This is a genomic window from Mesorhizobium sp. Arg314, from assembly GCF_053714275.1.
In genome coordinates, this window is sequence record NZ_JBSKBP010000015.1 from 110,461 (window position 1) to 165,198 (window position 54,738).

General features: G+C 63.3%; 57 protein-coding genes, 1 tRNA gene and 1 pseudogene (1 of these 59 only partly in view). 32 read left to right on the plus strand and 27 right to left on the minus strand.

The window, feature by feature from the left end:
- Positions 1-71 precede the first annotated feature (71 nt).
- Positions 72-521 (plus strand): GatB/YqeY domain-containing protein, encoded by a 450-nt coding sequence (locus tag ACWGS9_RS18165; protein WP_454506540.1) that lies wholly within the window; start codon positions 72-74, stop codon positions 519-521.
- A 10-nt stretch (positions 522-531) separates the two neighbouring features.
- On the opposite strand, the gene ACWGS9_RS18170 is transcribed toward ACWGS9_RS18165, so the two are convergent.
- Positions 532-1,533 (minus strand): hypothetical protein, encoded by a 1,002-nt coding sequence (locus tag ACWGS9_RS18170; protein ID WP_454506541.1) that lies wholly within the window; start codon positions 1,531-1,533, stop codon positions 532-534.
- Positions 1,534-1,852: 319 nt separating this feature from the next.
- Here ACWGS9_RS18170 and ACWGS9_RS18175 point away from each other — a divergent pair, with 319 nt between their 5' ends.
- Positions 1,853-2,563, plus strand: coding sequence for a DNA helicase (locus ACWGS9_RS18175; RefSeq protein ID WP_454506542.1), 711 nt, complete (start codon positions 1,853-1,855; stop codon positions 2,561-2,563).
- Between the two features lie 50 nt (positions 2,564-2,613).
- A pseudogene (locus ACWGS9_RS18180) lies at positions 2,614-3,170 on the plus strand (GNAT family N-acetyltransferase).
- 18 nt (positions 3,171-3,188) lie between these two features.
- Here the strand turns inward: ACWGS9_RS18180 and ACWGS9_RS18185 are convergent.
- Positions 3,189-3,575, minus strand: coding sequence for a DUF983 domain-containing protein (locus ACWGS9_RS18185; RefSeq protein WP_454506543.1), 387 nt, complete (start codon positions 3,573-3,575; stop codon positions 3,189-3,191).
- 113 nt (positions 3,576-3,688) lie between these two features.
- Here ACWGS9_RS18185 and ACWGS9_RS18190 point away from each other — a divergent pair, with 113 nt between their 5' ends.
- Positions 3,689-5,062, plus strand: coding sequence for an aminotransferase-like domain-containing protein (locus tag ACWGS9_RS18190; RefSeq protein ID WP_454506544.1), 1,374 nt, complete (start codon positions 3,689-3,691; stop codon positions 5,060-5,062).
- Positions 5,063-5,092: 30 nt separating this feature from the next.
- On the opposite strand, the gene ACWGS9_RS18195 is transcribed toward ACWGS9_RS18190, so the two are convergent.
- Both ACWGS9_RS18195 and ACWGS9_RS18200 read right to left on the minus strand, forming a co-directional pair.
- Entirely contained in the window at positions 5,093-6,277 is a 1,185-nt protein-coding gene (locus ACWGS9_RS18195; RefSeq protein WP_454506609.1) for an MFS transporter, read from the minus strand.
- A 263-nt stretch (positions 6,278-6,540) separates the two neighbouring features.
- On the minus strand, positions 6,541-8,205 hold the full coding sequence (locus tag ACWGS9_RS18200; protein ID WP_454506545.1) for a Na/Pi cotransporter family protein: 1,665 nt from the start codon (positions 8,203-8,205) through the stop codon (positions 6,541-6,543).
- A 361-nt stretch (positions 8,206-8,566) separates the two neighbouring features.
- Between ACWGS9_RS18200 and ACWGS9_RS18205 the strand changes: the two genes are divergently transcribed.
- The 6 genes from ACWGS9_RS18205 (at position 8,567) to ACWGS9_RS18230 (ending at position 15,216) form a co-directional block, all read left to right on the plus strand.
- The gene (locus tag ACWGS9_RS18205; protein WP_454506546.1) at positions 8,567-8,929 is read left to right on the plus strand and encodes an RcnB family protein; all 363 of its coding nucleotides are present in this window, start codon (positions 8,567-8,569) and stop codon (positions 8,927-8,929) included.
- A 138-nt stretch (positions 8,930-9,067) separates the two neighbouring features.
- The gene (gene dnaG, locus ACWGS9_RS18210; RefSeq protein ID WP_454506547.1) at positions 9,068-11,023 is read left to right on the plus strand and encodes a DNA primase; all 1,956 of its coding nucleotides are present in this window, start codon (positions 9,068-9,070) and stop codon (positions 11,021-11,023) included.
- Positions 11,024-11,449: 426 nt separating this feature from the next.
- Positions 11,450-13,477: an RNA polymerase sigma factor RpoD gene (gene rpoD, locus ACWGS9_RS18215; RefSeq protein ID WP_454506548.1), complete on the plus strand. Its 2,028-nt coding sequence runs from the start codon at positions 11,450-11,452 to the stop codon at positions 13,475-13,477.
- A 194-nt stretch (positions 13,478-13,671) separates the two neighbouring features.
- A complete protein-coding gene (locus tag ACWGS9_RS18220; protein WP_095766734.1) occupies positions 13,672-13,965 on the plus strand; it encodes a GYD domain-containing protein in 294 nt (97 codons plus the stop codon).
- Between the two features lie 60 nt (positions 13,966-14,025).
- Positions 14,026-14,406, plus strand: coding sequence for a thiol-disulfide oxidoreductase DCC family protein (locus ACWGS9_RS18225; RefSeq protein ID WP_454506549.1), 381 nt, complete (start codon positions 14,026-14,028; stop codon positions 14,404-14,406).
- A gap of 135 nt (positions 14,407-14,541) precedes the next feature.
- Positions 14,542-15,216, plus strand: a complete 675-nt coding sequence (locus ACWGS9_RS18230; RefSeq protein ID WP_454506550.1) for a PadR family transcriptional regulator — start codon at positions 14,542-14,544, stop codon at positions 15,214-15,216.
- 80 nt (positions 15,217-15,296) lie between these two features.
- On the opposite strand, the gene ACWGS9_RS18235 is transcribed toward ACWGS9_RS18230, so the two are convergent.
- Positions 15,297-15,557: a YiaA/YiaB family inner membrane protein gene (locus tag ACWGS9_RS18235; RefSeq protein WP_095817392.1), complete on the minus strand. Its 261-nt coding sequence runs from the start codon at positions 15,555-15,557 to the stop codon at positions 15,297-15,299.
- A gap of 42 nt (positions 15,558-15,599) precedes the next feature.
- On the minus strand, positions 15,600-16,277 hold the full coding sequence (locus ACWGS9_RS18240) for a PspA/IM30 family protein (RefSeq protein WP_454506551.1): 678 nt from the start codon (positions 16,275-16,277) through the stop codon (positions 15,600-15,602).
- A gap of 175 nt (positions 16,278-16,452) precedes the next feature.
- Here ACWGS9_RS18240 and ACWGS9_RS18245 point away from each other — a divergent pair, with 175 nt between their 5' ends.
- Complete coding sequence (locus tag ACWGS9_RS18245) at positions 16,453-17,124, plus strand: TetR/AcrR family transcriptional regulator (RefSeq protein WP_454506552.1); 672 nt, start codon at positions 16,453-16,455, stop codon at positions 17,122-17,124.
- Positions 17,125-17,250: 126 nt separating this feature from the next.
- Positions 17,251-17,544, plus strand: a complete 294-nt coding sequence (locus ACWGS9_RS18250) for an HlyU family transcriptional regulator (RefSeq protein ID WP_454506553.1) — start codon at positions 17,251-17,253, stop codon at positions 17,542-17,544.
- Positions 17,545-17,591: 47 nt separating this feature from the next.
- On the opposite strand, the gene ACWGS9_RS18255 is transcribed toward ACWGS9_RS18250, so the two are convergent.
- Genes ACWGS9_RS18255 through ACWGS9_RS18265 form a run of 3 tightly spaced genes read right to left on the minus strand, consistent with a single transcriptional unit; the run spans position 17,592 to position 19,467 of the window.
- Complete coding sequence (locus ACWGS9_RS18255) at positions 17,592-18,524, minus strand: beta-keto acid cleavage family enzyme (RefSeq protein ID WP_454506554.1); 933 nt, start codon at positions 18,522-18,524, stop codon at positions 17,592-17,594.
- Positions 18,525-18,545: 21 nt separating this feature from the next.
- Positions 18,546-18,806 carry an ABC transporter permease family protein gene (locus tag ACWGS9_RS18260; protein ID WP_454506555.1) on the minus strand — a complete coding sequence of 87 codons (261 nt, stop codon included), beginning with the start codon at positions 18,804-18,806 and terminating at the stop codon, positions 18,546-18,548.
- A 22-nt stretch (positions 18,807-18,828) separates the two neighbouring features.
- Positions 18,829-19,467, minus strand: a complete 639-nt coding sequence (locus tag ACWGS9_RS18265) for an FMN-dependent NADH-azoreductase (protein WP_454506556.1) — start codon at positions 19,465-19,467, stop codon at positions 18,829-18,831.
- A gap of 113 nt (positions 19,468-19,580) precedes the next feature.
- On the opposite strand from ACWGS9_RS18265, the gene ACWGS9_RS18270 reads away from it, so the two are divergent.
- On the plus strand, positions 19,581-20,537 hold the full coding sequence (locus ACWGS9_RS18270) for a LysR family transcriptional regulator (protein WP_454506557.1): 957 nt from the start codon (positions 19,581-19,583) through the stop codon (positions 20,535-20,537).
- Here ACWGS9_RS18270 and ACWGS9_RS18275 read toward each other — a convergent pair.
- Positions 20,476-21,096, minus strand: a complete 621-nt coding sequence (locus tag ACWGS9_RS18275; RefSeq protein ID WP_454506558.1) for a TetR/AcrR family transcriptional regulator — start codon at positions 21,094-21,096, stop codon at positions 20,476-20,478. The two genes, ACWGS9_RS18270 and ACWGS9_RS18275, sit on opposite strands and share 62 nt — an antisense overlap.
- Positions 21,097-21,161: 65 nt before the next feature.
- Between ACWGS9_RS18275 and ACWGS9_RS18280 the strand changes: the two genes are divergently transcribed.
- Positions 21,162-21,587, plus strand: a complete 426-nt coding sequence (locus ACWGS9_RS18280) for a VOC family protein (protein WP_454506559.1) — start codon at positions 21,162-21,164, stop codon at positions 21,585-21,587.
- 74 nt (positions 21,588-21,661) lie between these two features.
- Here the strand turns inward: ACWGS9_RS18280 and ACWGS9_RS18285 are convergent, their stop codons facing one another.
- Entirely contained in the window at positions 21,662-22,609 is a 948-nt protein-coding gene (locus ACWGS9_RS18285) for a S1C family serine protease (RefSeq protein ID WP_454506560.1), read from the minus strand.
- A 217-nt stretch (positions 22,610-22,826) separates the two neighbouring features.
- Here ACWGS9_RS18285 and ACWGS9_RS18290 point away from each other — a divergent pair, with 217 nt between their 5' ends.
- Together ACWGS9_RS18290 and ACWGS9_RS18295 are read left to right on the plus strand one after the other, a co-directional pair.
- Positions 22,827-23,702, plus strand: coding sequence for a S1C family serine protease (locus ACWGS9_RS18290; protein WP_454506561.1), 876 nt, complete (start codon positions 22,827-22,829; stop codon positions 23,700-23,702).
- Positions 23,703-23,710: 8 nt separating this feature from the next.
- Positions 23,711-24,358 carry a helix-turn-helix transcriptional regulator gene (locus tag ACWGS9_RS18295; RefSeq protein WP_454506562.1) on the plus strand — a complete coding sequence of 216 codons (648 nt, stop codon included), beginning with the start codon at positions 23,711-23,713 and terminating at the stop codon, positions 24,356-24,358.
- 4 nt (positions 24,359-24,362) lie between these two features.
- On the opposite strand, the gene ACWGS9_RS18300 is transcribed toward ACWGS9_RS18295, so the two are convergent.
- Positions 24,363-24,752 (minus strand): type II toxin-antitoxin system VapC family toxin, encoded by a 390-nt coding sequence (locus ACWGS9_RS18300; protein ID WP_454506563.1) that lies wholly within the window; start codon positions 24,750-24,752, stop codon positions 24,363-24,365.
- Positions 24,749-25,012: a type II toxin-antitoxin system VapB family antitoxin gene (locus tag ACWGS9_RS18305; protein WP_454506564.1), complete on the minus strand. Its 264-nt coding sequence runs from the start codon at positions 25,010-25,012 to the stop codon at positions 24,749-24,751. The genes ACWGS9_RS18300 and ACWGS9_RS18305 overlap by 4 nt, the downstream gene beginning before the upstream one ends.
- A 160-nt stretch (positions 25,013-25,172) precedes the next feature.
- On the opposite strand from ACWGS9_RS18305, the gene ACWGS9_RS18310 reads away from it, so the two are divergent.
- Positions 25,173-26,039 (plus strand): SDR family oxidoreductase, encoded by an 867-nt coding sequence (locus ACWGS9_RS18310; RefSeq protein ID WP_454506565.1) that lies wholly within the window; start codon positions 25,173-25,175, stop codon positions 26,037-26,039.
- Position 26,040: 1 nt separating this feature from the next.
- On the opposite strand, the gene ACWGS9_RS18315 is transcribed toward ACWGS9_RS18310, so the two are convergent.
- The 4 genes from ACWGS9_RS18315 to ACWGS9_RS18330 all read right to left on the minus strand — a co-directional run bounded on the left by ACWGS9_RS18315 (position 26,041) and on the right by ACWGS9_RS18330 (position 29,850).
- Complete coding sequence (locus ACWGS9_RS18315; protein WP_454506566.1) at positions 26,041-26,334, minus strand: type II toxin-antitoxin system RelE/ParE family toxin; 294 nt, start codon at positions 26,332-26,334, stop codon at positions 26,041-26,043.
- Complete coding sequence (locus tag ACWGS9_RS18320; protein WP_454506567.1) at positions 26,331-26,567, minus strand: type II toxin-antitoxin system ParD family antitoxin; 237 nt, start codon at positions 26,565-26,567, stop codon at positions 26,331-26,333. The genes ACWGS9_RS18315 and ACWGS9_RS18320 overlap by 4 nt, the downstream gene beginning before the upstream one ends.
- A gap of 28 nt (positions 26,568-26,595) precedes the next feature.
- Entirely contained in the window at positions 26,596-27,141 is a 546-nt protein-coding gene (locus ACWGS9_RS18325) for a TIGR00645 family protein (protein ID WP_454506568.1), read from the minus strand.
- 300 nt (positions 27,142-27,441) lie between these two features.
- Positions 27,442-29,850 carry an OmpA family protein gene (locus tag ACWGS9_RS18330; protein ID WP_454506569.1) on the minus strand — a complete coding sequence of 803 codons (2,409 nt, stop codon included), beginning with the start codon at positions 29,848-29,850 and terminating at the stop codon, positions 27,442-27,444.
- A 195-nt stretch (positions 29,851-30,045) separates the two neighbouring features.
- Between ACWGS9_RS18330 and ACWGS9_RS18335 the strand changes: the two genes are divergently transcribed.
- Together ACWGS9_RS18335 and ACWGS9_RS18340 are read left to right on the plus strand one after the other, a co-directional pair.
- Positions 30,046-30,492, plus strand: a complete 447-nt coding sequence (locus ACWGS9_RS18335) for a YcgN family cysteine cluster protein (RefSeq protein ID WP_454506570.1) — start codon at positions 30,046-30,048, stop codon at positions 30,490-30,492.
- Between the two features lie 216 nt (positions 30,493-30,708).
- A complete protein-coding gene (locus tag ACWGS9_RS18340; protein WP_454506571.1) occupies positions 30,709-31,071 on the plus strand; it encodes a hypothetical protein in 363 nt (120 codons plus the stop codon).
- 274 nt (positions 31,072-31,345) lie between these two features.
- Here ACWGS9_RS18340 and ACWGS9_RS18345 read toward each other — a convergent pair whose 3' ends face one another.
- On the minus strand, positions 31,346-32,056 hold the full coding sequence (locus ACWGS9_RS18345) for an SIMPL domain-containing protein (protein ID WP_454506572.1): 711 nt from the start codon (positions 32,054-32,056) through the stop codon (positions 31,346-31,348).
- Between the two features lie 226 nt (positions 32,057-32,282).
- On the opposite strand from ACWGS9_RS18345, the gene ACWGS9_RS18350 reads away from it, so the two are divergent.
- Positions 32,283-32,358: transfer RNA gene (locus ACWGS9_RS18350), tRNA-Ile, on the plus strand.
- A 200-nt stretch (positions 32,359-32,558) separates the two neighbouring features.
- Here the strand turns inward: ACWGS9_RS18350 and ACWGS9_RS18355 are convergent.
- The 4 genes from ACWGS9_RS18355 to ACWGS9_RS18370 form a co-directional block, all read right to left on the minus strand.
- Positions 32,559-33,041, minus strand: coding sequence for a hypothetical protein (locus tag ACWGS9_RS18355; RefSeq protein ID WP_454506573.1), 483 nt, complete (start codon positions 33,039-33,041; stop codon positions 32,559-32,561).
- Between the two features lie 11 nt (positions 33,042-33,052).
- The gene (locus ACWGS9_RS18360) at positions 33,053-34,855 is read right to left on the minus strand and encodes an acyl-CoA dehydrogenase (RefSeq protein ID WP_454506574.1); all 1,803 of its coding nucleotides are present in this window, start codon (positions 34,853-34,855) and stop codon (positions 33,053-33,055) included.
- Between the two features lie 111 nt (positions 34,856-34,966).
- Positions 34,967-35,866: an NmrA family NAD(P)-binding protein gene (locus ACWGS9_RS18365; protein WP_454506575.1), complete on the minus strand. Its 900-nt coding sequence runs from the start codon at positions 35,864-35,866 to the stop codon at positions 34,967-34,969.
- 60 nt (positions 35,867-35,926) lie between these two features.
- Entirely contained in the window at positions 35,927-36,745 is an 819-nt protein-coding gene (locus ACWGS9_RS18370) for an SDR family oxidoreductase (protein WP_454506576.1), read from the minus strand.
- A gap of 115 nt (positions 36,746-36,860) precedes the next feature.
- On the opposite strand from ACWGS9_RS18370, the gene ACWGS9_RS18375 reads away from it, so the two are divergent.
- The 6 genes from ACWGS9_RS18375 to ACWGS9_RS18400 all read left to right on the plus strand — a co-directional run bounded on the left by ACWGS9_RS18375 (position 36,861) and on the right by ACWGS9_RS18400 (position 42,617).
- Entirely contained in the window at positions 36,861-37,496 is a 636-nt protein-coding gene (locus ACWGS9_RS18375) for a TetR/AcrR family transcriptional regulator (RefSeq protein WP_454506577.1), read from the plus strand.
- A gap of 3 nt (positions 37,497-37,499) precedes the next feature.
- Entirely contained in the window at positions 37,500-38,741 is a 1,242-nt protein-coding gene (locus tag ACWGS9_RS18380; RefSeq protein WP_454506578.1) for an acyl-CoA dehydrogenase family protein, read from the plus strand.
- Positions 38,742-38,761: 20 nt separating this feature from the next.
- Complete coding sequence (locus ACWGS9_RS18385) at positions 38,762-39,796, plus strand: phosphotransferase family protein (protein WP_454506579.1); 1,035 nt, start codon at positions 38,762-38,764, stop codon at positions 39,794-39,796.
- Between the two features lie 32 nt (positions 39,797-39,828).
- Complete coding sequence (locus tag ACWGS9_RS18390; RefSeq protein WP_454506580.1) at positions 39,829-41,001, plus strand: acetyl-CoA C-acyltransferase; 1,173 nt, start codon at positions 39,829-39,831, stop codon at positions 40,999-41,001.
- 63 nt (positions 41,002-41,064) lie between these two features.
- Entirely contained in the window at positions 41,065-42,054 is a 990-nt protein-coding gene (locus ACWGS9_RS18395; protein WP_454506581.1) for a hypothetical protein, read from the plus strand.
- Between the two features lie 62 nt (positions 42,055-42,116).
- Positions 42,117-42,617 (plus strand): MaoC family dehydratase, encoded by a 501-nt coding sequence (locus ACWGS9_RS18400; protein ID WP_454506582.1) that lies wholly within the window; start codon positions 42,117-42,119, stop codon positions 42,615-42,617.
- Positions 42,618-42,700: 83 nt separating this feature from the next.
- Here ACWGS9_RS18400 and ACWGS9_RS18405 read toward each other — a convergent pair whose 3' ends face one another.
- From ACWGS9_RS18405 to ACWGS9_RS18415, 3 genes are all read right to left on the minus strand, one after another.
- Positions 42,701-44,425, minus strand: coding sequence for an AMP-binding protein (locus ACWGS9_RS18405; protein ID WP_454506583.1), 1,725 nt, complete (start codon positions 44,423-44,425; stop codon positions 42,701-42,703).
- Between the two features lie 109 nt (positions 44,426-44,534).
- Complete coding sequence (locus ACWGS9_RS18410) at positions 44,535-45,365, minus strand: enoyl-CoA hydratase (protein WP_454506584.1); 831 nt, start codon at positions 45,363-45,365, stop codon at positions 44,535-44,537.
- 11 nt (positions 45,366-45,376) lie between these two features.
- Complete coding sequence (locus ACWGS9_RS18415) at positions 45,377-45,838, minus strand: nuclear transport factor 2 family protein (protein WP_454506585.1); 462 nt, start codon at positions 45,836-45,838, stop codon at positions 45,377-45,379.
- Positions 45,839-45,983: 145 nt separating this feature from the next.
- Here ACWGS9_RS18415 and ACWGS9_RS18420 point away from each other — a divergent pair, with 145 nt between their 5' ends.
- On the plus strand, positions 45,984-47,606 hold the full coding sequence (locus ACWGS9_RS18420; RefSeq protein ID WP_454506586.1) for an AMP-binding protein: 1,623 nt from the start codon (positions 45,984-45,986) through the stop codon (positions 47,604-47,606).
- 80 nt (positions 47,607-47,686) lie between these two features.
- A complete protein-coding gene (locus ACWGS9_RS18425; RefSeq protein ID WP_454506587.1) occupies positions 47,687-48,478 on the plus strand; it encodes an SDR family oxidoreductase in 792 nt (263 codons plus the stop codon).
- 56 nt (positions 48,479-48,534) lie between these two features.
- On the opposite strand, the gene ACWGS9_RS18430 is transcribed toward ACWGS9_RS18425, so the two are convergent.
- Both ACWGS9_RS18430 and ACWGS9_RS18435 read right to left on the minus strand, forming a co-directional pair.
- On the minus strand, positions 48,535-49,842 hold the full coding sequence (locus ACWGS9_RS18430; RefSeq protein ID WP_454506588.1) for an NAD(P)/FAD-dependent oxidoreductase: 1,308 nt from the start codon (positions 49,840-49,842) through the stop codon (positions 48,535-48,537).
- A gap of 52 nt (positions 49,843-49,894) precedes the next feature.
- Positions 49,895-51,502 (minus strand): AMP-binding protein, encoded by a 1,608-nt coding sequence (locus tag ACWGS9_RS18435; protein WP_454506589.1) that lies wholly within the window; start codon positions 51,500-51,502, stop codon positions 49,895-49,897.
- 120 nt (positions 51,503-51,622) lie between these two features.
- Between ACWGS9_RS18435 and ACWGS9_RS18440 the strand changes: the two genes are divergently transcribed.
- From ACWGS9_RS18440 to ACWGS9_RS18455, 4 genes are all read left to right on the plus strand, one after another.
- Positions 51,623-52,420 carry an enoyl-CoA hydratase/isomerase family protein gene (locus ACWGS9_RS18440; RefSeq protein WP_454506590.1) on the plus strand — a complete coding sequence of 266 codons (798 nt, stop codon included), beginning with the start codon at positions 51,623-51,625 and terminating at the stop codon, positions 52,418-52,420.
- Between the two features lie 59 nt (positions 52,421-52,479).
- A complete protein-coding gene (locus ACWGS9_RS18445) occupies positions 52,480-52,962 on the plus strand; it encodes a thioesterase family protein (RefSeq protein WP_454506591.1) in 483 nt (160 codons plus the stop codon).
- A 162-nt stretch (positions 52,963-53,124) separates the two neighbouring features.
- The gene (locus ACWGS9_RS18450) at positions 53,125-53,733 is read left to right on the plus strand and encodes a GNAT family N-acetyltransferase (protein WP_454506592.1); all 609 of its coding nucleotides are present in this window, start codon (positions 53,125-53,127) and stop codon (positions 53,731-53,733) included.
- A 130-nt stretch (positions 53,734-53,863) separates the two neighbouring features.
- On the plus strand, positions 53,864-54,738 hold the 5' portion of the coding sequence (locus tag ACWGS9_RS18455) for an ABC transporter substrate-binding protein (protein ID WP_454506593.1). 292 nt of this gene lie beyond the right edge of the window; only the first 875 of its 1,167 coding nucleotides appear in the window; the start codon lies at positions 53,864-53,866; its stop codon lies beyond the right edge, outside the window.

Consider the following 54,738-nt stretch of genomic DNA (forward strand, 5'->3'; position numbering starts at 1 on the left):
CAGCGGCTTGTCCGAATTTGCGTTACCCGTTCGGCAAAGCTATTGTCCGCCGCATTCGAAGGAGAAGCACGATGCGCGAGAAAATCGCCGAATCCATGAAGAGCGCGATGAAGTCGCAGGACAAGCACCGCCTGCCGACGCTGCGGTTGATCCAGGCTGCCATCCACGACCGCGACATCGCCAATCGCGGCGCCGGCAAGCCGCCGGCGAGCGAGGAGGAAATCCTGCAGATCCTCGCCAAGATGGTGAAGCAGCGCGAGGAGTCGGCCAAGGCCTTCGAAGACGGCAAGCGGCCGGAACTCGCGGCGCAGGAACGTGGCGAGATGGAAATCATCCGCGCGTTCCTGCCGACGCAGCTCGACGATGCGGCAATCACGTCCGCAGCGCGCGAGGCGATCGCCGCGACCGGTGCTGCCAGCCAGAAAGACATGGGCAAGGTGATCGGCGCGCTGAAGCAGAAATATGCCGGCCAGATGGATTTCGCCAAGGCGAGCGCCATCATCAAGGGGCTGCTTCAGTAGGGGCGCGGCTTCACGGACCCTTGCACATCGGAACCGGCTGTGGCGGCGGTGCCGGATGGTCCTTCTTGTACTGCGCGATGATCGGTTCCAGCGTCTTCTTCGGCCAGAATTTCGGCGAGCCGATCTCCTTCAGGCAGGAGGCATTCCAATAGGCTCCCGCAGCTGAGAGCGCTTGGCCAGCGGCTTTTGCACGCGCGACAGCAGCGATGTCGCGCGACTCGGGATAGATATAGAGCGTCGTCGGGTTGTTCTTCACGATGGGGATGATCTGCTCGGCATCGGCAGGCGACCAGCTGGTGCAGCCATTGCTGCGGCCGCCGGCATAATTCACCAGCTTGCCGAACGGGACCAAGCCGTCATGGTCGGCGTACGAGCTGTTCGGATCTTTGCGCAGGCACATGCCCCTGAGCAAGGCAGCCGGATGCCCGCCGATCACGCGCTGCCTGGCGTTCGCCGCTTCGCCTTCGCCGTCGAACTGGATGAAGCTGCGCATGAACACCGCGTTCTGCGCGCCGACGCGGTAATAGCCCTTGAACGACGTCTTGGTCTCGGCGGTGATGTAGGCTCCGCCGGCCGTCAGCTCGGAGTCCATCGCGTTGCCGAAGTTTTTCGCGCAACGCCGGCCGTTCGAGAAATCGGCAACGCCTTTCAGGTTACGGCCGCCGCCATGGCCCGAGGAAACCGCGCGGAAGAGCTGCTTGCCTTCGCAGACAATATAGTAGCGCTCGCCAAGCACGCTGTTGCCCAGGTCGCCGGGCCGAGTCGCATCCATGGCGAAGTAGCAGGGGTTGCTGACCGAACCATCGCTTACCTTTTTCTGGTAGAGCGCGCGCGCCCGCTCCAGCACGACCTGCGAGATCTGGCCTTCGCCATCGCCGACATGGCGCTGCAGCCAGTCGGGAACGTTCGACGGCCGCAACGCCGCAAACGAGCTGACCGATGCCGTCAGGGCCGCGAGGATCGCGACAAGACAGAAGATGGCCGCGCCCAGCGGAACAGATCTCAACCGCACCGTTATGCCCCTCCTGTCGAAGCGTCTCGTACCTGTGAATCACCCGACCCGATCATAGAAGGTCTTCTATCCATCGGCGAAACACTTCTAGTTCAGCGCGTCGTTTGGAGGCGGAATCGCGGCGACGACATTTCAAGACGCCATCTCCTCGATTTTCGGTCGGCATGGATTGGGCTATCATCTGATTCCGGCGCGCCCACGCCTCCTCCCTCCATCGGAAAGCATTGTTCATGCAGGGCAGTCGATCACTCAACCAACTGTTCGAGCACCCAGGCACAAGGAGGGACTGCTAAGACTGCTCGCGGCAGGAGGTATTTCGATGCGGCTTTCCGCACCCCTCTATCATCTGAAACGTCAGGCGAGGCTCCTGTCTCGCAGCGAAAATATCCCCCTTCACAAGGCGCTCGACCACGTTGCCGCCAAGGAAGGCTTCGGCAATTGGAGCCTGCTTGCGGCCAAAGCCGCCGAGGCCGCGCCCGCCGGCAAGGTGTCAGCCCGGCTGATGCCCGGCGACATGGTTCTCGTGGCGGCGCGACCGGGCCAAGGCAAGACGCTGATGAGCCTCGAACTCGCCGTGGCGGCCATGAAGCAGGGCAATCGCGCTGTATTCTTCACCCTGGAATATGTGCATGCCGACATCCTGGACCGGTTCCGTGACATTGGGTTCGATTCGACCGACTTCGGCCACCTGTTCGAGTTCGACAATTCCGACGCCATCAGTGCGGGCTACATCATCGAGAGGTTGCGGTTGGCGCCGCGCGGCACGCTGGCGGTCATCGACTATCTGCAACTGCTCGACCAGAAGCGGGCGAATCCAGAGCTCATGGTCCAGATCCGCGCGCTGAGATCGTTTGCCCGGGAACGCAGGCTGATGCTGGTCTTCATCTCGCAGATCGACAGGTCCTATAATCCCGCCACGAAACCGTTCCCGGATATCGGCGATATCCGGTTGCCGAATCCGCTCGACCTGTCGCTGTTCGACAAGGCCTGTTTCCTGAACAAGGGTGAAATCCAGTTTCAGGAGACTTGAGGGCGATCCGTCCGGCGGCTATCCGTGCCTGTCTCGACAGGAAACGAGCCATGATCGAAATCGTCAAACCGGCGCTCGAACACCTGCCGTCCTACAAGGCGGCGCTGGAGCGCGGGTGGTCACCCGACGATGTGCGACTTTTGCAAGCAACGCGCGAGGAACTGGCGGCCATCGAGCAGGACCCCGTCGCCTTTCTCGCCAGCCTTGACGACCCCGAGGCGAAGGGACCGCCCATAACCTTGCCCGACGGCACCAAGGTCGCGCGCTGCCGGGCTTCCGGCGCTGGATCTGGGATGGCGAGGCCGCCGGCTCGATCGGCTTTCGCTGGCAGAAGGGCGCGTCGGCGCTGCCTTCGCATGTGCTAGGCCATATCGGCTATGCGGTGGTGCCATGGAAGCGAGGCCGCGGCTATGCCACCGAAGCGCTGCGGCTGATGCTGGACGAGGCGAGGGCGGTCGGGCTCGACCATGTCGAGATCACCGCGAAGCCGGGTAATCCGGCCTCGCACAAGGTCATCACGACCAATGGCGGCAGGCTCGTCTGCCGCTTCTTCGAGGACGCCGTCTATGGCGGCGCAGAGAGCCTCAAGTTCCGGATCGACCTTTAGATCGGAATGATTCGGCGTTTATTCGCCGGGCTTGGCCAGCCTTCCTTCTTCCGCCTTGTAGTAAAACTGGCTTGCCACCAGCCAGCCCTTGAGCGGCCTCAGCGGCGGGATGCAGGTCAAGAGAACGATCGGCACCGAAACGAAGGCGTGGAACCACATGGAGGGCTCGAAGGTCACCTGCGCCCAGACGGCGAACAGCACCGAAGGCACACAGGCAAAGCAGATGACGAAGAAAGCCGGGCCGTCGGCGGGATCGGCAAAGGAATAGTCGAGCCCGCAGACATCGCATTTGGGCGCCAGTTTCAAGAATCCCTCGAACAGGTGGCCCTCGCCGCAGCGCGGGCAGCGGCCGCGGATCCCTACCTGCCAGGGCACCAGATGTGGATAATGCGCATGGTCTTCCATGATCGTCGCTCCAGTGGACCTCGCATTGGCCAGGTCGGCCTTGAGGTCTCGGATACATACATATATCATACTTGTATGCATACAATGCGACAAAATGTATGGATTGGTGGCAAGTGAGCAATGAAAGCGATATCGGCTGGCTCCCGGTTCTGCAGGCAGGGCCGCGCCCGGTCTATCTCAAGATCGTCGACGCGCTAGCAGATGCCCGCTCGATCGGCCGCTTGCAACCCGGCGACAGGTTGCCGCCGCAACGGGAACTCGCCCGGTTGCTGGGGGTCGATCTTACGACCGTCACGCGCGCGTTTTCCGAGGCCAGGCGCAGAAACCTTATCGATGCAACGGCGGGCCGCGGCACCTTCGTGACACCCGGCGAACCGGAAGAACCTGTCCTCGATCTGAGCATGAACATTCCGCCGGCGCCGGCCGGCCTCAACCTGCCGGCCTTGATCCGGGCGGGTATCGAAGGGCTGCTCAAGCGCTCCAGTGCGGAAGCGCTGCTTTCCTATCATCCCGGTCCGGGCTCGCCTGTGGAGCGCGCCGTCGGCTCGTCATGGCTTGCCGCAACGCAGGATAGGCTGCCGGTCGACAGGGTCGTTGTCGGTTCAGGCGCGCAGGCGTTGCTCACGGCCATCCTGCTTTCGCAGACGCATGAGGGCGACACGATCCTTGCCGATGCGCTGACCTATCCCGGACTGATCGCGCTGGCCCAAGCTACGCGACGCAAGCTCGCCGCTGTCGGAAACGATGATGAGGGGATGCGGCCGGATGATCTCGAGCAGGCGGCGCGACGGCATGGCGCCCGCGTTCTCTACCTCAATCCGACGCTTCAAAATCCAACCGCGCTTGTCATGTCCGAAGGCCGGCGTCGAGAACTCGCCCACATGGCCGACAAGCTCAAGCTGATCATCGTCGAGGACGATCCCTACAGCCGGCTGCTCGCCGCGGCGTCGCCGGCATTTCTGAACCTGGCGCCGGAGCGGACCTTCCATGTTGCGACATTGGCGAAATGTATCTCGCCTTTCCTGCGCACGGCCTTCCTGGCGGCGCCTGACGCGCAAGCCGCCGAGCGTATCGCGGCGGCGATACGCGGCACGACCATGATGGCGCCGCCGCTGATGACGGGTCTCGCCTGCGAGTGGCTGCGAAGCGGTCTTGCCGAGGAGATCACCGCCGCCGTGCGGGCCGAGGCACGGGCCAGGCAAGAGATCGCCCGCAACATTTTGCCCAACGGTTTCGCGGCGTCGGAGTCCAGCCTGCATCTGTGGTATCCACTGCAGAGCCAGTTGCGCTCGGCCGAACTCGCCGACATCGCCCGCCGTCGAGGACTGGCCATCAGCCCCGCGGAAGAGTTCGCCGTCGGGCACGACTTCGCCAACGGCTTCCGGTTGGCGCTCGGCGCTACTGCCAACCGGGAAAGGTTGAAGGAAGGCCTTCACAGCCTGGCTTCCATCCTTTCGGGGGCGCCTGGCTCGCGACTGAAGATCTGAGACAACAGGCTGACAGGATGCGCAGGCCTGTTATTCCGCTGCCGCCGGCAGCGGCGGCGTCGCGCGGCTGCGCCATTCCCAGGTCTGCGAGGCGACAGCCACCATCACCGCCACCAGCATCGCTGAAGCGCCGGCGAGCGGCAGGCTGCGATAGCCGTAGCCGGCATTGAGCATCGCCGCGCCAAGCGATGCAGCCAGCGCGATGCCGACATTGAAGCCGGACGGGATCAGCGAGGAGGCGAGGTTGGAGGCATCGGCCGTCCAGGCGAGGATGCGGGTCTGGATCGGCGCGCCGATGGCGAAGTTGAGACCACCCCAGATGATGATGGCGATGATCATCGGCATCGGGTAGGGGCTGACGAGATGGATGATGCCGAGCGTCACCGCCTGCAGGGCAAGCATGGTGATCAGAGACGGCATCAGCTTCCAGTCGGCAAGCTTGCCGCCGACAAAAACGCCGATCGTGGCGCCGACGCCGTTGAGCAGCAGCACCCAGGGGATCAGGCTCTCGTCGAGGCCTGTCACTTCAAGCAGCGTCGGCGTGATGTAGGTGAAGAGACCGAACTGGCCGATCATCAGCATCAGCATCAGGATCAGCGACGTCCACACCTGCTGGCGGCCGAGCACGCGGACCTCCCGCGCCAGGCCAGCCGGCCGGTTCGCGGCGCCGGCCGTGCGGGGCAATAGCGCAAGCATGGCGACAATCGCGATGATGCCCAGCGCGCCCATCACCCAGAAGGTCGCGCGCCAACCCCACAGGCTGCCGATCGCGGTACCCGCCGGCACGCCGATGACATTGGAGACTGTCAGGCCCGAGAGGATCACCGCGACAGCGCGGCCGCGCTGGTCCTCGCGCACCAGGCTGACCGCAACCACCATGGCGACGCCGAAATAGGCGCCATGCGCGACCGCGATCGCGATGCGCAGGAAAAGCATCGAGGTGAAGTCGGGCGCCAGCGCACAGGCCACCTGGCCAAGGGTGAAGGCAATCGTCAGCCCGAGCAGCAGCGTTTTGCGCGAAACCTTGCTGGTGGCTAAAGCCAGCAGCGGGCCGCCGATGGCAATGCCGCAGGCATAGCCGGAGACGAGATAGCCGGCGGTCGGTATCGAAACACCAAGGCCCTGTGCCACCTCGGGCAGCACGCCGGCGATGACGAATTCAGTGGTGCCGAAGGCGAAGGCGGCAAGGAAAAGGGCAATCAGCGGCAGCATGATTCAAACATATGCGAGGAATGCACGCCTCAAACCACGCTTGGGCGGGCGCGGCAATGCAGAAATTGTCGATGCCGCTTTAGCTTTTCTTGAGCGTCGGGTTCTTCCTTCCCCCCTTGGGGGGAAGGTGGATCGGCGCGCAGCGCCGAGACGGATGAGGGGTGTTCCAGCGGAGTGAGACGTTGGCGTTCCCTGGAGCACCCCTCATCCGACCTCGCTTCGCGAGGCCACCTTCTCCCACAAGGGGGGAAGGACGGGTGCTCTACCTAGCCTGCCTTCAATCGCGAGCCGCCGAGCAGGCCGCGCTCCTCGAGCACCGGATAGGCGATCGAGGCAAGCAGCGAGTTGATCTGCTTCAGGTCGCGGATGGTGTCGAGGTGGATCGAGCTCGTCTCGACGCTCTTGGTGGTGCCTTCGCGCAGGCGCAGGAAATGGCTGGCGCTGGTTTCCTTCTCGCGTTCGCGCAGTTGGTCCTTCTCCAACACCAGCTGGCGGGCGGTCTCGGAATCGCGCGAGACCAGCACGTTGAAGGCGAGGCGCGCATTGACCAGCACCGAGGCATGGAAGGCGCAAAGCTCGCGCCAGCCTTCCGGCGTGAACTCCAGGCCGCGTTCCAGCTTCTTCCTGACATGCACCAGCATGTTGCGCACGATGATGTCGCCGACCTGCTCGAGCTTGACGCAGGCGCCGATCAGCTCCTGGCAACGCAACGCCTCGTCCTCGGTCAGCGGGTTCCTGGTGATCTTGGCGAGATAGAGCTTGATCGCGGCGTGCTTCCTGTCGACGCGGTCGTCGAGTGCTGAAAGCGCCTTGATCTTGGCTGGATCCGCATCCTCGTAGAGCTCGATGATGCGCTTCAGCATGATCTCGACCGTTTCGCAGACCCGCACCACCTCGCGCGTGGCGTTGGCGAGCGCCTGGCTTGGCGTGTCGAGCGCGCTCTCGTTCAGTGCCGACAGTTCAACGACGTCGAGCGCTGCCGCCGGGTCCGGCTTGGTGCCGGCCGCCACGATATTCTCGGAAACGCGGTAGACAAGGCCGGCAAGCGGCAGGCCGGCGAGCAGGATAATCACATTGAACAGGATGTGCGCGTTGACGATCTGGTCGGGCACGGCAGCGCCAAGAAAGCCGATCGGCGGCTTCACCGTCATGAACAGGATCAGCATCACCAGCGAGCCCATGCCGCGCATCAGGAGGTTGCCGATCGGCACGACGCGGATGCCCGGATCGGCATTGCGGGTGAGCAAGGGCGCGATGATCGAGGAGCCGAGATTGACACCAAGCACCAGCACGATGCCAAGCTCCGGAGGAATGAAGCCACGCCCCGCCAGCGTCACCAGAAGCAGCACGGCGGCGATCGAGGAATGGAAGAGCCAGGTCACCAGCGCGGCGAGCAGGTAGGCGGTGACGAAATCGCCGGAGAAATAGCTGATGATCATCGGCATCAGCGAACTCTGGCGCAACGGTTCCGACGCCTGGCCGATCATCTCCAGCGACAGGATCAAGAGGCCGATACCGATCAGGATACGGCCAAACTGCCGCCAGTCGCGCCGCTCGGTGGCCATGAACATGACCGTCCCCGCGATCAGGCAGAGCGGCACCAGCAGCGTGAGATCGAAGGTGAGCAGCTTGACCACCAGCGCCGAACCGATCTCGGCGCCGCGCACGGCAAGCTGTCCGGCGGCGCCCGAAACGATGCCGGCGCCGGCGAAGGAGCCGACCAGCAGCGTCACCGCGGTAGAGCTCTGCAGCGCGACCGCCAGCCCGCAGCCGGCCAGCACGGCCATGATCGGGTTGCGCATGGTGGCGCGCAGCCGATGGCGCAGCACGTCGCCATAGGCGCGCTCGACGCCGGTCTTCACCATGCGGGTGGCAAACAGCATCAGCGCCACCGCGCCGGCAAGCTGCAGGAGGACGACGGAGCCGCTCACGGCCGACCTGGCGGGGTGATCGTGGCAACGCGGAGAGGGGTACGAATCTTAGTCATTTCGAAGCTCGGAGATACACCAATTAACATTAGCCGGATAATAGATTTTTCTGATGCGATGATCGTCTCCGCTCGACGGAACATGTCGGAAATGAAGGGAGGCGCATTGGTTGCACGTGCCGCGCAGCGGTTCTTCGCCTCATAACGTCCGACGCTTGGGCGGCGTGGCCAAGCGCGATCCGGGGCCTTGTTGAAGCAACCTGCGCAAGCATCGGAAACCATTACAGAATTGTAATTCTCATGTTCAGTTTCAGTTCATCCATTGGCGGCTATTCCTCGTCTATCGACAACAAGGAATACCGACCATGAAGCGTCTCATACTTTCCGCCGTGACCGCCTCGATGCTGGCCGCCTCGGCCTTGTCCGGCCAGGCCGCGCCGCTCGCCCAACCGAGCGCGCCGCAGTCGAACTACACGCAGGTCGACTGGCAGAAACCCGGCAGGCATGTCGACAAGCGGGTCGTGAAGAAGAAGGTCATCGTGAAGCGCGGCCATTGGCGCAACGGTCAGCGCTATTCCAACTGGAAGCGTCACCAGCCGGTCCGCGACTGGAACCGCCACGGCCTGCGCCGCCCCGGCCCCGGCCAGGAATGGATCCGCGTCGGCAACGACTATGTGCTGGTCAGCATCCTCTCCGGCATCATCTTCGGCGCGATCGCCGCGCAGTAATCCGCCACATCCGGAAATCCAGGAGAAGGCGGCCGCATGGCCGCCTTCTTTTCGTCTGTGAAAAGCGGGTACGATGGGCGAGACAGAGTCGCAGCGCCCGGGCGGCTTGATTATATGGAGGGCAAACGAGTTTCCCTGATGCGCTTTCCGCCCGCCTTCCTCGACGAGATACGCGACCGCGTGCCGATTTCGCAGGTCATCGGCGCGCGCGTCGCGTGGGACAGGAAGAAGACCAACGCCTCGCGCGGCGACTATTGGGCCTGCTGCCCGTTCCACGGCGAGAAAAGCCCGTCATTCCACTGCGAGGACAAGAAGGGCCGCTACCACTGTTTCGGCTGCTCGGTTTCGGGCGACCATTTCAAGTTCCTCACCGAGCTCGACGGCGTGAGCTTTCCCGAAGCGGTCGAAAAGGTCGCCGAGATGGCCGGCGTGCCGATGCCGGTGCGCGACGCCCAGGAAGAACGGCGCGAGAAGGAACGCGCCAGCCTGACCGACGTCATGGAGATGGCGACGGCCTTTTTCCAGGAGCGGCTGCAGAGCGCCGACGGTGCCAAAGCTCGCGCGTATCTGCGCGATCGCGGGCTGACGCCGGCGACGCAGCAATCGTTCCGGCTGGGCTACGCGCCGGACAGCCGCAACGCGCTCAAGGAACATCTCGCCGCCAAAGGCGTGCCGAAGGCCGATATCGAGGCCTGCGGGCTGGTCCGCCATGGCGACGACATTCCGGTTTCCTACGACTGGTTCCGCGACCGCATCATGTTCCCGATCCCGGATTCGCGCGGCAAGATCATCGCCTTCGGCGGACGCGCGCTGGCGCCCGATGCGCTGGCCAAATACATGAACTCGCCCGACACCGAGCTCTTCCACAAGGGCAACGTGCTCTACAATTTCGCTCGCGCCCGCAAAGCCCTGGCGAAAGGCGGCTCGGTGATTGCCGTCGAAGGTTATATGGATGTCATCGCGCTGGCGCAGGCCGGCTTCGACAACGCCGTGGCGCCGCTCGGCACGGCGCTAACCGAGAACCAGCTCGAGCTTCTGTGGCGCATGGCCGGCGAGCCGGTGCTGTGCTTCGACGGCGACCAGGCCGGGCTGAAGGCGGCGTGGCGCGCAGCTGATCTGGCGCTGCCGGCGATCCAGCCCGGGCGCTCGGCGCGCTTCGCGCTGCTGCCGGAAGGCAAGGACCCGGACGACCTGGTCAAGGCGGATGGTCCCGATGCCTTCCGCGCGGTGCTTTCGGAAGCGCGGCCGCTTGCGGATCTGCTGTGGATGCGCGAGACGGCCGGCGGCGTCTTCGATACGCCCGAGCGGCGGGCAGAGCTCGAAAAGACGCTGCGCGAACTCACCAGCCGCATCCGCGACGAAAGCCTGCGCTACCATTACCAACAAGAGATGCGCGAACGGGTGCTGAGTTTCTTCGGCTCGCAGCGCGCCGCGCGGCAGGGCCATCACGGGGGGCGCTCCGACGGCCGGCCTGGCGAGCGGGGCAAGGGGACAGGCCCCGGTGGCGCCTTCGGGCGGGGCGGGGCGGCCGGCGGGCGCGCCGCGATCACCGAGAGTCTCGGCCGCTCGGCGCTGGTCAAGCGAGCAGGCGAGGGGATGTCGGTGCGCGAGGCGACGATCATTGTGGCTCTGGTCAACCATCCGGCACTGATCGACGAGAATTTCGCGCATGTCGAATTCCTCGACCTTGCCAATTCGGATCTGCGCAAACTCCACGCGGCCATTCTCGACGCCATGGCGCATGACGCGGCCGACGAGCGCGGCGCGGTCATCGCAACCATCGAGCGCGCCGGCTGCGGCGGCATCTGGGAGCGCGCGGTCGAGTTGATCAAGCGCGCGCGGCAATGGCCGGCGCTGGAGACTGCCGCACTTGACGATGCCCGCGACGCCTTCAACCAGGCGCTGCACTTGCAGCGTAGCGCCCGCACATTACATAGAGAGCTGAAACAGGCGCAGGCGGCGCTCGATGCAGACCCTTCGGATGAAAACTTCCGGCATCTCGTCGAGATTCAAGCGCAATTCAACGATGTGCAGGCAACGGAAGCGCTGATCGAAGGGTTCGGCGTCTCGTCGGGCAGGGTTGGGCGCGTTTAGGCCGCAACTGCCCCCTGGAAATGAAGTGGAAATGCTTAGCGCGTCGAATCGACGCCTCTAAGTCGGGTAATTGATTCGCTTTTTTCATGCGAATCATGCCAGAGGCGCTTGACCTTCTGGCAGATTGGCGGAATCAGGACGATTCGAAACGTTAACCGTGCCCTGGCGTCGGCGGGAAATTCGAGCGATGTGAGGTGCCGGTGACGACTGGACAGGCAAAATGCCTGCTCCAGATATCAGGGTTAATCTGGACTTAATGCATGTCGCCCAAAAGTGGAAACCGGTTTGGGACAGCGACGTGCACAAAACAAAAGAGATGACGCGGTTACTGGACCGGTGAAAAGCGTTCTGGTGCGAGCGCGTCCAGCATAACCGGTCCGGCAGTTTACGCGGCCTCGATATTCGGCCGCTTGGAGACGACAAAGAATGGCGACAAAGGAAAAGGAAGAGGTCGAGACCGAACGCGAAGGCGCCACCGATGGCCCCCTGCTCGACCTTTCCGACGATGCTGTCAAGAAGATGATCAAGGCCGCGAAGAAACGCGGCTATGTCACGCTCGACGAGCTCAACGCGGTGCTTCCCTCGGAAGAGACGGATCCGGACCGCATCGAAGACATCAATGCGATGCTCAGCGACATGGGCATCAATGTCGTCGAGGACGACGAGCAGGGTGAAGAGAGCGAAGCCGAGGCGCCCGCCGACACCGAGGAAGACGCCAACGAACTCGCCGAGCAGACCGGCACCGCCGTCGCGGCCACGACCACCAAGAAAGAGCCGACCGATCGTACCGACGATCCGGTGCGCATGTATCTGCGCGAGATGGGCTCGGTCGAGCTTCTGTCGCGCGAGGGCGAAATCGCCATTGCCAAGCGCATCGAGGCCGGCCGCGAAACGATGATTGCGGGTCTCTGCGAAAGCCCGCTGACGTTCCAGGCCATCATCATCTGGCGCGACGAGCTCAACGAATCGAAGATCCTGCTGCGCGAGATCATCGACCTTGAGGCGACCTATGCCGGCCCCGAGGCCAAGCAGGCGCCTGTCGTCGAACGCGTCGAGGAAGCGCCCAAGCCCGAAGAGAAGCCGCGCGGCCGCGCGGCGGCACGCGAGGAAGAAGACGACATCACCAATGTCGGCGGCGACATGCGCGGGCTGGAGGAAGAGGAAGACGACGAGGACGAGGCGAGCCTGTCGTTGGCCGCGATGGAAGCGGAATTGCGCCCGCAGGTGATGGAGACACTCGACGTCATCGCCGACACCTACAAGAAGCTTCGCAAGCTGCAGGACCAGCAGGTCGAAAACCGCCTGGCCGCAGCCGGCACGCTCTCGCCCAGCCAGGACCGCCGGCTGAAGGAGCTGAAGGACCAGCTGATCAAGGCGGTGAAGTCGCTGTCGCTCAACGCCGCGCGCATCGAGGCGCTGGTCGAGCAGCTCTACGACATCAACAAGCGCCTGGTGCAGAACGAGGGCAAGCTGCTGCGTCTCGCCGAAAGCTATGGCGTGCGTCGCGAGGAATTCCTCAAGGAGTATCAGGGCTCGGAGCTCGATCCGAACTGGACCCGTTCGATCGCCAACCTGACCTCGCGCGGCTGGAAGGAGTTCACCAAGAACGAGAAGGACACGATCAAGGAGCTGCGCGCCGAGATCCAGAACCTCGCCACCGAAACGGCGATCTCGATCCTGGAATTCCGCAAGATCGTCAACCAGGTGCAGAAGGGCGAGCGCGAGGCCGCGATCGCCAAGAAGGAAATGGTCGAGGCGAACCTTCGCCTCGTCATCTCGATCGCCAAGAAATACACCAACCGCGGCCTGCAGTTCCTCGACCTGATCCAGGAAGGCAATATCGGCCTGATGAAGGCGGTCGATAAGTTCGAATACCGCCGCGGCTACAAGTTCTCGACCTACGCCACATGGTGGATCCGGCAGGCGATCACCCGCTCGATCGCCGACCAGGCGCGCACCATCCGCATTCCGGTGCACATGATCGAGACGATCAACAAGATCGTGCGCACCTCGCGCCAGATGCTGCACGAGATCGGCCGCGAACCGACGCCGGAGGAACTGGCCGAGAAGCTCGCCATGCCGCTGGAAAAAGTGCGCAAGGTGCTGAAGATCGCCAAGGAGCCGATCTCGCTCGAAACCCCGGTGGGCGACGAGGAGGATTCGCATCTCGGCGACTTCATCGAGGACAAGATGGCGATCCTGCCGATCGACGCGGCGATCCAGGCCAATCTGCGCGAGACGACGACACGGGTGCTTGCCTCGCTGACGCCGCGCGAGGAGCGCGTGCTCAGAATGCGCTTCGGCATCGGCATGAACACCGACCATACGCTGGAAGAAGTCGGTCAGCAGTTTTCGGTGACGCGCGAGCGCATCCGGCAGATCGAGGCCAAGGCGCTGCGCAAGCTCAAGCATCCGAGCAGGTCGCGGAAGCTCAGAAGCTTCCTGGACAGCTGATCCGGAAATCAGACAAGCAAATGAAAAGGGCGCCTCGGGCGCCCTTTTCATTTGCGAGCGTCGCCTTGCCGGGGCCGCTCGACAGGAGGATAATTCCCGCGTCGGATGCATTTGTGGGCGACAAGCCGGATGCCCGCCCGGCGTCGACCGTCAACGGCCAGGCGCCCGCACCGTGGCCCCGGAGGGAGGTGTGCATGACAACCTACATCGTGCTTATCAACTGGACCGAGCTGGGCGCCAAGAATGTGCGGGAGTCGCCGAAACGGCTCGATGCCGCCAAAAAGCTGCTGGGGGAAATGGGCGGATCGTTCAAGGCATTCTATCTGACCATGGGCGAATGCGACATGGTCGCCATCGTCGAAGCGCCGGACGATGCGGTGCTTGCCCGCTTCGCGCTGATGCTGTCGTCGGGCGGCAATGTCAAGACTCGGACGATGAAGGCGTTTCCGGAATTCGCCTACCGCGAGATCATCAGCTCGCTTGGGTAAAGTGGCTGAAGGATCGGCGCGGCTGTTGCGAAGCCGCGCCGCATTCCCGATAGTCGCGCCATGCCGAAGCCGCTGCTGACTGTCTGGTACAACACACGCTGTCCGGTGTGCGATGCGGGCATCAGCCACCAGAAGCGGCGACTGGTCGAGGCGATCAAGGCCGGCCGCGTCGAATTCCGCGACATCAATTTCGAACCTCAAGCGCTTTCAGTCTTCGGCGCCTCGCTGGAGGATATCCGCCGCCGGCTGCATGCGACCGATGGCGAAGGGCGGCTGCTGGTCGGCGCCGATGTGGCGATCGCGGTCTGGCGGCTCACGCCGGGCGAGGAGTGGCTGGCGACCCTGTTCGGCAACCCTGTCGCGTTGCCGCTGACGCGCTTTGCCTATGACCGCTTCGCGGACCTTCTCTACGCCTGGAACCGGCGCAAGGGCCGCTGGTAGGCGGCCCCGCGTCCGCATCACCGCGACATGCCATAGGCTTGGCACCATTTACGATACATCTTAAGATATATCTTGACTCCGCAAGCGGTGCACCTTACTTAAGATGTATCGTAAGATATAACTCAGGAGCAACCCATGCACAGGCATAATCATTCCGGGCACAACCACTTCGGCGAGCGCATGTTCATGCACATGGCCGGCAAATTCGGCGGCCGCGGCGGCGGCTTCGGTCCGTTCGGCCATGGCGGCAGGGGCGGTGGACGCGGCGGGCCGGGCGACATGTTCCGCGCCGGGCGCATGCTGGCCGACGGCGATCTCAAGCTGATCACGCTGTCGCTTCTGGCCGATGCGCCGCGCCACGGCTACGACATCATCAAGGCGCTGGAAGAGCGCACCAGCGGCATCTACAGCCCGAGCCCGGGCGTGGTCTATCCGACGCTGACCTTCCTGGAAGAGGCGGGCTACGCGGTGTCCTCGAGCGAAGGCAACAAGAAGGTGTTTTCGATCACCGAGGCCGGCAAGGCGCATCTCGAGGAGAACCGCGAGATGATCGACAGCGTGCTCGACCATCTCGAGCGGTTCGGCCGCAAGATGGCCGCGGCGCGCGAATGGTTCGGCTGGGGCGATGACAAGGACGAGGGCGGCTGGCGCCGCGGCCGTTCGGAAAAGCGCGACCAGTTCCGCGCGCTGCGCCAGCGGCTGCGTGCCGCGCTCGGCGACATCGCCGACGCGCCGGAAGACAAGCAGGCCGAGGCGATCAGCATCCTCGAAGACGCCGCCGACGCGATCGAGGCGCTGGCACGTCGTTAAGGCATTCTCATATGGAAACCCAAAAAGCCCGGATCACTCCGGGCTTTTTGCATTCTGTCGTCGATCGGCATGGGCAGGGATTATTCCTTGCCGACATATTCGCTGATCAGCTTCTCATTGCGCGCCTTCTCGATCTTGGCGGTGGTCTCGGCGGAGATGCGTTCGTCGGTGCGGTACTTGACCAGGTTCACCAGGCTGCCGGTGAGCAAGAGGACGCCCATCGCCCAATAGCCCTTGGTCGAGAGATCGACAGGCGCCAGCCACAGCGACAGGCCGAGCATGAAATAGGCTGCGCCCACGGACACCGTATTGAACAGGATATAGGTCTGATTGCCGTTCATCGTATTGCTCCTTGGATTTGATTGTTTGGGAAAATTGCGGGTTCAACTCAGGGATTTCAGGCGTGCCAGGACGTGCTCAGCGCGCACCTTGGTGGCCGGTCCGTGACCTGCTTGGGCGAGGCGGTCGCGGATCGCCTCGTGGCGCAGCTCGCCGTCGATCTCGTCGAGGATGCCGGCCTCCTCGAACGGGTCGCTGCTTTCCTTGATGCGGGCCAGCAGTTCCTCCGCTTCGTTGAGGCTTGCGGTGCGGCCGATCGAACGGTTAAGGCGCGACTGCGCCTTGCGTTCGGCATCGATCGCCCTGGCGGAAATCATGCCCTGGTTGAGATCGATGATGCGGCGATGCGCCTGTTCTACCGACAGACGCATCCGCAAGGTCTTCTCGCCGAGGCTTTTGACCGTGGCGCGGCGGACCTCGCGCTCGTTCTCGAGTTCGGCGATTGCGGAAGCGCCGCCTTCGGCAAGCGCCTGGTTGTTGGCGGAAAGCGCGCTGAGCGTGCGGGTTTCCAGATCGGCGATGCGGCGGTCGAGCTGGTCGAGGCTGGTCTGCTCGGCACGCTGGCGCACGATCAGCGAGGCGAGCGTCTGCTTGGCGGCTGCGAGGCCCGCCTCCGCGTCGCGGATGCGCTGGGCCAGAAGGTCGATCGCAAAACGATCCTTCAGATTGTCCTCGGCCCGGGCGCTGGCGCCGTCCAGCAATGTCTTGATCAGGCTAAGCATGGTCTTCTCCCTGGTTTTGTGAACGTTGTTCACGAGCTCAACATAGCAGGAAATGAACATTGTTCAAGCCTCATTTTGAACGCTGTTCATGGAGCGCTGGACATGGTAAACGCAAGCAAATGGAACGAAATCCGCGCGGGGCGCCCCGGTTCCGCGCGCAAGGACAGGAAAGAGCATGGCGCTGGACAAGGAAGAAATGAGCGAGAAGGTGCTCGCCATTGCCGAGGCGCTGCTCAACGAGGGCGGCGCCGACAATCTGAAAGCGCGTAGCATCGCCGAGCAAGCCGGCATTTCGGTCGGATCCGTCTACAACCTCTTTGCCGATCTCGACGAGGTGCACCGTGCCGTCAACATGCGGCTGCTCGACCGGCTCGGCGCGACGGGCCTGGCGGCCATGGCCGATCTCGAAAGGCAAGGGGTAACCGATGTCCGGCATCGCATCCTGGCGATGGCCGCCGCCTATGTGCGGTTCGTCGAGGCGCATCCCGGCAGCTGGCCGGCGGTGCTTGCCTTCAACCGCCGCCGCGCGACGCGGCCTGGCCCGGATGCCTATGACGCGCTGCTGGATGCACTCTTCGACATCGTCGCCGGCGTGCTCAAGGCGGGAGATTTCGACCTCGACGACGACCGCCGCGCGCTTGCGGCCCGAACCTTGTGGTCAAGCGTGCACGGCATCGTGACCAGCGGCTATGTGGCGAATTCGAACAGCAGGCAGGCCGAGGAGATCTGGCGTCAGGTCGAGCTTCTGGTCGGCGTTTTCGTCAAGGGACTGGAACGCGGCGGCGCATTCGCGCATGCTGAGACAAAAGCGCGTCGCGCTGAGACGGATTCAGGCGACGCGCTTTAAGTGTTTGTCTTGATGCATGTCGTTGTCCCAGAACCGCTGCGCACTTGTGGGCGACATGCATTAAGCCTGCGTGAACAAGGGGCGCCGCGATTCCTCGGCGTCCACGTGGAATGGGAGTTTTGAGAGATGTCTTTTCTGAAAAAGCTTTTTGGCGGCGGCAGTAGTGAGGCGACGGAGACCGGCACTGCCAAGCCGGCGAAGCAGGTTGAGCACAAGGGGTTCCTGATCAGCGCGACGCCCTACAAGGCCGAGGGCCAGTACCAGACCTGCGGCGTCGTCTCGAAGGAAGTGGACGGCGTGATGAAGGAACACCGCTTCATCCGCGCCGACCGCTTCGCCGGGCTGGACGACGCCGTCGACATCTCGATCAAGAAGGGTATCCAGTTGGTCGACGAGCAGGGCGAACGGATGTTCGGTTAGCTGCCGCAGCGGTTTCGGATCCCGCCGGCTCGCTGCTCTCCGTTCGATCAGAACGAGACCTTGTCGCCGCCCTTGAGCTGCAGGATCTGCCGCGCCTCGTCGGGCGTGGCGATGGAGGCGCCGAGGCCTTCGATGATCTGACGCACCTTGGTCACCTGTTCGGCGCTGGAGCGGGCGAGCTTGCCCTTGCCGATCCACAGCGAATCCTCCAGGCCGACCCGCACATTGCCGCCGAGCGCGATCGCCTGCGTGGCGATCGGCAATTGATGGCGGCCGGCGCCCAGCACCGACCAGTGATAGTCATTGCCGAACAGGCGATCTGCCGTGCGCTTCATGTGGGCGACGTCTTCTGGATGCGTGCCGATGCCGCCGAGGATGCCGAACACGCTCTGCACGAAAAAAGGTGCCTTCACCAGGCCGCGCTCGACGAAATGCGCCAGCGTGTAGAGATGGCCGATGTCGTAGCACTCGATCTCGAAACGCGTGCCGTTGTCGGCGCAAGTGCGCAAGATGTGCTCGATGTCGCCAAAGGTGTTGCGGAAGATGCGGTCGCGCGACGATTCGAGATAGGGCCGCTCCCAGTCATGCTCGAAGGTCTTGAACCGCTCCAGCATCGGGAACAGCGCGAAATTCATCGATCCCATGTTGAGCGACGCAACTTCGGGCGCGAACACTTTCGCCGGCCTGACCCGCTCTTCCACGCTCATCGTCGCCGCACCCCCGGTGGTGATGTTGACGACGCAGTTGGAGCGCTGTTTGATGATTTGCAGGAACGGGGCGAAGGCCTCGGTCGATTGATCGGGGCGTCCGTCGACCGGATTGCGTGCGTGAAGGTGGACGATTGCAGCTCCTGCCTCGGCCGCCTCGACGGCCGCGGTGGCAATCTCTTGCGCCGTCACCGGCAGATGCGGCGACATTGACGGTGTGTGGATCGATCCTGTGACCGCGCAGGTGATGATGATCTTGTTCTGGTTTGCCACTTCGTTTTGCCTCGACCTTCGCTATTTGACCGCCCCTTGCGCGATGCCGGGAATGAACTGTTTCGACAGCACGACATAGAGCAGCGTAATCGGCAGCGCCGCCAGTGTCAGCCCGGTGAACAGCACCCCAAGTCGGTGGTGAATTCGCCGACGAACACGGTCAGCCCCCTGCGGCAGTGTCTTCAAATCGTCGGAGGTGATCAGGACCAGGGGAAAGAAAAAGTCGTTCCAGATCGGCGACATGCAAAGAGGCAGGCGCCGATCGGCGCCTGCCTCTTTCATTCGTGAGACCAAAAAGCAGTGACTATGCAGCTGCAGCGATGTGGTCCGCATTGGCGGCGGCGATCGCGTCGACCTTGGCGGTGGCCTTGGCAAGTGCTGCGGTGACGGCATCAGCACCCATGCCGACGCCCTCGACACGGATGACGTCAACGTCGGTCATGCCCAGGAAGCCGAGCACGCTGCGCAGGTAGGGAACCGCATGGTCCATCTGCACCGCGGCGCCTTCCGAATAGATGCCGCCGGAAGCGAGCACGATATAGACCTTCTTGCCGGTCACGAGACCCTTCGGGCCGCCTTCGCCATAAGCAAAGCTCTTGCCGGAGCGGGCGACATGGTCGACCCATGACTTCAACGTCGAGGAGATGTTGAAGTTGATGAAGCCGGTGGCGAGGATCACGGTGTCGGCGGCGAACAGCTCATCGAGCACGGAATCGGAAACGCCCACGACCTCGGCCTGGCGCGGGGTACGGGCTTCGGCCGGCGTGTAGATGCCGGTGGCGTAATCAGGGTCGATATGCGGCAGCGGATTGGCAACCAGATCACGCACGACAAGCGTGTTGGACGGATCGGCGGCGACCAGCTTCTGAGCAAGGTCGGTGGCGACGCGGGTCGAATGCGAAGCAGCGCCGCGCGGGCTGGACGTAACGAGAAGAATAGACATGGCGGTGTCCCCTTGGGGTTGGATTGAACTTTCCTCGCCAATATGGGATTGCCGCCTTATCCATGAAACTGGTATAATATGTATACAATCCATCAACAAAATAGATGATACGCATGCAACCAAACCCGACCTTGGATCAACTCCAAATCCTGGTAGCAGTGGCCGACACCGGCAGCTTCTCGGCAGCGGGGCGCAAGCTCAAACGGGCGCAGTCGGTGGTGAGCTACGGCATCGCCAATCTCGAAGCACAGCTCGGCCTGAGGCTGTTCGAGCGCGAAGGGGTGCGTGAACCGCAGTTGACCGATGTCGGCAAAGCGATGCTTGAGGATGCAAGGCGCATGATCGACGTCCTGCAGCGCATCCGCTCGCGCGCCGACGGCTACAATCAGGGGCTCGAGGTCGAGGTCGCGCTGTCCGTCGACGTGGCGCTGCCGTCGCCGGTGCTCGTGCGGGTGCTAAGGGCGTTCGAGGAGCAATTCCCGACGGTGATGCTGCGTCTGCACGTCGGCTCGCTCGGCCTGATCCCGGATAACGTCCTCAGCGGGCAGGCCGATCTCGGCGTCAGCGGTCTGCTGGGCGAGGTCGTCAACGACGTGCATCTTGTGGCGATCGGTTTCATGTCGATGGTGCCAGCCGCCACGCCCGACCATCCGCTTGCGCGACTGCCGAAGCCGGTGGCGCTGGAGGACGTGCGCGAATACACCCAGCTTGTCGTCACCGACCAGTCGGAGCGCACCAAGGGGCGCGACTACGGCGTCTTTGCCTACCGAACCTGGCGGCTCACCGACATGCGCACCAAGCACACGCTTATGCGCGCGGGACTGGGTTGGGGCGGGCTGCCGCGCTGGCTAATCGCCGACGATTTGGCGAGCGGTCGACTGGTCGAACTCGATCTAGAACCGTACAGGGAGACGAGCGCCCCACTGTTTGCCATGCACCGCAACGATCGCAGCCCGAAACCGGTGGCTGCCTGGCTGATCGATCAGTTCAAGCGCGAGCTCGGCTGTTTCAACGAGTTCGAGCCGGGCTTCGCGACCGAGCCGGAGCCAGCCCGTCAATCAACGACATGAGAACAGTGCGGTAATCCTCGGGCGAGTTGCCAGCCTCGATGGCCAGCGCCGCCCGATCGAAGGCAGCGGCCAGAAGGGCGGTCAGCGCCCCGACCGGCAATCTCGTCATTGCTTGCGCGCGCATCGCGGCGACAAGCCCCTCGCGCAGCGATCGGTTGCCGTGACGGTTGTCGATCTCGTCCATGGCGGCGCGGCCGAGCACGGCCGGGCCGTCGAGCAGCAGAAGCCGCGTGCGGCCGGGCGCGCGCATCGCCTCCAGATAGGCGTCCGATCCGGCAATCAGCGCGTCGCGGGCAGAAAGAGCGGACGGTGAGGCGCGGTCCACCTCCGCTGCCACGATCTCCGCTTCCTGCTCGACCACGGCGGCGAACAATGCCTGTTTGTCGGCGAAATGGTGGTAGAGTGCGCCGCGTGTCACTCCGGCCGCCGCGACGATCTCCGGCGTGCCCGTCTCGGCATAGGATTTTTCAGTGAACAGTCTTCGTGCAGCGCGGATCAGGTCGGCGCGCGTCGCCTCGGTGCGATCACGGTTGGAGCGGCGCCCGGATTCCATTTGCATACATGCAGCCTGTATGTTATCTCATTTACATACAAACTGTATGTTATGCGATGGGAGAAAGAAAGATGAAGACGACAAGCTATTATCCAGTGCTGATGACCGGCGATGTCGCGGGCACGGCTGTCTTTTATGTCGAGCATTTTCGCTTCAAATCGCTGTTTGAGAGCGACTGGTATGTGCATCTGCAGTCGGCCGAGGATCGCCGCGTCAATCTCGGCATCGTTCACGGCGACCATGAGACGATCCCAGAAGAGGGACGCGGCCGCACTTTTGGCCTGCTGATCAATTTCGAGGTCCGCGATCCCGATGCGGTGTACCAACGCATTGTCTCGGCCGGCCTGCCGATTCTGTGTCCGCTGCGAGACGAGCCCTTCGGCCAGCGCCATTTCATCACCAAGGATCCGAACGGGGTGCTGATCGACGTCATCAAGCCGATCCCGCTCAGCCCCGAATTTCAGGTGCAATTTGTCGACGGATCAACAGCCGGCTAGAGCATGATGCCGAAAAGTGTGAAGCGGTTTTCGGACGACATCATGCTCTGTCTCTTTGAGCCGGAGGCGACGGCCTAGCCGTTCCTTGCCACGGGCGTCACCGCCACTTGGCTGACGCCGGTGCGGCGCACGACGGTGCAAAGCGTCTCGCGGCCGATGCGCTCGGCGTCGAGCATGCGCACGAGATCGTCAACGCCGGTAACCGGCCGGCCGTCGATGGCGGCGATGATGTCGCCTTCCTTCAGTCCGGCCATTGCGGCGGGGCCGTTCTTCTCGACGCTGCGCAGGCGCACTGCCGTGTTCGTAGTCACCTGCGACAAGAGTGCCGCCCGGCGCGGCAGGTTGGTCGTGTCGGCCGAGATACCGATGAAGGCACGCCGCACGCGGCCGAAGCGGATGATCTCGGAGATGACGAAATTGGCGGTGTTGGAGGCGACCGCGAAGGCAATGCCTTGCGCGCCGTGGATCATGGCCGTGTTGACGCCGATCACCTCGCCCGCCGACGACACCAGCGGACCACCGGAATTGCCGGGATTGAGCGCGGCATCGGTCTGGATGACGTCGTCGATCAGCCGGCCGGTCGAGGCGCGCATCGAGCGGCCGAGCGCAGATACGACGCCGGCGGTGACGGTCCACTCGAAGCCGAGCGGATTGCCGATCGCAATCGCGATCTGGCCTCGGCGCAGCCGCTTGGAATCGCCAAGCGGCGCGACATCGGCAAAGTTTCCGTCGGCGCGCACCAGCGCGATATCGGTGTCGGGATCGCGGCCAAGCACACGGCCTTCGCGAGTGGCGCCATCCGGCATCGTGACGCGCACGGCGCGCGCATCGCCGACGACGTGGAAGTTGGTGACGACCAGCCCGTCCTGAGCAATGACGAAGCCGGAGCCATGGCCGCCGGCGCCGATGCGCTCGATGCGGCAGACGGCCGGGCCGATGCGATCGACTGCGTCGGCGACGGATGCCGAATAGGCATCGAGCAGGATGTCGTCGGGTGGAAGTTTTTCGGCCACTAAAGCCATCGGTGTGTTCCCATGTGGAATGATGTTTTTCCTAGGTGCGTGTCGTTGCCCCAAAACCGCTAAGCACTTTTGGGCGACACGCACTATATGTGCGGAGCAGCCGCAGGCGCCGCGACCTGACCACATGGCCAGTCCGGCCGGCGACTAGCCGTCAGGCGAGTACCCGCGACGGCGCTACGGAGCGATATCTGGGGCACCGAACCCAGGAGATATTCTTATGAGCGACTTCAACCTGAGTGCCTTTTCCGAAGCCATTGCCGACGTAGCGGCTACCGCTGCTCCGGCGCTGGCGAGTTTTACCACGCACCATCACCGCACCGCGAGCGCCTTCCACTGGCGCGACGGCTTGCTTGTCACCGCCGAGGAAGCGGTCGAGGCCGGTGAGGAGATCGAGCTGACACTGGCCTCGGGCGAGACCGTCAAGGCCGAACTCGTCGGGCGCGATCCTTCGACGGGCGTTGCCCTGCTGAAGCCGGCTTCCGCTGCCGCCGGTCTGCCGCAACTGGCGCAGGCCGGCGCTGTACGCCCCGGCAACCTGGCTATTGCCGTCGGCAACAGTGACGGCGCCGCGCTTGCGGTCTTTGGCACGGTCGGCGAGGTCGGGCCGGCCTGGCGATCGATGCGCGGCGGCACGATCGACCGGCGCATCAACCTCGCCATCAACACCGGCGGGCGCTTCGAGGGCGGCCCGGTGCTCGACGCCAAGGGTGGCCTGATCGGCATGCTCTTGTTCGGACCGCGCAGGCGCGCGCTGGTGATGCCCTATGAGACGATCGAGCGAGCGGTGGCGACGCTGCGCGAGAAGGGGCACGTCGCGCGCGGCTATCTTGGTGCAGGGCTGCATCCGATCCGCAATGGCGACACGAAAGGCGCCATGGTGATGAGCCTCGACGACAGTGGTCCGGCCAAGGCCGCCGGCCTGCATGTCGGCGATATCGTCGTCGCCTGGAATGGCGAGCCCGTGCATGGCCCGCGCGAGCTTATCCGCAAGCTCGGGCCGGACAGCGCCGGCACCACCGTGACGCTCGGCGTATCGAGCGGCGGCGTGCAGCGCGACGTGTCGATCACAATCGGCGAGAAGCCGCTGAGCTGAGAGGGCCGATGGCGAACAGCGCAGCGCAAACTATCGAGCGATCGCAGCCGGCAACCCACCGGCTGACGGTGCTGATCGCGCTCGGCGACGCTGCGCGCGCCGAGCAACTGACTGACGCGCTTGCGGCCAGCGACGATCTGCTGCCGATGCTGGCTGGAAGCAGCACCGGCCAGGCAGCGGATGTCGCGGTGACCGACGAGACGGCATTGGCAAACCGCGCCATCGGCTCGACCACGCCTGTCGTTCTGCTCTCGCGGCGCGCCGGCAGCGAACAACTGCCCGCCAACGTGCTTGCCGTGTTGCCGACCTTGGCCGACGGCCTGCTGATTGCCGCCGCCTTGCGGTTGGCGGCGTCAGGCTATCGCGTTAGGCGGGCGGAGCCGTCGGAGGTCGCCTCTGATGGCGAATTCCACGGCGAACTGTCCGAGGAGGAGACGCCCGACGACAACCATCCTCGCGCGGCCTTGTCGCCGCGCGAGGCGGAAGTACTGGCACTTCTGGCCGAAGGCGCGCCGAACAAGGTCATCGCCCGCCGACTCAACATCTCGGTGCATACGGCGAAGTTCCATGTCGCCGCCATTTTGATCAAGCTCGGCGCCGCCAATCGCACCGACGCGATCGCGATTGCGATGCGGCAGGGATTGGTGCTGGTGTGATGCCTCAAATGGCCGGTTCGATATCGGTCAGCCGAAAATCTTCACCCTTGAACAGCAGCGGCATCGCTTCGAGCCGGGCGGTGGCGTAAGCGATGCAGTCGCCAAAGTTCAACGCCGCGGGATGACGGCCTTTGCCGTAGCGCAGGAAGGCTTGGCGCGCGACGGCGGCATGCTCGGCGGTGAAGGCAATGGTCTCGATCGAAGCCGCGCGCAGGAAGGCGTCCAATTTATCCATCATGTCGGCACCATGCGCTCCAGCGAGGACCATCGTCGTCTCGACGAGGGTCGGCGCCGGGATTTTGCATTGGTTGGCCCTATCTATGGCAGAAAGGTAGATATCGCGGTCGCTTTCCGCTCGCAGAATGGCAACGATCGCCGACGAGTCGACAATCATCGCGTAGGGATTCCGAGTTCATCGTAACCAAGGATCTCATCATCGGTCATGTCGGAAATTCGCGGAATACGACCCGCTTGATCAGAAATCTCCCTAAGCTTGGTCAGCAGATCAGATTCTTTCGGCCGCGGCACCAGCCGCTCGCGCGCGACTTCGCGTTCGAGCGACTGGCGGATCGCTTCGGTCACGGACACGCGGCGGCGGCGGGCAAGCTCCCGTGCCAGTTGCTCGACTTCGATGTTCTTGATCGACAGTGCCATTCTATATTCTACCTTTCTGTATAGAATATATACTCTCTACGCCGGGGTTCGGCAAGGCGGCGAGGCTCCGCTGCGTCATCACGGACTATATACGCGCGCCCTTGTGTCCGCGGGCCGGTGCGGGCAAGGATTTCACCGAGGAAAGACAGGGAGGCGAAGGATGTCGCTCAACGGAAAGACGCTGTTCATCTCGGGCGGATCGCGCGGTATCGGGCTGGCGATCGCGCTGCGGGCTGCGCGCGACGGCGCCAATGTGACGATCGCGGCCAAGACCGCCGAGCCGCATCCGAAGCTGCCGGGTACGATCTACAGCGCTGCCGAGGAGATCGAGCAGGCCGGCGGCAAGGCGCTGCCGGCGCTTTGCGACATACGCGACGAGGCTCAGGTCGCCGACGCGGTGGCCAAGACGACCGAGCGGTTCGGCGGCATCGACATCTGCGTCAACAATGCCAGCGCCATTCAGCTGACCGGGACGCTGGAGACCGACATGAAGCGCTACGATCTGATGCACCAGATCAACACGCGCGGCACGTTCCTGGTCTCCAAAATGTGCATCCCCCAGCTTAAGTTGGCAAAGAATCCTCATATCCTGAATCTGGCGCCGCCGCTCGACATGAAGGCCAAGTGGTTCAAGAACCACGTCGCCTACACCATGGCCAAGTTCGGCATGTCGATGTGCACGATTGGCATGAGCGCCGAGTTTGCCAAGGATGGCATCGCGGTCAATTCGCTGTGGCCGATCTCGACCATTGATACGGCCGCCGTGCGCAATCTTCTGGGCGGCGCGACGGTGGCGGCGATGAGCCGCTCGCCCGACATCATGGCCGACGCGGCGCATGCGATCTTCATGCGCCCGTCGCGCGAGGCGACAGGCAATTTCTACATCGACGAAGAGGTGCTGCGAGCCGAAGGCGTTACGGACTTTTCGGTCTATGCGCCGGGCGCCGAGGGGGCGCTTGCGGGCGATTTCTTTGTTCCCGACGAGGTGTTCGCCAATTCGGACACGAAGATAACGCGAGCTTTCTAGGCTAAAGGTGTCTGGGGTAATCCATCTGTTGATGCAAAATGCGCACAACATCAATGGATTGCTCACTCATCCGCAGATATACCACGTGAGAGCCGACTGAATATTTCAGCAGGCCAGGTCGGATATCCGAGGCGTTCCGCGCTATCGCCGGAAACTGGTCTATCAGATTCATCGTGGAATGGATGGAGCGGATGTAGGCTTCTGCCCGCTCTGCGCCCCACTGGCTCAGCGAATCATCCCATACACCATCAAGGTCCCGCCTCGCCTTTGGCGAAAACCGGACCGTTCTTTTCATCCGCGTTTCTTTGCCTTGAGAAACGCCTCAATGTCGAACGGCTCAGGGTTGCCCGACATGTCTCCATCGTCGATAGCGGCACGCAGCTGCTCGAGCTTCAATTCCTGTTCTTCAAGAAGGCGAAGACCGGCACGGACGGTTTCACTCGCCGAGCCGAAGCGGCCTTTCGCTATCTGCCGCTGGATGAAGGCATCATACTGATCGCCAAGGGTCACGGAGGTGTTTTTGGACATCTCTCATCTCCAATACCAATAGATGGTATCAAGGTACGGTCAAGCTGACAAGCCTAGCCAATTCTTCAGCCTTCTTGCCTTTAGCCAGCGCCATCACGCGGTCGATATAGGCCAGCATCAGCGCCGAAACGACGAAGGCGAGGTGGATGATGGTCAGCCACATCAACTGGTCGGTCGTGTAGGACACGGAATTCAGGAACACCTGCAAAAGGTGGATGGAGGAGATCGCGACGATGGTCGAGGCGACCTTGACCTTCAGCGAGCCGACATCGATCGTTCCCAGCCAGTGGACCTCGCCGTCCTGCTCGTCGAAGCGGCTGACGAAATTCTCGTAGCCCGAGATGATCACCATCACCACCAGCGAGGCGACGAGGGCGGCGTCGATCAAGCCCAGCATCTTCAGGATCGTGTCGGTGTCGCCGAGCGTGAAGGCGCTCATCACGAACTCGTACAGCTTCTTGCCGAAAGAGAGCGCGTAGATCGCCAGCGCTACGCCGAGCCCGAGATAGAAGACGACCAGCAGCCAGCGCGAGGCCAGGATAACGGATTCGATGGCGAGTTCGAGACGCTTCATAAGGTGTTCCGGCAATTCTTGTTAGGTCGTATTTCGGCCAGATAGGACCGGTTTTCAAGACAAAAAAAGCCCCGCCGGGAGGGACCCGGCGGGGCTCAATGTGTCCCGCTGGAGTCGGGACAGGGCAGGGAACGCCCTGCTTTGAATCTGGGTGTCGCAATGCGGCGATTCAATGAGCAGGGCGGGTTCGGCGGGACAATTCTTCTTGAGCCGGCAGGGAAAAAGGCCCGTCCGGAGCGGACGGGCCTTCATCTTACGCGGTGATTCCAAAAATCCGATCAGGATATTGAAATCATACGATCATTGCTGGTCGCTGTTGCTTGCCACCGGCGCCACCAGCGAGGTGATGCGGCGGATGGCGACACGACGGTTCTCACGGTTCGGACCGGGCGTGTTCACCTTGAGATATTCCTCGCCATAGCCCTGCGTTGTCAGGTTCTCGGCCGGGATGCCGAAAGCGTTGGTGAGCGCTTCGGCCACCGCTTCGGCGCGCCGGTCCGACAGAGCGAGGTTCGCCTCCGTCGTGCCGACGGCGTCGGTATGGCCTTCGATCAGGAAGGTCTCCGCCGGGTTCTTCTTGAGCAGCTTCTCCATGGCGCTGGCGACGCCATCGAGCTTCTGCACCTCGGTATCGGATATCGTCGCAGAGCCGAAGTCGAAGTTCAGCGTGTCGAGATCGATGCGGCGGGCGATGTCGCGCACGCGGGCCGAGCGCTTGACCTCGTCGATCGAGTAGAGGCGCTGCACCCTTTCCACCGGCGGCTGCTCCAGGAAGGTGTAGTAGTCGTCGGGGCCCTGCACATCCTGCGAATCGAGGATGTAGTCCCGGCGCGGGATGTCCAGCCGCATCGGCGGCAGGTCGTCGCCCGGATCGCGCCATTCGTCGACATCATTGTAGTAGCGCTCGTCGACATAGCTCAGCACATATTCGCGGCCGTCCGGCGTTATGCGCGATCGCCTGATGACGTCGCCATTGCGGTTGCGGATGGTGACGATCTGGATGCCGTTCTCGCGCTCGACGGTTTCGCGGGTGCGGCCGCCCGAAAGATCCTCGTAGTAGACATCCCTGGCGCCGCGCGTGATGCGAGGAGCCTCGTTGCTTTCCACGAACGTCTGGTTGTTGAACTGGAGGATCACGCGGTCGCCGAGCTGCTTCACCACGTCCGCGCCCTGCGGCCGGCGGCGATCGCGCACAATCTCCTGGGGCGTGAGTTCGACGCGCTTGCCCTTCTCCTCGATAACAGGAGCGATCTTCTCGGGCTTGATCGCCTGCTGCGCCGACTTGTCGTCGGTGGGCGGCGGGCCCTGATTGACCGGAGCCGGCTTCGGCGTCTGCTGGCCACCTTGCTGTTCGGCCTGGTTGCCGCCTTGCTGGACCTGGCCATTCTCGTTCTGGCTGGCCGGCTGGCGGCCCTTGTGCCTGCGCAGGACGTCCTTCTGGCTGTCGAGGACAGGCGCTTCGTTCGGGTTGGCGGGAGCTTCGCCCTGCGCGGCATTGCCGCCAGTCGTGGGCTGATTGTTATTGGCCGGCTGTTCGCCTGTGGCAGGCTGCTGCTGCCCCGTTGCGGGCTGCTCGATCAGCGGTTTCTTGGCTTGCCTCTTGTTCTGGTTCGAAGGCTGTTCCTCTTGAGCCGGCGCCTGCTCGGTCCCGGCAGGTGCCTGTTCGGTTCCCGGAACCGGCAACGGCTTGAGCTTGCCAGAGCCCTGCGCTGCGGGTGCCTGTTCGGCGGGGGCTTGGCCTTGCTCGACAGGTTGCTGGCCCTGCTTGCGTTTCTTTCCAGGCTGGTTGTCATTTGCCGGCTGTTCTGACGGCTGTTCCGCCGGCGCGGCTTCCTGCTGCTGATTGAGCTTCTTCTTGCCTGGCTGCTGCTGGTCGGGGGCGACCTGCTCGGCCGGGGCCGTCTCGCCCTGCTGCTGATTGAGCTGCTTCTTGCCTGGCTGCTGCTGGTCGGGGGCGACCTGCTCGGCCGGGGCCGTCTCGCCCTGCTGCTGATTGAGCTTCTTCTTGCGCAGTTGCTGCTGCTGGTCCGGGGCGACCTGCTCGGCCGGGGCCGTCTCGCTCTGCTGCTGATTTAGCTTCTTCTTGCGCAGTTGCTGCTGTTGGTCCGGGGCGACCTGCTCGGCCGGTTGCTCAGCCGGCGATTCGGCCTGCTGGTTGTGCTTCTTCTTGCGCGGCTGCTGCTCGTCGGTGGCAGGCTGGCCGCTCTGGTCGGCGGGCGCGGCCTCGATCTGCTGCTGCTGATCGCGCTTCTTGCGTGGCTTGATCGGCTGTTCTCCGGTCGCAGGCTGGCCGCCCTGATCGGCTGGCGCGGCCTCGATCTGCTGCTGTTGGTCGCGTTTCTTGCGCGGCTTCAACTGCTGCTCGGCCGGGGCAGCTTCCCCGGACTGGCCGTTATCCATCTGCTGCTGCTCTTGCCGCTTCTTGCGCGGCTTCTGCTCGGTCTCGGCGGGCGCGGCTTGCTCGGCTGCCGGCGCCGATTCGCTTTGCTGCTGCTGTTCGCGCTTCTTTTTCCGCGGCTGTTCCTGACCGCCCTGCGCGCATTCCTCGGCCGACTGGCCTTCGGCGCAGGCAGCCTGCGCGAGGACGAGCGGTGCGCGGTGCAGGCTGCCGGAAGCGACACCCCCCTGCAACGGGTACGCGCCCAACGGCGCGGATGCCATAAGCAGGCCGATTGCAGTGCCCGCCAGAATCCGTGGTTGGCGTTTCATATCAATTTTCTCCTAGTGGGGTCCCATCCCTGCCCAAACTTTCATCAACCGCAATTGGTTCCGTCAGGCATTGGCGCCAGCCAAGGATGCCTGGCCGGCCTTTTGAAGGCAATTTCGTGATTTTCCAATGTTGATACTGAGTCTCTGTGACAGCAGTGCTTGACCGGAAGGCCGCGGAGGGCCAAATCCAGCGAAATGACAGCACCATTCTGGAAAACCAAAACGCTTGAGGCGATGACCCCGGCCGAATGGGAATCGCTTTGCGACGGCTGCGGCAAATGCTGCCTGTCGAAGCTCGAGGACGAGGATACGGGCGAAATCTTCTGGACCAGCGTTGGCTGCCGGCTGTTCGATGCCGAAAACTGCCGCTGCTCGGACTATGCGAACCGCCTGGCGCGGGTGCCCGACTGCGTCGGGCTGACGCCGCAGAATGTGCGCACTATCACCTGGCTGCCAAAAACCTGCGCTTACCGGTTGGTCGCCGAAGGCCGTGATCTCTATTGGTGGCACCGACTTGTTTCGGGAAGTGCGCAGACCGTGCACGAAGCCGGCATTTCAATCCGAGGCCGTGTGAAGGCCAAGGAAACCGACCTGGCCGAGCCGGACGACTATTTTGACTATATACTTGATGACGAACCCTGACGAGTTCGCATTTTGATGATGACGAACACTGACGTGTTCGTGTTTGGCGACGAACCCTGAGGTCGCGAGCGACGAACCCTGACGGGTTCGCGCTTACATGAACCGGACATGAATGGCCGGTTCGCAGAAAGTTCATACACAAAAAGGCATTTTCCAATCATTGGTTCGCCAATCATCAGTGTGAGGGGCGAAAGCCCACAACAAGGAGAGAAGACGATGTTCAACATGATCAAGACGGCAGCCCTTTCGGCCCTTGTCGGGCTTGGCACGCTCGCTGCCGTCCCGGCGCATGCGGACAGCCTCTATCTCGGTTTCGGGGACAGGCACGATCCGCGTTTCGGCGTTTATACCGGCGGTGACGATGACTATGGCCGCCGCGACTGGCGCCGCGACCGCGACCGCGACTGGCGCGGCTGCTCGCCGGATCGCGCGCTCGGCAAGGCCGAACGCATGGGCCTGCACCGCGCCCGCGTCGTCGACATCAGCCGCCGCACGGTGAAGGTGGCCGGCCGTCAATATGGCGACCGCGTGGTGGTGGTCTTCGCCAATGAGCGCGGCTGTCCGATCATCTATCGCTGAGGCTGGAAAGGACGATCCTCCGCGAAGATCGCCTGTAAGCATGCTCCTCTGCGAGGATCATTTGGATAGGATCTTGAGCGAAGATCAATCCCAAAACATAGATGAGCTGAAAGGACGATCCTCTGCGAGGATCGCCTGCAGGACCTGACCTTCTGCGAAGGTCAGTGTTAACTAGCGGAGCCCCTCAAAGTGAGGCGCGGCTCGAAAAAAGCCCCGGAGGATCGATCCTTCGGGGCTTTTTTGTCGATGGCATGCCCGCGACGCGGGCCGCACGTCACTTCAGCTCGAAGGTGACCGTGACCTGGACGTTGTAGGAATTCTCGCCAGCCTGCACCGGCACGGCCGAACGGGCGGCATCGAACGACTTGGCGGCCATCGGCATCGGCACCGGCGCGACGTTCTGGTCGGTGATCTCGAGCACCTTGCCCAGGCTGACGCCGGCCGCTTCGGCGAGCGTCTTTGCCTTCGCCATCGCGTCGGCGACGGCCTTTTTGCGCGCCTCGGTGATCGTCGCCTTCGGATCGTCGTTGGTGAAGGTGATGCCGCCGCCCTGGTTGACGCCGAGCGACACCGCCTTGTCGAGGATCTCGCCTGTCTTGTCGACATCGCGCACGCGTACCGACAGCGTGTTGGTCACCTGATAGGCGACCAGTTCTGCCTCCTGGCTGCCGTCGGCCTTGTTGGTGTAGTTGTAGCGCGGATTGACCTGGATGCCCGCGGTCTGCAGGTCGCGTTCGGCGATGCCTGCGGATTTCATCGCAGCAATCACCGCGGCCATGGCGTCGTTGTTGGCGTCGAGCGCCTCACGCGCGCTCTTTGCCTCACGCATGACGCTGAGCGAAAGGATCGCCATGTCGGGCGCCACGGTCGCTTCGCCTTCGCCGGACACGATGATGCGGGGCGGGGGCTGGGTGTCGGCGGCGCTTGCCAGCGCAGGGAACGCGACCGCGGCAGCGAGCGCGATGGGCAAAAGATGTCTGGTCATGAAAACTCCTCGAAGTCTGCGGTCCGCAGCCCGGTGCCGCAATCTGCCTCGACCCCGAAAAGGGTGTCGATTCCCTGCAATGCGGCGCATGGGGCCTGGACCTGTTCACGCGCCTTATGGGCGCAAGCCGCTCTACGCAGCGAATATGGGCTGATTTTGACGGTTCCCGCCAGCGCTTTCGAAAGCCTTGTGCGAGACAGCGAAAAACACTAAGCCAGCCCGCGTGGGGCCTGTAGCTCAATGGTTAGAGCCGGCGGCTCATAACCGCTTGGTTGGGGGTTCGAGTCCCTCCGGGCCCACCATGTCAATAATATCAATGGGTTAGGCCAGAATGGCTGGTGCTATCGACCCGAAAGGTTGCTGGCAATTGGCCGCAAGGCTGAACCCGTCCTACGGAAGCAGTGCGGGCCAGCGTGACCGTGTGTCGCTGTCCGAGTTCGATTTCTCCTTTGGTTACCTATGAGCGACACATAGTCTAGCAATGCTGCGTTCGAAAGACCTCTCAGCCGCGCGTGCGGCGATCGGCGGCAAAGGGGTACAAATAGGATGGTTTGCATGTGTGCCAGCACCGCAAGCCCGCTCGCAAATCAGCTCTTGCGATGAAGTACGCGAACAGCTGTCCACACAGCCGCAAGCTCGACTGTGTTGGCGACGGCACGGGGTGTGAAACGCTATGCCACTTAATGCGGCGGGCTGCGAAGGAGGCCTGGCGGGAGAGACTGGTTCGAGGGAAACGGGTCCAGGCGTCGCGCCAGCCGGGCGTGGTCCTCACGCCTGATTCGGTCAGCCGCGCGCCGTCACGGTCGCCCTTGCGATTAAGCGGCGCCAGGACGCCGGCCGCGATCTTCGCGGCTTCCTCCAGAATATTTTCGACGAGGTCGGGGGATGTGTCCTGGAACGCCGGCAGGGCGGCGATGGCCGGCAGGCCGGCAAGTTCGTTGAGCGCGAAGCGGATGTCGCCAAGCGGTGCGGTGTAACCAGTCATCCCGCCGCCCCCTATTCGCCGAAGATCCGTGCGGGCGCATCGAGGCAGGTGGCTTCGAGCGATTTGCAAAGCGCCAGGCGCGTCATGGAATGGGGCAGCTCGTACCGGCTGAAGTAGCGGGAGGTCACCAGCTTGCCCTCGTAGAAAGTCCGATTCGCTTCGGAAAGATCGTTCCGCGCGAGCGCGGCGGTTGCCGTCAATGCCTGCCGCAGCCAGATCCAGCCGACGACGATATGGCCGAATGCGTCCAGATACACGGTCGCATTGGCGAGGCGAAGAAGCGGATCCTCGCAGGCAAGAAGCGCCTGTGTGGTTTCGACGAGCGCGTCCAGGCAGCCGTCAAGCCGCCACGCCTCCGGCTGGAGCTCCTCGATGCCGAGGGCCGCCGTCGCCGTCTCACGCATCATCGTCACGAAGCGGCCGAGCGCTTCGCCGCGGTCGCCGCCGACCTTGCGTCCCACAAGGTCCATGCCCTGAACGCCGAACGTGCCCTCGTGGATGTGGTTGAGCCGGTTGTCGCGATAGAAGCGTTCGAGCGGGAAATCGCGCGTGTAGCCGTAGCCGCCCAGTATCTGGATGGCCCACTTGTTCGCTTCGAGGCAGTGTTCCGAGGGCCACGATTTCACCACAGGCGTCAGTAGCCCAAGCAGGCTCGCCTTCCATTGCTTCTCGGCCGGATCATCGAGGGCGGCCAACTCATCCACCAGCGTGGCGCAATAGAGGCAGAGCGCCTGCGCTCCCTCCGCCGCCGCCTTTTGGGCGAGCAGCATGCGCCTGATGTCGGCATGCTCGATGATCGGCACCTGCGGGCCGGCGGGGTTCTTCTGGTCGGGTCGCCGGCCTTGCGTGCGCGTTCGCGCATACTCGGCTGAATGAAGATAGCCGCCGAGCGCTGCCATCGTCGAGGCATGGCCCACCCCGATGCGGGCCTCGTTCATCATGTGGAACATGTATTCGATCCCGCGATGTGGCTCGCCGATCAGGTAGCCGAGACATTCGCCGCTCTCGCCGAAATTCAGCAGGCAGTTGGTCGTGCCGCGCTGGCCCATTTTGTGGTTGAGGCCCGCAAGCGCGATGTTGTTCAGCGGGCCCAGGGTGCCGTCCGCGCCGACCCGGCGCTTCGGCACGAGGAACAGCGAGATACCTTTGGTGCCGGCAGGGCCGCCGGGGATCTTGGCCAGAACCATGTGCACGATGTTGTCGGTGATTTCCTGGTCGCCGCCCGAAATCCACATCTTGCTGCCCTTGATGCGGTAGAGCCCGTCCGCGCCCGGCGTCGCGGTCGTGGTGATGTCTCCGAGCGAGGAGCCGGCCTGGGGCTCCGAAAGACACATCGTCCCGAACCAACGTCCTTCCAGCATCGGCCGGAGGAAGGTCTGCCTGAGCGCGTCGGACCCGAAGGCGTCGAGCAGGTTGGCGGCCGCGATGGTGAGGAAGGCGTAGTTGGTCACCGACGCGTTGGCGCAACTGAACATGCCGGTTATGACCGTGTGCAGGAACCAGGGGGCCTGCAAGCCGCCCGACTCTTCCGCAAAGGGCAGCGCGAAGAAACCGGCTTCCGCATAGTCGCGCAAGGCCTTGCCGGTGACGGCCGGCAGCTTCACCTTCCCGTCGACGATGATGGGCTCGTTGGCGTCGACCTCGGCGGCGCTCGGCAGGAATTTCTGCTCCGCGATCTTCTGGGCAACGTCCAGCATCTGTCGGATCGCCCCTCGATCGTAGGCATGGAAGCGGGGGTGCTGCAGCACGCGCTCCACGTCGAGAAGCTCATAAAGGACGAAATCCACTTCGCGGCGGTCGACAATCATGGACATGACCTGGTTCCTGCCTGTTCGAGAGATTTCAAATTCCGCAGCCGAAGCCGCGGGCAGTGGTAAGACCGGCAAGGCGGAGCCGGGCGGAAATCCGACCGTCGCCGAACCGGATCATTGGAATTTCTGGCGGCTGGCTTCGATGTAGTCGCGCAGCGTTTGCGGCGGGCGGCTGAGCAGTCGCGAAAGCGTTTGCGTGTGCGCGACGTTTCGGTAGGCGTGCCGCTCGTGACGAAAGTAGGTCATCAGCTTGTCGAACTCCTCGCCCATCATCGCGCGCAACGCCGTGTCGTCGTCAACGCTGGCGACGGGCTCGCCGAGCACGTCGGCAAACAGCCGAGCGACGTCAGCATAAGCGTAGCGCCCAGCAGAAGTCAGCACATGCTCCTGCCCGGCGTGGTCGGCAGTCACCCCCGACAGGACGTCGGCCATCACGGCGGCGACGTCATGTTCCGACATCCACATGCGGCTTTCGTCGGTTATGGCGGGCATCGCGATCCGCCGGTTCGCCTTGACTTCCGGGAAGAAGAACGAGGCCATGTTAAACATGATCCAGCCCGGAACGTTGACGTAGCAGACCGGAAGTCCGCTGGCGTCGAGCAGTGGCTTGGCCACCGCGTGCAGGTTGGCGCCGCAGCGAGTGTCGAGGAATTCCCGCGTCAGGTCCTGGGCGGTGAGCCCCGGCGGCATACCCAGAAACCGCACCAGAAGCTCGACCGTTCCGGCGCTTTGGGCGGCCCGGATGATGTTGGGGGTGACGGTGCTCTCATCGGTGACGAAGTCAGGCGTCACCACCAGCAGCCGGCTCACGCCCTGCAATGCGGCAACCAGACTGGGTTCGTCGTTCCAATCCGCTACGACGGCTTCCGCGCCGGCGAAGCGCTCGCGCAGGCGCGGCAGCCTCGTTTCCCGGCTCGTTGCGACGCGCAAGGAGCCTGGCGAAGCCTGAAGCAGTCGTTTCGCCGTCAGGCCGGCCAGGCGGCCGGTCGCTCCCAGGACGAGTGTCTTGTCCATGTCTTGCCTCCTTCAGTGCCGGCACCGCGTTTCACAGTGGCCGGGGTCGTTGGCCGTGCCTCAGACTCGTTCGCTGTCCATGAGATGGACATCGTGTACGGACAGGCCGCCATCGATTGGCAGGATCGCCGCGGTGACGTAACGGCCGGCGCGGCTGGTGAGGTAGATCGTTGCGCCAGCAACGTCGTCCGGCCCGCCGATGCGGCCGAGCGGTACCAACTGTCCGGTGCGGACCGCCTTGTCGTCCGTGCCGACGAAAGCGTCCATCATGCGACTCTGGAAAGGTCCGGGCGCGAAGGCGTTGACGGTGATACGGCGTCCTGAAAGCTCCAGCGCCAGGGTGCGCGTCAGATGGTGAACTGCTGCTTTCGAGGCCGTGTAGGCGTAGTTGCCGTCGCTGATGGGCTGCGTGCCCATCACCGAGCCGAGATTGATGACACGAGCCGGATCATCGTCGGAAGCCGCGGCCTCCAGCAGCGGCAGCAATTCGCGCGTCAGATGAAAGACGGCGGTGACGTTAACGCCGAGCACCTTCGCCCAGGCATGGTAGGGGAATGTCTCCAGCGGTTCGCCCCAGGCCGCCCCGGCATTGTTCATCAGGATGTGCAGTCTGTCCGTCCGGGCGCTGATCGCCTCCACCAGCGCGGCGATGCCCGCCTCGCTGCCCACGTCGCCGGCGAAACCCTCGGCCTTGCCGCCGCCCAGCGCGTTCAGCTCCGCGGCAACCTTCTCGCAATCTGCACCCTTGCGCGAGGAGATCATGACGTTGGCTCCGGCCTGCACCAGAGCGGTCGCGATCATGCGGCCGATGCCGGTGGCGCCGCCCGTGACCAACGCCGTCTTGCCCTTTATCGAAAACAGTTCGTCCACGTAGCTCATAAGGGTTCCTCCTGCGGTTCGACCCGGTCCTGGTCGGGGTTGACAGCATACTCGATAGTATGTTTCTTACCAGTCAGCAAGTCTAACAAACGTTCGGTAACTTAAAACAGCACCCATGCCCTTACCCGCGATCGAAATTCCACAGGACGGCTCTCGCACCGATATCCTTTCGGCGGCAGCTCAGTGCTTCATGGATCGCGGCTACACGGAGACGGCGATCGACGACGTGGCTCGGCGCCTTGGCGCCACCAAGGGCCGCGTTTACCATCACTTTGCGTCGAAGGCCGATCTGTTCGTCGCCATTTTCCGGACGGGCCTGGAAATGGACTACGCGGCGATCGCACCGCACCGGCAAGTGCCTGGCCAGGCGCTCACGCGGCTGCGCGCCATGGCTGCCGCACACTGCCGGCAGATCATCGTTTCGCGACCTTATCAGCGGGTCGTCTGGCAGGGCGTGCAGATGCTGTTGCGGGGTACAACCAACCCCGAGCTTAGAAACGAACTCGGCCGATTGAACGACGGCCGGGACGCTTATGAGCGTATCTTCAGGGACGAGCTGGAGCGCACGCGTGTCGAAGGCGCGTTGCGCTTCGACAACCTCGGCCTAGCGGTGTCGCTGATGTTCGTCACGCTCAATTCGCCGGTTTTCTGGTACGCGCCGCGCGCGGGCGAGACGGAGGCCGACATCGACAGGCTGGTTTTTCAGGTCGTGACGCATGCGATGCGCGGCCTTGGATCGACGGAGGATTGACCGATGGGTGAAATGAATCTCGGCATGACCGAGCGGCTGAAGCCGATCCACGAGCGGGTCGCGCGCATGGTGCGCGAGGAGATCCTGCCGCTCGACGAGGAGTTTCTCGCCGAGGTCGGCAAGGCTGGCGACCGCTGGGCGTTCACGCCGCGCCAAGCCGAAATCCTCGAAGGGCTGAAGATCAAGGCGCGGGAGCGCGGCCTGTGGAATTTCTGGCTGACCGATTCCACGCGCGGCTACGGCCTGACGACGGTCGAATACGCCTATCTGGCCGAGGAGATGGGCAAGGCGCATCTCGGTGCCGAGACCTTCAATTGCTCGGCGCCGGACACCGGCAACATGGAAGTGTTGGAACGCTACGGCAAGCAGGCGCAGAAAGATGAGTGGCTGGCTCCGCTGCTCGAGGGAAAAATCCGCTCAGCCTACCTGATGACCGAGCCGGATGTGGCGTCGTCGGACGCCACCAATATTTCGATGCGCTGCGAGCGCGACGGCGGCCACTATGTCCTGAACGGCGAGAAATGGTGGGCGTCTGGCGCGGGCGATCCGCGCTGCCGGATCTACATCGTCATGGTGCGCACGCCGGACGAGGGCCGCCGCAAGCACGAGCAGCATTCGATGATCCTTGTGCCGGCGGATACGGCGGGCATCACGGTGCTGCGGCCGATGAAAGTCTATGGCGACGATGACGCGCCGCACGGTCACATGCATCTCCGGTTCGAGGACGTCCGCGTGCCGGCCGACAGCATCCTGCTGACCGAGGGCGAGGGCTTCGCGATTGCACAGGGCCGCCTCGGGCCGGGCCGCATCCACCACTGCATGCGCGCCATCGGCCAGGCCGAAGTGGCGCTGGAGCAGATGTGCCGACGCGCCATGCGCCGCGAAGCGTTCGGCCAGCCATTGGCCAAGCTCGGCGCGAACTACGACATCATCGCCGAATGCCGCATGGAGATCGAGATGGCTCGGCTGCTTTGCCTCAAGGCGGCCTGGATGATCGATCAGGGCGACGCCAGGGCGGCTGCGCCATGGATCAGCCAGATCAAGGTGATCGCGCCGCGCGTGGCGCTGAAAGTCACCGACGAGGCGGTCCAGATGTTCGGCGCGCAGGGCATTTCCCAGGACGCGCCTCTGGCGCGGTCGTGGACGCATCTGCGCACATTGCGGTTGGCGGACGGGCCGGACGCCGTGCATCGCCGGCAGATCGCCCGCACCGAATTGAAGAAATACAGTCAGGAAAAACTCTAGGCAGGCGAGGAACTGATCGCATGAGCACGGTTCATGATCTCGACGGCAAGGTTCTGGCGCCATACCTGGAGGCGCATGTCCCTGGCTTCCGGTCGCTCCGGTCGATCCGCAAGTTCAATGCGGGCCAGTCCAATCCGACCTATCTGCTGGAAGCGCAGAGCGGGCGCTATGTCCTGCGCGCCAAGCCGCCGGGCGAGTTGCTGAGGTCCGCCCACCAGGTCGACCGCGAATACCGGGTGATGAAGGCGCTTCAGGGCACGGGGGTGCCGGTGCCCGAGATGCTTCACCTGTCGGGCGAGGATTCACCCATCGGTCGCATGTTCTTCGTCATGGCCTTCGTTGAAGGCCGCATCTTCTGGAATCCGGCGCTGCCCGAGCTGGCCTCGAACGAGGAGAGGGCGAGGGCCAGCGACGCCATGAACGAGGTTCTGGCCGCTTTGCACGGCGTGGATGTCACTGCCGCCGGACTGTCCGATTTCGGCCGCGCGGGCAGCTATTTCGAGCGGCAGCTAGCGCGCTGGTCGCAGCAGTACCGGGCGTCCGAGACCGGAACGATCGATGATATGGAAATGCTGATCGGATGGCTCGAGCGGCACCTTGTCCCCGACGACGGCCTGGTCTCTCTTGTCCATGGCGACTACCGGCTCGACAATATGATCTTCGCGCCGGACCGGCCGCAGGTGATTGCCGTGCTGGACTGGGAATTGTCCACGCTCGGGCATCCTTACGCCGACCTCGCCTATCAGTGCATGCAGTGGCGGCTGCCGCACAGCTCCGTCTTTCGCGGACTGGGCGGGACCGATCGCGCGGCGCTGGGGCTTCCGAGTGAAGAAGGCTACGTTTCCCGCTACTGCGAACGGCGGGGCGTCGGCGGCATCGATCACTGGGTCTTCTATATTGCCTTCTCCTTCTTCCGCCTCGCCGCCATCTGCCAGGGGGTCTACAAGCGCTCGCTCGACGGAAATGCCTCGAACCCCGAGAGAGCCAAAACCCTCGGCCGGGCCGTCGGCCTGCTCGCCGGCCTGGCGCGCGATGCGATCGAAAAAGGCAAGTAACCACATCCCTCATCCAAGTGGAGTGAAATGACATGCGCGATGCACTCATCGTCTCGACTGCCCGTACCCCGATCGGCCGCGCTTACAAGGGGGCGTTCAATGCCACCCCTTCACCGACGCTCGCCGCTCACGCCCTGAAGGCCGCCGTGGAGCGCGCCGGCGTCGATCCCGGCGAAATCGACGACTGCATCGTCGGCTCCGCGCTGCCGCAGGGTCTGCAGCACACAATCGGCCGCACGGCGGCGCTGCGCGCCGGCCTGCCGCACGAGGTGTCGGGCATGACCATCGACCGCCAGTGCTCGTCCGGCCTGATGACCATCGCCACCGCCGCCAAGCAGGTCATCGTCGATCGCATGGATGTCGTGTTGGCGGGCGGGGTGGAATCCATTTCGCTGGTGCAGACCGACGCCTTGCGCGTCGATCCCGATCCCGAACTCCTCGCTATGCATGACGATATCTACATGCCGATGCTCGACACTGCGGAAGTCGTTGCCCGGCGCTACGGCATCTCCCGCGACCGTCAGGATGCGTACGCATTGCAATCGCAGCGGCGCACGGCCGCGGGCCAGGCGGCGGGCCGGTTCAATGACGAGATCGTGCCTGTGACCGCGCGCAAGGCCGTCGTCGACAAGGTGACCGGCGCGGTGTCCCACGAGACGTTGACGCTAGGCGCCGACGAAGGCAACCGCGCCGACACCACGGCCGAGGGCTTGGCGGGCCTGCGCACGGTCAGGGAGGGCGGTTTCATCACCGCCGGCAATGCCAGCCAGCTTTCGGACGGCGCGTCCGCATGCATCGTGATGGAGGCGAGCCTCGCCGAAAAGCGCGGGCTGGCGCCGCTCGGCCGTTATGTGGGCATGGCGGTGGCCGGCACGAAGCCTGACGAAATGGGCATCGGCCCGGTTTTCGCGGTGCCGAAGCTGCTGAAGCGTTTCGGCCTTGGCGTCGACGACATCGGCCTTTGGGAGCTGAACGAGGCCTTTGCCGTCCAGGTGCTCTATTGTCGTGACAAGCTCGGCATTCCAGATGAACTGCTCAACGTCGACGGAGGCGCGATTTCCATCGGGCATCCCTACGGCATGTCTGGCGCCCGCATGGTCGGACACGCGCTCATCGAGGGAAAGCGCCGTGGGGCGAAGCATGTCGTCGTGACCATGTGCATCGGCGGCGGAATGGGCGCGGCCGGCTTGTTCGAGGTTCTGTAAGTCTGGTTCAACGCGGGCACCCGCGCCATGCGCGGGTGCCCCTGCGCGGCAGGGAAGGGAAACATGACCGCAAGACGAGTTGCCATCTACGGGAGCGGCCGCACGGCGGGCGAGCTCGTCAAGGAACTGCGGCACAGCCGGCACAGTCTTGCCGCTGCGATCGTTCACTCCCCTCGGCGCGCTGGCCAGGACCTAGGGGCATTGACGATCGGCGAGCCGATCGGCGTGACGGCGACCGCGGATCTGGATGCCGCGCTCCGCTCCGGGACGTTCGATGTGCTGCTTTATGTCGGCCTGTCCGGCCAGCGCCAGGCCGAGGTGATGGCTGCCTGCGCGGACGCAGGCGTTGACGTCGTCCATGCCTGCTTCGTCCATCCGCGGGTCGCGCTTGGGGAGGAACTCCATCGGGACCTCGCGAGGCGCGCCGCCGCGACGGGATCGCGCATCGTCGGCACGGGCATGATCCCGGGCCTGTGGCTGGACGTGCTGCCTTCGCTGCTCAGCAGCGGACTGCCCGCTCCGGTCTCGGTGTGGGGGCGGCGCCTGTCGGACATCTCGTCCTGGGGAAGCGACGTGCTGCGTCACGAGCTCGGCGTCGGTTCGACGCAGACGGGCGCGTCTCCCAGGATCGACCTGATCCTTCGCGAGTCGGCGCATATGATTGCCGATGCGCTCAACCTCGGGGAGTTCTCGCTCGAAACGCGAGGCGGGCTTGCCCTCGCGGAAGAGCCCGGAAGGGTGGGCGAGATCGACGTGCTGCCCGGTCAGGTCGAGGGCTTCCGGCAGGAACTCGTCGTCACTGCAGCCGGCCGGGAGCGAGTAAGGCTGGAATGGACAGGTCTGGCGGCGGTCGCTTCACGGGTCTCAGGGGCGGGCCCGGTCGCGGCCGTAGAAATCCATCTGGTGGGTGGCGACCGAACCGGGATCGAGCTGCGGGTAAACCCGCCGCTGGATCCCTATCCGGGTACCGCGGCGCGGATGGTTCGCGCCATAGGCGCGATAGCGACGCTTCCGCCGGGATTGCATCCGACGAGCGCATTGCCGGTCGCGTGACCGGAACTGCCCCCCGTTTCGCTCGCCCCTGATGGGCCGGCCCCACTTTCTGGAGCAGACGTTTGGATTGGCATGAAGACACAAGGGAAGCCAGGCTCCTGAGGCATTTCACGGAGCAGGTTGGTCAGATAGGCAGTCTCATCGGCGTTTCGCCATGGATGGTGGTCGACCAGGAGCGCATCGACGCATTCGCGGACGTGACGGAGGACCATCAATTTATCCACGTCAATCCGGAGGCAGCCGCGAAGGGACCCTTCGGAAAGACCATCGCGCACGGCTTTCTGTCCCTTTCCCTGCTGAGCCGCATGGCCCAGCTGGCGATCCCGCTGCCCGGCAACGTCGCGGCCGGCATCAACTATGGTTTCGACCGCGTTCGCTTTCTGGCTCCGGTCCAGTCCGGGACGCGCGTGCGGACCCGCTTCACGCTGGAGAACGTGACGCCGAGGCCGGGTGGCCGGCTTCTCCTTCGCTATGGGGCCGACATCGAGATCGAAAATGAAGGCAAGCCGGCCCTCTCGGCCGACTGGCTGACCATGCTGGTTTTCGACGACAATCCGAGCTGACCGGGACTTCAACCGAGGTTGCACGGCATCGCCGCACCTGCCGGGCAATCGTCCCTCGGTATCAAGGCGCACCCGCGCGCAGGTCAGGCGCCCGAAGCCTTCAATTCTTCCAGGATGAGTTGGCGCAGCTTGTACTTCTCCACCTTGTTGGTCGGGGTGCGCGGCAGATCGTTGACGATACGCACGTGGCTGGGCCGCATGTATTTCGGCATGGTCTCGGCGGCGAAGGCATGGATTTCCGCTTCCGTCACCGATCCGTCCGAAGTGGCGACGACGAAGGCCGCGACCTGGTCCTCGTCGCCTTCATCGCTTGGAATGGCCACCGCCGCCGTCATCCGCACGGCTGGATGCTGGTTGATCATGTCTTCGACCTGGAAGGAAGAGAGGTTCTCCCCGCGAACCCGGATGCGGTCGCCGAGGCGATCCACATAGTAATACATCCCGTCATGTCCGCGCAGTCCAGCGTCTCCCGTATGGAACCAGAGATTGCGGAAAGCCTTCAGCGTGTCTTCGGGCTTGCCGAGATAGGACTTGAAAATGACGCCGGGCAGGCGAGGGCGGACCGCCAGATGACCCACGACATCATCGGGACATTCCTCGTCCAGATCGTCGCGAACGCTGATTTCGACGAAGGGCGTGGATATGCCCATGAGGCCCTTGCGCACCGCTTCGCCGCCGGGCTGGAGGGCGAGGCCGCGCCGCGCAGCCAGCTCGGTCATTTCGTCATGGGAGAAACCGCGATACAGATCGTCAGGGGTGCCTTCGCCCTGCTTTGTTTCCTCAAGCATGATGAAAAAGCTGTTGCCGGTTTCGGTCTGGCCGAAGCCGGCGCTGACGAAATCGATTCCGAAGCGTGTCGCAAATTCGCGATGCTGCAACGGTAGCGGCTGCAGGTGAACCTTGTTGAGTGTGTTGCGGCGATCGTTTTGGGAAGGCGGAACCTTGGTAAGCCACGGGACCATCACATCGAGCAAGATCGCGCTCGTAACGTTGCGTGCTTTTATCCGATCCCAGAATTTTTCGGGGCTGAAGCGGTTCCAGATGGCGACTTCGCAGCCGACCCACACAGCCCGGCAGACGTTCACGATAGCGCCGCCGACGTGATACATCGGCAGGTCGTTGTAGATCACGTCGTCTTGGCTGGTGAGCCCGCGCAAGCCGAAAGTGTAGTTTGCCACGTAACGGTAGGGCTGCAGGACGCCCTTCGACGGACCCGTTGTGCCAGATGTGTAGAAGAGGCTGGCATCGTCATCGAACGATACGGGGACTTCCGGAGCCTTCGCGTCGCGTGTCAGGTCGGACCAGGCGATCTCCGTATGGTCCGGCCGGATCGCCGGCGGCGCCGCGACATAGTCATGGGCGCCGGGCGTAGGTGCATAGAGGACGATCGATGGTTTCGATCCCACGTCGTCTATCACCTCGTTGAGGGTTGGCAGGCACGCGGCATCGGTAACGACCAGTTTCGGCGAGGTATCGTTCAACTGGTATGTGAGCAGCCGCCCTGTGTAGGCGAAATTTATCGGGCAATAGACCGCACCGGCTTTCCAGATGCCGAACATCATCAGGGTGCTGACGAAGGCATTCTTGCAGAAAATGCTGATCCGATCACCCTTGCGGATGCCGAGGCGCGCCAGATTTCCGGCGACGGCGTCGGCGCGCCGCGCAAATTCGGCGAAGGTCAATGCCTCGTCATCTTCTCCGTAGTAGACGAACACGCGGTCGCCGGCGACGGCTGCCCAGTGGTCGAGGCGTTCAGTGACGATCTCGCCTTCTTGCTTGAGAATGGCAGTGAGTTTCCGCTCGTCCATTTAAATGCTCCCGCAACGATGGAAAGGGAGTGCCCTGCCCGTGAAGGCTTCGTGCCGGTAGCTGTCCATACCGGGCCCTGCGTTTTCGCCAATCCCGCGATCCATGCCGTCAGCGTCCGGTGAAGCGGGCCTGTCTCTTCTCAAGGAAATGGTTGATGCCCTCACGGAAGTCCTGCGAAGTTAGGCTTTTGTCCATCTCTTCGTCGGCGATCAGTGTTGCTTCGTCGAGCGTTCGGTACTGGTCCGCGTAGACCTGAGTCTTCGTAATGCGAAGGGCCCTAGGTGAAACATTCCTGGCCAGATGCCCGGCATATTCGGCTACTTTCGCTCGAAAATCGGCAGACGGATACACGTGGCTCACGAGGCCGATCCTGCTCGCCTCCTCAGCGTTGACGGGCTGCGCGGTGAACAGCAGGTCCAGTGCGCTCGACAGGCCAACGAGCCTTGGAAGGAGCCAACTTATCCCGTGCTCGGCGACGAGGCCGAGGCGCGTGAAGGGCGCGCCGATCTTGGCCGTATCGGAGGCGAGCCGGACGTCGCAGAACATCGCCATGATCATGCCCAGCCCGACCGCGGGGCCGTTTATGGCGGCAATGATGGGCTTGGGGATGGACGGAAAATAGGAATATCGGCCGAGATAGTCTGGATGCGGAGTGCCGAAGACATCTTCAACATGCGTCCCGAGTTGCTCGCCATCCAGTGCGCCCTCCGATTCGTTGGCGGCCTCGGCCAGGGAACTGGTGTCGAAGCCTGCGCAGAATCCGCGCCCCGCTCCGGTCAGCACGATGACACGCACGTCGTCGTCGCGTCCGGCGGCCACGAAGGCATCGCGAATCTCCTGTTCCATCTTGAACGTCGAGGCGTTGAGCTTGTCCGGACGGTTGAGCGTGATCGTCGCGATACCGTCGGTCACTTCATAGATTATTTCGTCGTAGGCCATGCCCCCGCTCCCTATAGGTGTCGCTGCATTTTGGAGTCGCTCAGCAGTTCGATCGTCCAGCGCTTGAGCACGCGTTCGATCTTTTCCGGTTCCATGCCCAGTTGCACCAGGGTCAGGCCCTGGTTCGCCGTTTCCTGGTAGTGGCTGATCAGGTCGTCCTTGAAGGCGAAATAGCCCACGCCCTCGATGGCGACGCGCCGCCCTGCGTATGAGCCTTTCTGGGTGGTGAAGCTGAACCGGTAGCGACCATAGGCCTGCGCGTCGGAACAGACCACGTCCTCCATGTCGGCGCGATAGTCGCGCCCACTCTCCCTGACTCGCCTGAAAAGGTCCCGGATCGCGGCGCGGCCGACCTGCGGTCCATAGACGAGATCGTGATAGACGCCGTCTTCCGCGAACAGCGCCGCCACGGCGTCTCCGTCCACGGAGGCTATCGCCTTGTTGAACGCTACGATTGTTTCCTGGAGGGGCACGACATTCTCCCATCGCCTGACGACAGAGGCAGAGTTGAATCTCTTCGACTATATGATAGACTAGTCTACCATGCAGTCGAAGTCTAGGCCGTTTGTGGGCGTCGTGGCCCAAGGGCGAGCCCGGTAGTTGTTCCAAGGAGAGACGATGCAAGCGCGGCCGGCACATACCTATCTGACGATCGGCGACCAGGTCCGCGAGACCGCCAAGGCCTATCCGGATCGAAACTGGATCGTCACCCGCGATCGCAAGGCGACCTTCGGCGAGATGGACCGGCTTTCCGACAAACTCGCACACGGCCTGACCACGCTCGGCATCGAGCGAGGCGATACTGTCCTGGCGATGCTGCCGAACACGATCGATTTCGTCACCGTCTTCTGCGCGTTGGGCAAGATGGGTTCCCTGCAGGTTCCGGTGAATGTTGCCTACAAGGGCGGGATCCTGCGCCATATCGTCAACGACTCGGCCGCCAAGGCGATGATCGTCGACCGCGACTTCATCGACCGGCTGGAGTTCCTCGCCAATGAACTGGAGCATGTCCAAACCCTGATCGTCTATGCGGAGGGAGGCACTGTCGCAGAGGATGCGACATTACCGTCCCGGCTTGCCGCGCGCTGCAAGGCCGTCCGTTTCGAGGAGGCCTTCGCGGGGACTTCGGCGGCCTTCGAGCGGCAGATAGTCCACCATGATCTGATGGGTGTGCTCTACACCTCCGGTACGACCGGACCTTCGAAGGGTGTGATGACGACCAACGCCCAGTGCTACAACTATGCTGCAGGCGCCATAGAATGCGGTTTCCTGCGCGAGGGTGATGTCTACTATGCACCGCTGCCTCTCTTTCACATCGGCGGCATGTGGGGCGTGATCTACGCCAGCTGCATCGCGGCTGCGACTGCCGTCCTGATCCCGTCCTTCAGCGTCTCCCGCTTCTGGCAGGATGTCGACGATTACGGCATTACCTGCGCTTTCCTGCTCGGCGCGATGGTCAACTTCGTCTACAAGCTGCCGCGCCGTCCGGAGGACGCAAACACCAGCCTGCGGCATGTGTTGATGGCGCCGGTGATACCGCAGGTCGATGACTTCATGGAGCGGTTCGGCTGCAAGGTGTGGACCGCCTACGGTCAGACGGAAGCAAGCTGCCCCATCTACGGCAACGGCACGCCCCCCAACAGCGACAGCTGTGGCCGGCTCGCCAGCGACCAGTTCGAGTTGCGCGTGGTCGACGACAACGACCTCGAGGTGCCGGACGGCACGGTTGGCGAACTCGTCGTTCGCTCGCGCGATCCGTGGGTGCTCATGGCCGGCTACTGGAAGAATCCGGAGGCGACGGTCGCCGCATGGCGCAATCAATGGCTCCATACGGGCGACCTGATGAAGCGGGATGCCGATGGCTGGTACTATTTCGTCGATCGCAAGAAGGATGCGCTGCGCCGCCGCGGCGAGAACATCTCATCCGTGGAGGTGGAGAACGAAATCAACGCGCATCCAGATGTCGTGGAATCCGCCGTCATCCCGGTGCTGGCCGATGATGCCGAGCAGGAGGTGATGGCGGTGGTGGTGCTGCGCGCGGGCGCCGAATTGGGCTATGAGGAACTGACCCGTTTCCTGGAGCCGCGCATGGCATATTTCATGGTGCCCCGATATCTGGAGTTCCGCGATGAATTGCCCAAGACGCCGACCGGGAAGATCCAGAAGAACCTGCTAAGAGATCAGGGCCGGGGCGTTTCCACCTGGGACCGCGAGGCGGCGGGCGTGAAGCTGGCGCGCTGAGGACGCCGGCATCGGGCGCAGCGGAGACGTTTCAAGAAGAGGCGAGACCGCCGGCGCACAAGATCGAGGAGATCGTCGAATTGGTCGTGAAGGACAGCGTGGTTGTCGTTACAGGCGCAGGCAGCGGCATCGGCCGGGCGCTTTGCGAGCTGTTCGCCGAGGCCGGCGCTCGCACCGTGGTGGCTGCGGACCTCGATCTGGACCGTGCGCGAGAGACGGCGGACCCTCTGCGTGGCGAGGCGTTCCGTTGCGACGTCGGCAAGGAAGAGGACGTTCGCGGCCTGATCGAGACCGTTGGGGAGCAACACGGCGCCATCGACCTTTTCTGTTCCAACGCCGGCATAGGCGCCGCCTTCGACATGAGTTTCGACAACGCCGCGGGTGCTGCGAACGAGGATTGGCAACGAGCGTGGTCTGTCAATGTCATGGCCCATGTCTATGCCGCACGACATCTCGTGCCCTCGATGAAGCGAAGGGGCAGGGGACATTTCCTCCAGACCATTTCGGCCGCCGGCCTGCTATCGCAGATCGGCAGCGCCGTTTATTCGACGACCAAGCATGCCGCGGTCGGCTTCGCCGAGAACCTTGCGATCACGCATCGAGACGATGGGATAAGGGTCTCGATCCTGTGTCCCCAGGCGGTCGACACGCCGATGCTCGCCGGCCTGCCCGACGGCCCGCAGTCGATCGATGGCGTGATGTCGGCTCACGATGTCGCCCGGATTGCGCTCGAGGGCGTGGAAAAAGATGCGTTTCTCATCCTGCCGCATGAGCAGGTGACGGACTATATGCGCCGGAAAGCCGCCGACTATGACCGGTGGATCGGCGGCATGGCCAAGTTGAACAGGCAGTACGGGCAGAGCCCGTCCTGAAGCCGGCCGTTCGAAATTTGCGGTCCTCTAACGACGGGTGTCAGGCGGGAACGGGATCATCTGGCTTGGACCTCGAGCCAGCGCCTGATGGTGGCAAGCGTGCTGAGCAGCGGGACGAACCGCGACCCGCTCGCGCCGAACGGGACGGGGGCGAATTTTCCTTCGCTGAAGACAGAACCGCATTCTCCGCCGCCGATCAACCGGGAGGCGATGCAGTGGCCGATATAGGCCCCCATGGCGACCCCGGCCCCGTTGAAGCCCAGCGCGAAATGGATGCCATCGCGTGTGCCAAGGTGCGGCATCCGGTTGGAGGTGAACCCGGTCCTGCCGGTCCAGTAATGCGTGATGCGCGTGCCCTCCAGTTGCGGGAAGAGTTCGACGATGCTTCGGTGATTGGCGCGAACCTGTGCGACCAGGTCGCCGTGCGGGAGGCCGCTTCGCGCGCATAGCAGCAATCGTGTCTTGTCCGGCGACAGCCGCCAGTATTGGGGCATCGCGCGCACGTCCGCGTGGACACGATGCGTGGGCACGATCTGTTGGACGACCTCCGGAGCCAGCGGCTCTGTTGCGACCACCTGTACATTGACCGGCAGGATCCGCCGGCGCAGCGCCAGCGTCTCGTTACCGATATAGCCGTCGGTCGCCACGATCACCTCGCGTGCGACGACCGTGCCCCGCGTGGTCGAAACGGAATGGCCTTTGCCCGCGGACGCGATCTTCTTCACCGCGACCTTGCCGATGACGGTCGCGCCGGCCGCTTCAGCCAGACCCATCAGGCCATCATGCCACTTGCCGGGATGGAGTGCCCCCGTTTCGGGCAACAACAGCCCGCCGCAATAGAGGCGGGAGCCGCTTTCGCCGCTGGCGTGATCGGGGCCGATGATCTCTCCCTTCTTGCCCAGATAGCGCTGCATCTCGGCGAACTCGCTCTTCAGGCCGTCCAACTGGCTCGTTGTGTAGGCCCAATAGATGCGGCCGTTCTGCTCGAACGAGCAGTCGACGGATTCCTGCCTGATAAGGTCGGTGACGAAGGCGTAAGCCCGCTTGGCCTCGGTGTAGGCCTCGACGGCCTTCTCCACGCCGGCGATCCTGCGCAGCCTGGAGAATGAGGCGAGGAGGGAGGTTCCCACGAATCCGGCATTGCGGGAACTGGCGCCATCACCGGGACGACCCGCGTCCAGCACCACGACTTCCCTGCCAGCCTTGGCGAGCGTTCGGGCAGCCGACATGCCCGTATAGCCGGATCCCACGATCAGGACGTCGACCGACCGGGGGACATCGGCAGACGGGCCGTCCCGGCGCGGGGCCGCTTCATGCCAGTACGGCTCGTTCTTGAATTGCGGGTGCAGAAAAGCGGCGCCCATTTGCGTGTCTCCTGGTTGATGCCTTGGTCGGACGGTGATGGCCGCGCGCCGCTCAGCGGGCGACTTTGATGCCAGCGGCCTCGCGGTCCCAGGTTGAAGCGGAGCGTCCGGCCTCGCGAAGCACCTTCTTCTGAACCTTGCCGGTCTGGGTCTTTGGCAGCGCTTCCACGAAGTCGATGAATCGCGGCACCATAAAATAGGCCATGCGCTTCTCGGCGAAGCGGATGATGTCCACGGGATCGGCGGACTCACCCGGCTTGAGCACGACCGCGACCATGACTTCGGACTCGGTGTGTTCCGAAGAAGCCGGAAACACGGCGCATTCCGCGATAGCAGGGTGCCGGCTGATGATGCCTTCAACTTCCATCGAGGAGATGTTCTCGCCGCGGCGACGGATCGTGTCCTGGATCCTGTCGACGAAATAGAGGTTACCCTCCTCGTCGTGGCGTCCGGCGTCCCCCGTGTGCAGCCATAGGTTCCGCCACATCTGCGCGGTTTTCTCCGGCTGGTTCCAATAGCCGCGCATCGTGATCCACGGCTCGCGCGGACGCAGCAGGATCTCGCCGATCGTGCCGGGCGGCACGGGACGGTCGTTCTCGTCCGCGATCATCGCTTCATACTTGTCGTCCCGCAGCCTGCCGACGATCTGCTTGTCAGGGACGAACGAGCCGAGCGCCATGCGAATGGGCCCGCCGCTCTCGGTCGAGCCGTATGCCGTGGCGACCCTGACGCCGAAGCGGTGCGCGAAGTCTTCGGTGTCTGATAGAAGCGGGCACATCAGGACCTTCCCCAGCGACGTGTCGGCATCGCGTTCGTCGGCGGGTTGCCGTTGCAGGAAATTGGCCATCGCGCCCAGCAGATATGTCGAAGTGACGCCGTAAGCCTGGACGTCGGACCAGAAGCCGCGGACACTGAACTGGCGCGGCACGATGGCGGTCGCGCCGAAAATGGCGGTTCCGAATATCACGCCCCATCTTCCGGCGACGTGGAAGAGCGGCAGGCCGCCCGTGTAGAAGACATCATCCTCGCCGATCTCGAGCACGCTGCCGCAGGCATTGCCATATTCGAAAGCGTGGACCTGCGTGACCATGACGCCCTTCGAGCCGCCGGTTGTGCCGGACGTGTACATGATCGACATGACGTCGGATTCGGCGGGCAACTCCGCGTCGAAGCGTGCGTCCAGCAGAAGATCCCGAAACGGATATGCCTGGTGGCCCGCGACCGTCGGGGCAGCTTTGCCGTTTGGTTCGGTGTCGATGACGTAATAGGCCGAGATCCCCCGGAGCTCTTCGCTCACGGCTTCGAACCGGTCGGCAAAGCTGCTGTCGATGACCGCGACCCTGGCGCTGCAGTCGTTGGCCACGTGGATCAGGGGATCGCCGCGATAGGCAACGTTCACCGGCACGTCGATAATGCCTGTCTTGGCGCACGCCACCCACAGGGCGATCATCTCTACACCGTCCCGCATCATCACCAGCAAACTGTCGCCGGCGCTGAGGCCCGCCTTGTGCAGGCCGTTCGCGATGCGGTTCGAGAGCGTGTCCATATCCGCGTAGGAGACGTCCCCGAAATCGCCCCGGAGAAAGGGCTTGCTGGAGAGTTTTGCCGCCTCCTTGATGACGTGGACGATCGTCCGTTCGCCCGGTTCAAACTGCTTCATTGTTCGTCTCCTCCCCAGCGAGCTTGTCGGCCATCCTGCAAATTTCGCTTGTGTTTCGACCGACCGTTAGTTTAATAGACTAAACGGAAGGTTTTCTGATTTCAAGAGAAGGAGGATCGGGTGAGCGAAGCGATCAAGGTGGAAAAAAAGGGATCCGTGGCGTGGCTGACGCTGAACCGTCCCGACAAGCTGAACGCCATGACCATCGAGACCTGGGCGCGCTTGGGGGATCTGGTCCGCGAACTCGACAAAGACCTCAGCATTCGATGTCTCGTCATCATCGGGGCGGGCCGCTCGTTCCTGGCAGGGCATGACGTGGCCGAGATCAAGGAGCATTCCGAGGACATCGCCTCGGGCAAGGTCGGCGCCAGCCAGATGCGGGAATGGCAAAAGTCGTTGCAGGACAGCACGCGGGCGATCCGCCTTGCGCGGTTCCCGGTCATTGCCGCGGTGAGAGGTTATGCGGTCGGGGCGGGCTGCGAGCTCGTGTTCGCCTGCGATATGGTTGTGGCCGAGGCCAACGCCAAATTCGGGTTCCCCGAAGTCAATATCGGGGCGACCATCACCAATGGCGGCACCTTCTTCCTGCCACACAAGGTTGGCCTCGCGAAAGCGCGCGAGCTTGCCTATACGGGCGAATTCATCGATGCGGCCGAGGCTTACCGGATCGGCCTGGTCAACCGCCTGGTCAAGGACGGCGACCTTGTCGAGGAGGCCGACAAGCTTGCGCGCCGGATCGCCTCGCGCGCGCCCATGGCCGTCCAGCTTCACAAGGTGATGCTTGATCGCGGACTGGAGGCATCGCTGGAAGTCATGCTCCATTTCGAAACGGAGAGCATGCTGCAATCCAACCTGTCGCCTGACAGCATCGAGGGCACGAGCGCCTTTCTGGAGAAGCGGGAGCCGAATTTCGGCTGACATTCTGTCGGCGGCCCAACTTGTTGCGGGCCAAGCCGCAAACGGACGTCGGGATCACTATGAGCGAAACCCGTTTCAGATCTGCCAGTCATACGGTCACAGGGGAGTGGATCGATTTCAATGGCCATATGAGCATGGCCTACTATCCACTTCTGTTCGAGACTTTGGGTTCGAATATATTGGACGAAATCGGCCTGAGCACAGAATACATTCGCACCGAAAATCGGTCATTGTTCACGATAGAATCGCACATGCGTTTCCTGCGTGAATTGCATGAAGGCGACCGGGTCTATTCTGTCTTTCGCTACGTGGATCACGACCACAGCAAACTTGTCTATGCCCAAGAGCTCCACCACGAGGATGGCTGGCTGTCGGCGACGTTGGAGGTTCTCGCAATACATGTCGACATTCTGGCCAGGAAGAGTGCGCCCTTTCGAAAGGACACCTTGGCTTTGTTTGAGGGGCTTGCTTTGGAGGTGAGGGCGCGCCCGAAACCCGGCTATCTGGGCCGTGCTGTGGGGATAAGCAGGAGGCGGGCGTGATAATGAGGCTTCGAGACGTGGCGCTTCACGGCGCCAGCTCGTGGCGGCGAGTCCGCAACCCTCGTGCATCCGCATCCGACAGCCTGGCCATGGTGCACGAACGCTCCCGTCGCGACAGGAGAATGAAGCATGGAAAGCAGCAGCCTCTTTCGCTTCCGTCCGATGATCGCCAATGACGTTGGGCACGTCCCGATGAATTGCCATGGCGAGGCGGCGGAGTTGAGCGATCGCATCCAGGAACTGGGCTCGGCCGCCATCCTGGCCTATGACGGCGACCAGCATGTCGGTCAGTTGCAATTCCGGAAGCACCTTCCTGGCCTTCGGTCGAGGGAAGGCATCTTTAGTCCCGACTGGTGGGGTGACTTCGCCGATCGCCGGCAGAATTTGCCCGATCGAACATTGTGCATCTACTGCTATCACGTCGGCCAACTGACGGACGGCGAAGCCCGGGACCAGCGTTATCAGGGACGCGGCCTGGGCGCTGCGCTGCTCGACCACCTTGTCGAATGGGCGGACGCTAACATGTTCCACGCGGTCGTTGCCAAGGCCGTGCCCGCGAATACCGCGGTGATGCGGTTCATGGGCGGGCAGCCGGAAAATATCTATGCCGCAAAGGACTTCATTCGTATCGACCGATGGGTCGATCGTCAGATGCACGGCGCGCTTGTCGATCGCGGTCTCATCGCCAAAGACGAAGATTCCGAAAGCGTGGCCACTGTAGGCCTCTACATGCGTGAATTGTCCGCCGGCAAGGGCGCCAACCAAGCGTAGTCCTTACACGTCGCGGTGAGCTGCGGGCGACGGTCCGAACGAGAAAACAGGCAAAAAAGCGTCGGTCGGATTGACAAGTGACTTATCAGTCGGTTTACTGACTTAATGTTCGTTAATGGGAGAACTGAGCATGAAACTCTGGAAGCAAGTGTTACCGTCCGTGGTTGCGCTATTGGCGGGTATCCCGACGCACGCCTTTGCGGCGGAAACCATCAAGTATGGCCTGGTGTCGGCCTTCAGCGGCCCCGCGGCTGCGTGGGGGTCGATGGAGGAGGTCAACGACCAGCTCGCGATCGAGGACATCAACGCGGCCGGCGGCATCAATGTCGGCGGCAAGTCGTATAAGCTGGAGCTGGTCAAGTACGATCACGCCTACGATCCGACCAAGGCTGTGACCGTCGTCCGTCAGGCCGTCCAGCAGGACGGCGTCAAGTATCTCGAAGTGATGGGGGGCGGCGTCATCCCTGCCATCCAACCGATCACCGAGCCGAACAAAGTTCTGATATTCGGCGTGGCCGGCGGTGATACCTGGATTGGCCAGAAGACACCCAACACCTTCAAGCCTTACTTCAGCGGCTCGGAAGCCGCCTTGGCAATGCTAGCCGCGGCGAAGGAGAAGAATCCGAACATCAAGTCGTTCCTCGCCATGTATCCTGACGACGAACTCGGCCACTCCAACGCCGATACTCTTTCCAAGACCATCGAAAAGGGCGGGACGAAGTTCAACGCGCTCTTCACGGCGCGCGACGTCACAGATTTCTATCCCGTCGCGCTGAAAGTCATGCAGGACGCCCCCGACGTCATCGATCTCGGCGTGACACCCGGTTCCCAGGCAACTGAAATGGTGAAGCAGCTCAGGGAAAACGGCTATCAGGGCATCTTCATCTTCTCGGATACGGCCGACAAGGATGCGATAGAAAAGGCCGGCGTGGTAGACGCCGTCGCCGGCGGCTATTCGGCTCCCTATTGGTCGAGCTTCGATTCTGAAAAGGGTAAAAGCTGGAT

Coding starts and splice junctions, on each gene's coding strand:
- ACWGS9_RS18165 (WP_454506540.1), top strand. CDS start 72: ATGCGCGAGAAAATCGCCGAATCCATGAAGAGCGCGATGAAGTCGCAG.
- ACWGS9_RS18175 (WP_454506542.1), top strand. CDS start 1,853: ATGCGGCTTTCCGCACCCCTCTATCATCTGAAACGTCAGGCGAGGCTC.
- ACWGS9_RS18185 (WP_454506543.1), bottom strand. CDS start 3,575: ATGGAAGACCATGCGCATTATCCACATCTGGTGCCCTGGCAGGTAGGG.
- ACWGS9_RS18205 (WP_454506546.1), top strand. CDS start 8,567: ATGAAGCGTCTCATACTTTCCGCCGTGACCGCCTCGATGCTGGCCGCC.
- dnaG (WP_454506547.1), top strand. CDS start 9,068: ATGCGCTTTCCGCCCGCCTTCCTCGACGAGATACGCGACCGCGTGCCG.
- rpoD (WP_454506548.1), top strand. CDS start 11,450: ATGGCGACAAAGGAAAAGGAAGAGGTCGAGACCGAACGCGAAGGCGCC.
- ACWGS9_RS18220 (WP_095766734.1), top strand. CDS start 13,672: ATGACAACCTACATCGTGCTTATCAACTGGACCGAGCTGGGCGCCAAG.
- ACWGS9_RS18225 (WP_454506549.1), top strand. CDS start 14,026: ATGCCGAAGCCGCTGCTGACTGTCTGGTACAACACACGCTGTCCGGTG.
- ACWGS9_RS18230 (WP_454506550.1), top strand. CDS start 14,542: ATGCACAGGCATAATCATTCCGGGCACAACCACTTCGGCGAGCGCATG.
- ACWGS9_RS18235 (WP_095817392.1), bottom strand. CDS start 15,557: ATGAACGGCAATCAGACCTATATCCTGTTCAATACGGTGTCCGTGGGC.
- ACWGS9_RS18240 (WP_454506551.1), bottom strand. CDS start 16,277: ATGCTTAGCCTGATCAAGACATTGCTGGACGGCGCCAGCGCCCGGGCC.
- ACWGS9_RS18245 (WP_454506552.1), top strand. CDS start 16,453: ATGGCGCTGGACAAGGAAGAAATGAGCGAGAAGGTGCTCGCCATTGCC.
- ACWGS9_RS18250 (WP_454506553.1), top strand. CDS start 17,251: ATGTCTTTTCTGAAAAAGCTTTTTGGCGGCGGCAGTAGTGAGGCGACG.
- ACWGS9_RS18260 (WP_454506555.1), bottom strand. CDS start 18,806: ATGAAAGAGGCAGGCGCCGATCGGCGCCTGCCTCTTTGCATGTCGCCG.
- ACWGS9_RS18265 (WP_454506556.1), bottom strand. CDS start 19,467: ATGTCTATTCTTCTCGTTACGTCCAGCCCGCGCGGCGCTGCTTCGCAT.
- ACWGS9_RS18270 (WP_454506557.1), top strand. CDS start 19,581: ATGCAACCAAACCCGACCTTGGATCAACTCCAAATCCTGGTAGCAGTG.
- ACWGS9_RS18275 (WP_454506558.1), bottom strand. CDS start 21,096: ATGCAAATGGAATCCGGGCGCCGCTCCAACCGTGATCGCACCGAGGCG.
- ACWGS9_RS18280 (WP_454506559.1), top strand. CDS start 21,162: ATGAAGACGACAAGCTATTATCCAGTGCTGATGACCGGCGATGTCGCG.
- ACWGS9_RS18285 (WP_454506560.1), bottom strand. CDS start 22,609: ATGGCTTTAGTGGCCGAAAAACTTCCACCCGACGACATCCTGCTCGAT.
- ACWGS9_RS18290 (WP_454506561.1), top strand. CDS start 22,827: ATGAGCGACTTCAACCTGAGTGCCTTTTCCGAAGCCATTGCCGACGTA.
- ACWGS9_RS18295 (WP_454506562.1), top strand. CDS start 23,711: ATGGCGAACAGCGCAGCGCAAACTATCGAGCGATCGCAGCCGGCAACC.
- ACWGS9_RS18300 (WP_454506563.1), bottom strand. CDS start 24,752: ATGATTGTCGACTCGTCGGCGATCGTTGCCATTCTGCGAGCGGAAAGC.
- ACWGS9_RS18305 (WP_454506564.1), bottom strand. CDS start 25,012: ATGGCACTGTCGATCAAGAACATCGAAGTCGAGCAACTGGCACGGGAG.
- ACWGS9_RS18310 (WP_454506565.1), top strand. CDS start 25,173: ATGTCGCTCAACGGAAAGACGCTGTTCATCTCGGGCGGATCGCGCGGT.
- ACWGS9_RS18315 (WP_454506566.1), bottom strand. CDS start 26,334: ATGAAAAGAACGGTCCGGTTTTCGCCAAAGGCGAGGCGGGACCTTGAT.
- ACWGS9_RS18320 (WP_454506567.1), bottom strand. CDS start 26,567: ATGTCCAAAAACACCTCCGTGACCCTTGGCGATCAGTATGATGCCTTC.
- ACWGS9_RS18325 (WP_454506568.1), bottom strand. CDS start 27,141: ATGAAGCGTCTCGAACTCGCCATCGAATCCGTTATCCTGGCCTCGCGC.
- ACWGS9_RS18330 (WP_454506569.1), bottom strand. CDS start 29,850: ATGAAACGCCAACCACGGATTCTGGCGGGCACTGCAATCGGCCTGCTT.
- ACWGS9_RS18335 (WP_454506570.1), top strand. CDS start 30,046: ATGACAGCACCATTCTGGAAAACCAAAACGCTTGAGGCGATGACCCCG.
- ACWGS9_RS18340 (WP_454506571.1), top strand. CDS start 30,709: ATGTTCAACATGATCAAGACGGCAGCCCTTTCGGCCCTTGTCGGGCTT.
- ACWGS9_RS18345 (WP_454506572.1), bottom strand. CDS start 32,056: ATGACCAGACATCTTTTGCCCATCGCGCTCGCTGCCGCGGTCGCGTTC.
- ACWGS9_RS18355 (WP_454506573.1), bottom strand. CDS start 33,041: ATGACTGGTTACACCGCACCGCTTGGCGACATCCGCTTCGCGCTCAAC.
- ACWGS9_RS18360 (WP_454506574.1), bottom strand. CDS start 34,855: ATGTCCATGATTGTCGACCGCCGCGAAGTGGATTTCGTCCTTTATGAG.
- ACWGS9_RS18365 (WP_454506575.1), bottom strand. CDS start 35,866: ATGGACAAGACACTCGTCCTGGGAGCGACCGGCCGCCTGGCCGGCCTG.
- ACWGS9_RS18370 (WP_454506576.1), bottom strand. CDS start 36,745: ATGAGCTACGTGGACGAACTGTTTTCGATAAAGGGCAAGACGGCGTTG.
- ACWGS9_RS18375 (WP_454506577.1), top strand. CDS start 36,861: ATGCCCTTACCCGCGATCGAAATTCCACAGGACGGCTCTCGCACCGAT.
- ACWGS9_RS18380 (WP_454506578.1), top strand. CDS start 37,500: ATGGGTGAAATGAATCTCGGCATGACCGAGCGGCTGAAGCCGATCCAC.
- ACWGS9_RS18385 (WP_454506579.1), top strand. CDS start 38,762: ATGAGCACGGTTCATGATCTCGACGGCAAGGTTCTGGCGCCATACCTG.
- ACWGS9_RS18390 (WP_454506580.1), top strand. CDS start 39,829: ATGCGCGATGCACTCATCGTCTCGACTGCCCGTACCCCGATCGGCCGC.
- ACWGS9_RS18395 (WP_454506581.1), top strand. CDS start 41,065: ATGACCGCAAGACGAGTTGCCATCTACGGGAGCGGCCGCACGGCGGGC.
- ACWGS9_RS18405 (WP_454506583.1), bottom strand. CDS start 44,425: ATGGACGAGCGGAAACTCACTGCCATTCTCAAGCAAGAAGGCGAGATC.
- ACWGS9_RS18410 (WP_454506584.1), bottom strand. CDS start 45,365: ATGGCCTACGACGAAATAATCTATGAAGTGACCGACGGTATCGCGACG.
- ACWGS9_RS18420 (WP_454506586.1), top strand. CDS start 45,984: ATGCAAGCGCGGCCGGCACATACCTATCTGACGATCGGCGACCAGGTC.
- ACWGS9_RS18430 (WP_454506588.1), bottom strand. CDS start 49,842: ATGGGCGCCGCTTTTCTGCACCCGCAATTCAAGAACGAGCCGTACTGG.
- ACWGS9_RS18435 (WP_454506589.1), bottom strand. CDS start 51,502: ATGAAGCAGTTTGAACCGGGCGAACGGACGATCGTCCACGTCATCAAG.
- ACWGS9_RS18445 (WP_454506591.1), top strand. CDS start 52,480: ATGAGCGAAACCCGTTTCAGATCTGCCAGTCATACGGTCACAGGGGAG.
- ACWGS9_RS18450 (WP_454506592.1), top strand. CDS start 53,125: ATGATCGCCAATGACGTTGGGCACGTCCCGATGAATTGCCATGGCGAG.